This window comes from Priestia sp. 3CA3 (assembly GCF_056836725.1).
In genome coordinates this window covers 54,202-109,044 of record NZ_JBXENJ010000010.1, presented here as the reverse complement: position 1 = coordinate 109,044, position 54,843 = coordinate 54,202, and the positions used below count along the sequence as shown (strand labels likewise).

General features: G+C 39.9%; 63 protein-coding genes, 1 pseudogene and 1 riboswitch (2 of these 65 cut by a window edge). Of the genes and pseudogenes, 44 read left to right on the top strand and 20 right to left on the bottom strand.

Annotation, left to right across the window (positions count from 1 at the left end; genetic code table 11):
* Window positions 1-122 precede the first annotated feature (122 nt).
* From AC1VNJ_RS22730 to AC1VNJ_RS22720, 3 genes are read left to right on the top strand one after another with little or no spacing between them, the layout of a single operon-like run.
* The gene (locus AC1VNJ_RS22730; protein ID WP_482641334.1) at window positions 123-1,745 is read left to right on the top strand and encodes a spore germination protein; all 1,623 of its coding nucleotides are present in this window, start codon (window positions 123-125) and stop codon (window positions 1,743-1,745) included.
* Complete coding sequence (locus AC1VNJ_RS22725; RefSeq protein WP_028415006.1) at window positions 1,735-2,964, top strand: Ger(x)C family spore germination protein; 1,230 nt, start codon at window positions 1,735-1,737, stop codon at window positions 2,962-2,964. Before AC1VNJ_RS22730 ends, AC1VNJ_RS22725 begins: the two co-directional genes overlap by 11 nt.
* A 17-nt stretch (window positions 2,965-2,981) precedes the next feature.
* Window positions 2,982-4,097, top strand: coding sequence for a GerAB/ArcD/ProY family transporter (locus tag AC1VNJ_RS22720; protein ID WP_482641333.1), 1,116 nt, complete (start codon window positions 2,982-2,984; stop codon window positions 4,095-4,097).
* Window positions 4,098-4,125: 28 nt separating this feature from the next.
* On the opposite strand, the gene AC1VNJ_RS22715 is transcribed toward AC1VNJ_RS22720, so the two are convergent.
* Window positions 4,126-5,535 carry a polysaccharide deacetylase family protein gene (locus AC1VNJ_RS22715; RefSeq protein WP_154992290.1) on the bottom strand — a complete coding sequence of 470 codons (1,410 nt, stop codon included), beginning with the start codon at window positions 5,533-5,535 and terminating at the stop codon, window positions 4,126-4,128.
* 158 nt (window positions 5,536-5,693) lie between these two features.
* Here AC1VNJ_RS22715 and AC1VNJ_RS22710 point away from each other — a divergent pair, with 158 nt between their 5' ends.
* The 3 genes from AC1VNJ_RS22710 (at window position 5,694) to AC1VNJ_RS22700 (ending at window position 7,780) form a co-directional block, all read left to right on the top strand.
* Window positions 5,694-6,194, top strand: a complete 501-nt coding sequence (locus tag AC1VNJ_RS22710) for an RNA polymerase sigma factor (RefSeq protein WP_047749995.1) — start codon at window positions 5,694-5,696, stop codon at window positions 6,192-6,194.
* Window positions 6,191-7,054 carry an anti-sigma-V factor RsiV gene (gene rsiV / locus AC1VNJ_RS22705; protein ID WP_047749996.1) on the top strand — a complete coding sequence of 288 codons (864 nt, stop codon included), beginning with the start codon at window positions 6,191-6,193 and terminating at the stop codon, window positions 7,052-7,054. Before AC1VNJ_RS22710 ends, rsiV begins: the two co-directional genes overlap by 4 nt.
* 195 nt (window positions 7,055-7,249) lie before the next feature.
* Window positions 7,250-7,780 carry an HTH-type transcriptional regulator Hpr gene (locus AC1VNJ_RS22700; RefSeq protein ID WP_028415001.1) on the top strand — a complete coding sequence of 177 codons (531 nt, stop codon included), beginning with the start codon at window positions 7,250-7,252 and terminating at the stop codon, window positions 7,778-7,780.
* 40 nt (window positions 7,781-7,820) lie between these two features.
* Here AC1VNJ_RS22700 and AC1VNJ_RS22695 read toward each other — a convergent pair whose 3' ends face one another.
* A complete protein-coding gene (locus AC1VNJ_RS22695) occupies window positions 7,821-9,110 on the bottom strand; it encodes a protoglobin domain-containing protein (RefSeq protein WP_482641332.1) in 1,290 nt (429 codons plus the stop codon).
* A gap of 185 nt (window positions 9,111-9,295) precedes the next feature.
* Between AC1VNJ_RS22695 and AC1VNJ_RS22690 the strand changes: the two genes are divergently transcribed.
* From AC1VNJ_RS22690 to AC1VNJ_RS22655, 8 genes are all read left to right on the top strand, one after another.
* A complete protein-coding gene (locus AC1VNJ_RS22690; protein ID WP_033579928.1) occupies window positions 9,296-9,970 on the top strand; it encodes a C40 family peptidase in 675 nt (224 codons plus the stop codon).
* A gap of 258 nt (window positions 9,971-10,228) precedes the next feature.
* Window positions 10,229-10,576 (top strand): hypothetical protein, encoded by a 348-nt coding sequence (locus tag AC1VNJ_RS22685; protein WP_033579929.1) that lies wholly within the window; start codon window positions 10,229-10,231, stop codon window positions 10,574-10,576.
* A gap of 18 nt (window positions 10,577-10,594) precedes the next feature.
* Complete coding sequence (locus AC1VNJ_RS22680) at window positions 10,595-10,795, top strand: hypothetical protein (RefSeq protein ID WP_033579930.1); 201 nt, start codon at window positions 10,595-10,597, stop codon at window positions 10,793-10,795.
* Between the two features lie 2 nt (window positions 10,796-10,797).
* Window positions 10,798-12,324, top strand: a complete 1,527-nt coding sequence (locus tag AC1VNJ_RS22675; RefSeq protein WP_033579931.1) for a glycosyltransferase family 2 protein — start codon at window positions 10,798-10,800, stop codon at window positions 12,322-12,324.
* Window positions 12,317-13,540: a nucleotide sugar dehydrogenase gene (locus AC1VNJ_RS22670; RefSeq protein ID WP_328173650.1), complete on the top strand. Its 1,224-nt coding sequence runs from the start codon at window positions 12,317-12,319 to the stop codon at window positions 13,538-13,540. Before AC1VNJ_RS22675 ends, AC1VNJ_RS22670 begins: the two co-directional genes overlap by 8 nt.
* Before the next feature lie 44 nt (window positions 13,541-13,584).
* Complete coding sequence (locus tag AC1VNJ_RS22665) at window positions 13,585-15,006, top strand: glycosyltransferase family 2 protein (protein ID WP_328173651.1); 1,422 nt, start codon at window positions 13,585-13,587, stop codon at window positions 15,004-15,006.
* 156 nt (window positions 15,007-15,162) lie between these two features.
* Entirely contained in the window at window positions 15,163-15,558 is a 396-nt protein-coding gene (locus AC1VNJ_RS22660; RefSeq protein ID WP_013058570.1) for a DoxX family protein, read from the top strand.
* A 169-nt stretch (window positions 15,559-15,727) separates the two neighbouring features.
* A complete protein-coding gene (locus AC1VNJ_RS22655) occupies window positions 15,728-16,942 on the top strand; it encodes a cytochrome P450 (protein WP_049166020.1) in 1,215 nt (404 codons plus the stop codon).
* Window positions 16,943-16,965: 23 nt separating this feature from the next.
* On the opposite strand, the gene AC1VNJ_RS22650 is transcribed toward AC1VNJ_RS22655, so the two are convergent.
* Window positions 16,966-17,334 carry a winged helix-turn-helix transcriptional regulator gene (locus tag AC1VNJ_RS22650; RefSeq protein ID WP_013084552.1) on the bottom strand — a complete coding sequence of 123 codons (369 nt, stop codon included), beginning with the start codon at window positions 17,332-17,334 and terminating at the stop codon, window positions 16,966-16,968.
* 242 nt (window positions 17,335-17,576) lie between these two features.
* Here AC1VNJ_RS22650 and AC1VNJ_RS22645 point away from each other — a divergent pair, with 242 nt between their 5' ends.
* The 4 genes from AC1VNJ_RS22645 (at window position 17,577) to AC1VNJ_RS22630 (ending at window position 21,905) form a co-directional block, all read left to right on the top strand.
* Window positions 17,577-18,092 (top strand): enoyl-CoA hydratase/isomerase family protein, encoded by a 516-nt coding sequence (locus tag AC1VNJ_RS22645; protein ID WP_049166019.1) that lies wholly within the window; start codon window positions 17,577-17,579, stop codon window positions 18,090-18,092.
* Between the two features lie 139 nt (window positions 18,093-18,231).
* Window positions 18,232-18,357 (top strand): hypothetical protein, encoded by a 126-nt coding sequence (locus AC1VNJ_RS22640; RefSeq protein ID WP_016765178.1) that lies wholly within the window; start codon window positions 18,232-18,234, stop codon window positions 18,355-18,357.
* 243 nt (window positions 18,358-18,600) lie between these two features.
* On the top strand, window positions 18,601-20,919 hold the full coding sequence (gene helD / locus AC1VNJ_RS22635) for an RNA polymerase recycling motor HelD (RefSeq protein WP_049166018.1): 2,319 nt from the start codon (window positions 18,601-18,603) through the stop codon (window positions 20,917-20,919).
* A 395-nt stretch (window positions 20,920-21,314) separates the two neighbouring features.
* The gene (locus AC1VNJ_RS22630; protein WP_482641331.1) at window positions 21,315-21,905 is read left to right on the top strand and encodes a CPBP family intramembrane glutamic endopeptidase; all 591 of its coding nucleotides are present in this window, start codon (window positions 21,315-21,317) and stop codon (window positions 21,903-21,905) included.
* 101 nt (window positions 21,906-22,006) lie between these two features.
* Here the strand turns inward: AC1VNJ_RS22630 and comJ are convergent, their stop codons facing one another.
* Together comJ and AC1VNJ_RS22620 are read right to left on the bottom strand one after the other, a co-directional pair.
* Entirely contained in the window at window positions 22,007-22,414 is a 408-nt protein-coding gene (gene comJ / locus AC1VNJ_RS22625) for a competence protein ComJ (RefSeq protein WP_033579939.1), read from the bottom strand.
* A 35-nt stretch (window positions 22,415-22,449) separates the two neighbouring features.
* Window positions 22,450-22,890, bottom strand: a complete 441-nt coding sequence (locus AC1VNJ_RS22620) for a NucA/NucB deoxyribonuclease domain-containing protein (RefSeq protein WP_033579940.1) — start codon at window positions 22,888-22,890, stop codon at window positions 22,450-22,452.
* 378 nt (window positions 22,891-23,268) lie between these two features.
* Here AC1VNJ_RS22620 and AC1VNJ_RS22615 point away from each other — a divergent pair, with 378 nt between their 5' ends.
* Together AC1VNJ_RS22615 and AC1VNJ_RS22610 are read left to right on the top strand one after the other, a co-directional pair.
* A complete protein-coding gene (locus AC1VNJ_RS22615) occupies window positions 23,269-23,529 on the top strand; it encodes a metal-sensitive transcriptional regulator (protein ID WP_013058561.1) in 261 nt (86 codons plus the stop codon).
* A gap of 156 nt (window positions 23,530-23,685) precedes the next feature.
* The gene (locus tag AC1VNJ_RS22610) at window positions 23,686-25,635 is read left to right on the top strand and encodes an FUSC family protein (RefSeq protein WP_033579941.1); all 1,950 of its coding nucleotides are present in this window, start codon (window positions 23,686-23,688) and stop codon (window positions 25,633-25,635) included.
* A 35-nt stretch (window positions 25,636-25,670) separates the two neighbouring features.
* Here the strand turns inward: AC1VNJ_RS22610 and AC1VNJ_RS22605 are convergent, their stop codons facing one another.
* On the bottom strand, window positions 25,671-26,489 hold the full coding sequence (locus tag AC1VNJ_RS22605; protein WP_155007715.1) for a squalene/phytoene synthase family protein: 819 nt from the start codon (window positions 26,487-26,489) through the stop codon (window positions 25,671-25,673).
* A gap of 325 nt (window positions 26,490-26,814) precedes the next feature.
* On the opposite strand from AC1VNJ_RS22605, the gene AC1VNJ_RS22600 reads away from it, so the two are divergent.
* From AC1VNJ_RS22600 to AC1VNJ_RS22575, 6 genes are all read left to right on the top strand, one after another.
* Entirely contained in the window at window positions 26,815-27,486 is a 672-nt protein-coding gene (locus tag AC1VNJ_RS22600; protein ID WP_047750006.1) for a response regulator transcription factor, read from the top strand.
* 1 nt (window position 27,487) lies between these two features.
* A complete protein-coding gene (locus AC1VNJ_RS22595) occupies window positions 27,488-28,522 on the top strand; it encodes a sensor histidine kinase (RefSeq protein ID WP_482641330.1) in 1,035 nt (344 codons plus the stop codon).
* Window positions 28,523-28,609: 87 nt separating this feature from the next.
* The gene (locus AC1VNJ_RS22590) at window positions 28,610-28,966 is read left to right on the top strand and encodes a YxeA family protein (protein ID WP_034263848.1); all 357 of its coding nucleotides are present in this window, start codon (window positions 28,610-28,612) and stop codon (window positions 28,964-28,966) included.
* Window positions 28,963-29,730 carry an ABC transporter ATP-binding protein gene (locus AC1VNJ_RS22585; protein WP_482641329.1) on the top strand — a complete coding sequence of 256 codons (768 nt, stop codon included), beginning with the start codon at window positions 28,963-28,965 and terminating at the stop codon, window positions 29,728-29,730. The genes AC1VNJ_RS22590 and AC1VNJ_RS22585 overlap by 4 nt, the downstream gene beginning before the upstream one ends.
* Window positions 29,717-31,627, top strand: coding sequence for an ABC transporter permease (locus AC1VNJ_RS22580; RefSeq protein WP_482641328.1), 1,911 nt, complete (start codon window positions 29,717-29,719; stop codon window positions 31,625-31,627). The genes AC1VNJ_RS22585 and AC1VNJ_RS22580 overlap by 14 nt, the downstream gene beginning before the upstream one ends.
* A 126-nt stretch (window positions 31,628-31,753) precedes the next feature.
* Entirely contained in the window at window positions 31,754-32,686 is a 933-nt protein-coding gene (locus tag AC1VNJ_RS22575; protein ID WP_028414980.1) for a patatin-like phospholipase family protein, read from the top strand.
* A gap of 11 nt (window positions 32,687-32,697) precedes the next feature.
* On the opposite strand, the gene AC1VNJ_RS22570 is transcribed toward AC1VNJ_RS22575, so the two are convergent.
* The gene (locus AC1VNJ_RS22570) at window positions 32,698-33,063 is read right to left on the bottom strand and encodes a DUF3221 domain-containing protein (RefSeq protein WP_430093503.1); all 366 of its coding nucleotides are present in this window, start codon (window positions 33,061-33,063) and stop codon (window positions 32,698-32,700) included.
* A 173-nt stretch (window positions 33,064-33,236) separates the two neighbouring features.
* Here AC1VNJ_RS22570 and AC1VNJ_RS22565 point away from each other — a divergent pair, with 173 nt between their 5' ends.
* The 3 genes from AC1VNJ_RS22565 (at window position 33,237) to AC1VNJ_RS22555 (ending at window position 34,871) form a co-directional block, all read left to right on the top strand.
* Window positions 33,237-33,845, top strand: a complete 609-nt coding sequence (locus tag AC1VNJ_RS22565; protein WP_482641327.1) for a hypothetical protein — start codon at window positions 33,237-33,239, stop codon at window positions 33,843-33,845.
* A 136-nt stretch (window positions 33,846-33,981) separates the two neighbouring features.
* The gene (locus AC1VNJ_RS22560; RefSeq protein WP_016765166.1) at window positions 33,982-34,242 is read left to right on the top strand and encodes a hypothetical protein; all 261 of its coding nucleotides are present in this window, start codon (window positions 33,982-33,984) and stop codon (window positions 34,240-34,242) included.
* 290 nt (window positions 34,243-34,532) lie between these two features.
* Complete coding sequence (locus AC1VNJ_RS22555) at window positions 34,533-34,871, top strand: hypothetical protein (RefSeq protein WP_482641326.1); 339 nt, start codon at window positions 34,533-34,535, stop codon at window positions 34,869-34,871.
* A 43-nt stretch (window positions 34,872-34,914) separates the two neighbouring features.
* Here AC1VNJ_RS22555 and AC1VNJ_RS22550 read toward each other — a convergent pair whose 3' ends face one another.
* Entirely contained in the window at window positions 34,915-35,388 is a 474-nt protein-coding gene (locus AC1VNJ_RS22550) for a YtxH domain-containing protein (RefSeq protein WP_047750012.1), read from the bottom strand.
* A gap of 327 nt (window positions 35,389-35,715) precedes the next feature.
* On the opposite strand from AC1VNJ_RS22550, the gene AC1VNJ_RS22545 reads away from it, so the two are divergent.
* Both AC1VNJ_RS22545 and AC1VNJ_RS22540 read left to right on the top strand, forming a co-directional pair.
* Window positions 35,716-37,194, top strand: coding sequence for a glycoside hydrolase family 32 protein (locus AC1VNJ_RS22545; RefSeq protein ID WP_328171962.1), 1,479 nt, complete (start codon window positions 35,716-35,718; stop codon window positions 37,192-37,194).
* Window positions 37,195-37,326: 132 nt separating this feature from the next.
* Entirely contained in the window at window positions 37,327-37,500 is a 174-nt protein-coding gene (locus AC1VNJ_RS22540) for a hypothetical protein (RefSeq protein WP_165573632.1), read from the top strand.
* 40 nt (window positions 37,501-37,540) lie between these two features.
* On the opposite strand, the gene AC1VNJ_RS22535 is transcribed toward AC1VNJ_RS22540, so the two are convergent.
* The 3 genes from AC1VNJ_RS22535 to AC1VNJ_RS22525 form a co-directional block, all read right to left on the bottom strand.
* Window positions 37,541-37,822 (bottom strand): hypothetical protein, encoded by a 282-nt coding sequence (locus AC1VNJ_RS22535; protein WP_028414975.1) that lies wholly within the window; start codon window positions 37,820-37,822, stop codon window positions 37,541-37,543.
* Between the two features lie 199 nt (window positions 37,823-38,021).
* Window positions 38,022-39,266, bottom strand: coding sequence for an MFS transporter (locus AC1VNJ_RS22530; RefSeq protein ID WP_482641325.1), 1,245 nt, complete (start codon window positions 39,264-39,266; stop codon window positions 38,022-38,024).
* Window positions 39,263-39,919 (bottom strand): MerR family transcriptional regulator, encoded by a 657-nt coding sequence (locus tag AC1VNJ_RS22525; RefSeq protein WP_482641324.1) that lies wholly within the window; start codon window positions 39,917-39,919, stop codon window positions 39,263-39,265. Before AC1VNJ_RS22525 ends, AC1VNJ_RS22530 begins: the two co-directional genes overlap by 4 nt.
* Before the next feature lie 164 nt (window positions 39,920-40,083).
* Between AC1VNJ_RS22525 and AC1VNJ_RS22520 the strand changes: the two genes are divergently transcribed.
* The 3 genes from AC1VNJ_RS22520 (at window position 40,084) to AC1VNJ_RS22510 (ending at window position 43,066) form a co-directional block, all read left to right on the top strand.
* Window positions 40,084-40,764, top strand: coding sequence for a CPBP family intramembrane glutamic endopeptidase (locus tag AC1VNJ_RS22520; protein ID WP_098627232.1), 681 nt, complete (start codon window positions 40,084-40,086; stop codon window positions 40,762-40,764).
* Window positions 40,765-41,212: 448 nt separating this feature from the next.
* The gene (locus AC1VNJ_RS22515; protein ID WP_154989864.1) at window positions 41,213-41,959 is read left to right on the top strand and encodes an SDR family oxidoreductase; all 747 of its coding nucleotides are present in this window, start codon (window positions 41,213-41,215) and stop codon (window positions 41,957-41,959) included.
* A gap of 144 nt (window positions 41,960-42,103) precedes the next feature.
* Window positions 42,104-43,066 (top strand): aldo/keto reductase, encoded by a 963-nt coding sequence (locus AC1VNJ_RS22510; protein WP_482641323.1) that lies wholly within the window; start codon window positions 42,104-42,106, stop codon window positions 43,064-43,066.
* A 36-nt stretch (window positions 43,067-43,102) separates the two neighbouring features.
* Here the strand turns inward: AC1VNJ_RS22510 and AC1VNJ_RS22505 are convergent, their stop codons facing one another.
* Window positions 43,103-43,489, bottom strand: a complete 387-nt coding sequence (locus AC1VNJ_RS22505; RefSeq protein ID WP_033579956.1) for a MerR family transcriptional regulator — start codon at window positions 43,487-43,489, stop codon at window positions 43,103-43,105.
* Window positions 43,490-43,675: 186 nt separating this feature from the next.
* Between AC1VNJ_RS22505 and AC1VNJ_RS22500 the strand changes: the two genes are divergently transcribed.
* Together AC1VNJ_RS22500 and AC1VNJ_RS22495 are read left to right on the top strand one after the other, a co-directional pair.
* The gene (locus AC1VNJ_RS22500; protein WP_165573631.1) at window positions 43,676-43,846 is read left to right on the top strand and encodes a hypothetical protein; all 171 of its coding nucleotides are present in this window, start codon (window positions 43,676-43,678) and stop codon (window positions 43,844-43,846) included.
* Window positions 43,847-43,908: 62 nt separating this feature from the next.
* Window positions 43,909-44,067, top strand: coding sequence for a hypothetical protein (locus AC1VNJ_RS22495; protein ID WP_482641322.1), 159 nt, complete (start codon window positions 43,909-43,911; stop codon window positions 44,065-44,067).
* Window positions 44,068-44,085: 18 nt separating this feature from the next.
* Here AC1VNJ_RS22495 and AC1VNJ_RS22490 read toward each other — a convergent pair whose 3' ends face one another.
* Entirely contained in the window at window positions 44,086-44,280 is a 195-nt protein-coding gene (locus AC1VNJ_RS22490; RefSeq protein WP_048407606.1) for a hypothetical protein, read from the bottom strand.
* Between the two features lie 250 nt (window positions 44,281-44,530).
* On the opposite strand from AC1VNJ_RS22490, the gene AC1VNJ_RS22485 reads away from it, so the two are divergent.
* From AC1VNJ_RS22485 to AC1VNJ_RS22470, 4 genes are all read left to right on the top strand, one after another.
* Window positions 44,531-45,031 carry a hypothetical protein gene (locus tag AC1VNJ_RS22485; RefSeq protein WP_255287213.1) on the top strand — a complete coding sequence of 167 codons (501 nt, stop codon included), beginning with the start codon at window positions 44,531-44,533 and terminating at the stop codon, window positions 45,029-45,031.
* A 61-nt stretch (window positions 45,032-45,092) separates the two neighbouring features.
* Window positions 45,093-45,611, top strand: a complete 519-nt coding sequence (locus tag AC1VNJ_RS22480; protein WP_033579957.1) for a GNAT family N-acetyltransferase — start codon at window positions 45,093-45,095, stop codon at window positions 45,609-45,611.
* 2 nt (window positions 45,612-45,613) lie between these two features.
* Complete coding sequence (locus AC1VNJ_RS22475) at window positions 45,614-46,096, top strand: DinB family protein (RefSeq protein WP_482641321.1); 483 nt, start codon at window positions 45,614-45,616, stop codon at window positions 46,094-46,096.
* A complete protein-coding gene (locus AC1VNJ_RS22470; protein WP_430157960.1) occupies window positions 46,080-46,247 on the top strand; it encodes a hypothetical protein in 168 nt (55 codons plus the stop codon). Before AC1VNJ_RS22475 ends, AC1VNJ_RS22470 begins: the two co-directional genes overlap by 17 nt.
* Window positions 46,248-46,285: 38 nt before the next feature.
* On the opposite strand, the gene AC1VNJ_RS22465 is transcribed toward AC1VNJ_RS22470, so the two are convergent.
* Complete coding sequence (locus AC1VNJ_RS22465; RefSeq protein WP_482641320.1) at window positions 46,286-46,900, bottom strand: pyridoxamine 5'-phosphate oxidase family protein; 615 nt, start codon at window positions 46,898-46,900, stop codon at window positions 46,286-46,288.
* Window positions 46,901-47,024: 124 nt separating this feature from the next.
* A complete protein-coding gene (locus tag AC1VNJ_RS22460) occupies window positions 47,025-47,279 on the bottom strand; it encodes a hypothetical protein (RefSeq protein WP_289578271.1) in 255 nt (84 codons plus the stop codon).
* A gap of 277 nt (window positions 47,280-47,556) precedes the next feature.
* On the opposite strand from AC1VNJ_RS22460, the gene AC1VNJ_RS22455 reads away from it, so the two are divergent.
* Together AC1VNJ_RS22455 and AC1VNJ_RS22450 are read left to right on the top strand one after the other, a co-directional pair.
* Entirely contained in the window at window positions 47,557-48,567 is a 1,011-nt protein-coding gene (locus AC1VNJ_RS22455) for an aldo/keto reductase (protein WP_033579960.1), read from the top strand.
* 231 nt (window positions 48,568-48,798) lie between these two features.
* A riboswitch (purine riboswitch) is annotated at window positions 48,799-48,902 on the top strand.
* A 156-nt stretch (window positions 48,903-49,058) separates the two neighbouring features.
* Entirely contained in the window at window positions 49,059-49,931 is an 873-nt protein-coding gene (locus tag AC1VNJ_RS22450; RefSeq protein ID WP_482641319.1) for a 5'-methylthioadenosine/S-adenosylhomocysteine nucleosidase, read from the top strand.
* Between the two features lie 139 nt (window positions 49,932-50,070).
* Here the strand turns inward: AC1VNJ_RS22450 and AC1VNJ_RS22445 are convergent, their stop codons facing one another.
* From AC1VNJ_RS22445 to AC1VNJ_RS22425, 5 genes and pseudogenes are all read right to left on the bottom strand, one after another.
* Window positions 50,071-50,805, bottom strand: a complete 735-nt coding sequence (locus tag AC1VNJ_RS22445) for a class I SAM-dependent DNA methyltransferase (RefSeq protein ID WP_482641318.1) — start codon at window positions 50,803-50,805, stop codon at window positions 50,071-50,073.
* A 249-nt stretch (window positions 50,806-51,054) separates the two neighbouring features.
* Complete coding sequence (locus AC1VNJ_RS22440) at window positions 51,055-51,780, bottom strand: AbrB/MazE/SpoVT family DNA-binding domain-containing protein (RefSeq protein ID WP_108674278.1); 726 nt, start codon at window positions 51,778-51,780, stop codon at window positions 51,055-51,057.
* Window positions 51,781-52,255: 475 nt separating this feature from the next.
* The gene (locus AC1VNJ_RS22435; RefSeq protein ID WP_014458731.1) at window positions 52,256-52,411 is read right to left on the bottom strand and encodes a hypothetical protein; all 156 of its coding nucleotides are present in this window, start codon (window positions 52,409-52,411) and stop codon (window positions 52,256-52,258) included.
* 142 nt (window positions 52,412-52,553) lie between these two features.
* Complete coding sequence (locus AC1VNJ_RS22430; RefSeq protein ID WP_028414960.1) at window positions 52,554-52,754, bottom strand: hypothetical protein; 201 nt, start codon at window positions 52,752-52,754, stop codon at window positions 52,554-52,556.
* Window positions 52,755-52,776: 22 nt separating this feature from the next.
* Window positions 52,777-53,298 (bottom strand): annotated as a pseudogene (locus AC1VNJ_RS22425) (ferritin).
* Between the two features lie 293 nt (window positions 53,299-53,591).
* On the opposite strand from AC1VNJ_RS22425, the gene pgaC reads away from it, so the two are divergent.
* On the top strand, window positions 53,592-54,843 hold the 5' portion of the coding sequence (gene pgaC / locus AC1VNJ_RS22420; RefSeq protein WP_033579968.1) for a poly-beta-1,6-N-acetyl-D-glucosamine synthase. It continues 5 nt past the right edge of the window; the window shows 1,252 of its 1,257 coding nt (coding positions 1-1,252); its start codon is at window positions 53,592-53,594; its stop codon lies off the right edge, out of view.
* Window positions 54,806-54,843: the 5' portion of a poly-beta-1,6-N-acetyl-D-glucosamine biosynthesis protein PgaD gene (pgaD, locus tag AC1VNJ_RS22415; protein ID WP_049165997.1), read on the top strand. 424 nt of this gene lie beyond the right edge of the window; 38 of the gene's 462 nt are visible here — the first part of the coding sequence; its start codon is at window positions 54,806-54,808; the stop codon falls past the right edge of the window. The genes pgaC and pgaD overlap by 43 nt, the downstream gene beginning before the upstream one ends.

Below are 54,843 nucleotides of genomic sequence, written 5' to 3'. Positions count from 1 at the left end.
ACATTCTACTGATAGTTTTTGTTATTTTTTTGGTCTTACGCTTTGATTGCTCTATTAAAAATTGCATACAAAGCATTTATTTGGAAAAAGCTAAAAAAAAGAAAAGAAAGGTGTTTTTAATCGTGCCTTCTTTATTTAAAAATAAAAAAAGCAAAGACAATAAAAAGGAAACAGAAGGTTCGCTACCAGAGGAACAAGAACTGCTGATGCAGTCGCTTGAAGGTAATATAGCTAACATAAAAAAGCGAACGGGGAACAGCTCGGATATGGTGATCCGCTATATAAAAATTGGGGAAAGGGCAGCCATTCAAGCCGCTGTTATCTATATAGACGGAATTGTAGACAATCAGTCTATCCAAGAGCTTTTAGTAGACACCATGATGAAAGATGACGTGTTTTCTGAACCAATAACACCTCAAAATGCTTTTACGTTATTAAAAGAAGATGTAGTAGGAATTGGAGACATTGCGATTTTACATACGTGGAGTGAAGTGTTTCCCGCCTTGATGTCAGGAGACACGCTTATCTTGATAGATGAAAACAACCATGCGATGAGTGCAGGTACGAAAGGCGGGGAGTGGCGTTCAATTCAAGAACCGACTACACAGCTTGTCGTTCGGGGTTCTAAGGAAGGGTTCACGGAATCGATTGCTAAAAACATGCCCATGGTCAGGCGAATTATCAAATCGCCTGACTTATGGGTAGAAACGATGAAGATTGGGAAAGTAACGCAGACAGACGTTTCAATGATGTACATTAATGGGATTGCCAATGACAAAATCGTAAAAGAAGTAAAGCAGCGTCTTAACCAAATTAATATCGATAGCATTTTAGAATCAGGCTATGTAGAGCAGCTTATTGAAGACCAAACGTACACTACTTTTCCTACAATGTATCACACGGAGCGTCCCGATATCGTTGCAGGAAATCTCTTAGAAGGGCGTATTGCGATTTTTGTAGACGGAACGCCATTCGTGCTGATTGCACCTGCTGTCTTCATTCAGTTTTTTCAGTCTCCTGAAGATTATTATTCGCGCTTTGATATTGCCACGTCGATTCGTTTTTTACGCATTCTTATTTTTTTTATTTCACTGATTGCACCGGCTACGTATGTAGCGATCACAACTTTTCATCAAGAAATGGTTCCGACGAAGCTGCTCATCGCCATTGCTGCACAGCGGGAAGATGTTCCGTTTCCTTCCTTGGTTGAAGCGCTCATTATGGAAGTCACATTTGAAATTTTGCGAGAAGCTGGTATTCGACTTCCAAGGGCGATCGGTTCTGCAGTTTCAATTGTAGGAGCGCTCGTGATTGGGCAAGCATCGGTTCAAGCAGGGATTGTATCTCCAGCGATGGTTATTGTTGTAGCGATGACGGCGATTGCAAGCTTTGCGACGCCTTCATTTGCCATTGCGATTTCTGCTCGGCTCATTCGCTTTGTTTTTATGATTGCAGCAGCTACTTTCGGGTTTTATGGCATTATCCTGTGCTTTTTAATGATGATTGTTCATCTCTGCAGTCTTCGTTCATTCGGTGTTCCATACATGACGCCTCTTGCTCCATTTATTCCGAGCAATTCAGGTGATACCATTGTTCGCATGCCGTGGTGGACGCTTAGACAAAGACCAAGGCTCATCAGTAGTGGAAATATGGTGAGAGAAGGAGACAACCAGCGCCCAATGCCTCCTAAAAGCCGGGGAATGGCAAACACTACGGTGAAAGAAGGCGATCAAAGTGATGCGTAAAGGGCTTTTATGTACAGTTATGGCATTTTCGATTTGCATCCTTTCAAGCTGCTGGAGCAGTAAGGAATTAACCGATTTAGCGATTGTCGCAGCGATGGGAATTGATAAAACAAAAGATGGTCAGTATCAAATCACGCTGCAAATTATTAATCCAGGTAACGTAGCCGGCGGTCTTCAAGGCGGCGGGGGTGGTACCCAAAGTCCGTCTGTTTCCGTATACGGAGCAAAAGGCGCAAACCTAGTGGAAGCAAGTAGAAGAGCATCGAGCACGGTATCAAGAAGACTGTACTACGCTCATACAAACTTAATTGTTATCGGAGAAAGCCTAGCGAGAACGGAGGGCATTGATGTTATTATTGATGGCATTGACCGAGATCCGGAATTTCGAATTACATCTGATATGGTCATTGCAAACGGCGTAAAAGCTTCCAGTTTTGTAAAATCTCTTACGCCAATTGATAAAATTCCAGCTAATAAAGTCCTTAAAACGCTGGAGCTCACCGAACAAAAGTGGGGAGAACATATGAAAGTATCGGCTCAAGAAGTTATGAAAAACCTTGAATCCCCGGGAAGTCAAGCGCTGATGTCAGGGTTTGGAATAAGAGGTAGCGCTCAAAAAGCCCAAACGCTGCAAAATCTTCAGCAAACTGCTCCTGAATCGACTCTTCGTGCAGAAGGACTCGGCATGTTTAAAGATGGGAAGTTGATTACATTTTTATATGGAAAAAAAGCGCGAGGCGTGATGTGGCTGCGGGATAAAGTGCAGGGAACAGATGTGAATATTTCATGGAAAGATAAAAAGAAAGCCATTGCTTATCAAGTCGTCCGTCAGCGAACAAACGTGAGTGCAAATATGGTAAACGGCAAACCAAAGATGATTGTACGAACTAGAGTAGAAGGAGATATTGGTGAAATGGAAGTACCTATAGATATTAAAAATCCATTTGTGATTCTTGATATTGAAAAAAAAATAGAAGCAGCCATTGAAAACGAAATAAAAGAAGCGTTTGCTTTTGCTCAAAAAAAACAGACGGACGTTGTGGGATTTGGAGAAGTCGTGCACGAAAATTATCCGAGGCAGTGGAAAAGGCTTCAGCATGAGTGGAGCGATGTGTATTTTCCTGAAGTGGAGATGGATGTGAAAGTAGAAGCGTATGTAAGACGAGCAGGTTTGCGAAACAAGTCGTTTATGTCTGATGCGGTAAAACAACGCCAGTAAACAGGAGGGAGCAATGAGTGGAAAAAGTGAAAATTAGCTCTGTGCAGTTTTTTATTTTAATCGTCCTTTTTGAACATGGAAGCGCATTGCTCATTCCGCTTGCAATGGATGCAAAACAAGACGCTTGGCTTGCTATTTTACTCGGTATGTTTGGGAGCTTATTGCTTTACCTCATTTACTACCGGCTGTATAGGTACTATCCTAACATGCTGCCGACAGAATACATGCAAAAGCTGCTAGGGAAAGTCTTGGGATCTGCACTTGCTTTTTTATATTTGCTTCATTTTTCATATGCTGCCGCTCGCGTACTTCGTGATTTGGGAGAAATGCTGCTGACATTTGGCTACCCCGACAGCCCTTTGTTTGTCGTGAACGCGATGCTGATGCTGTTGATTATTTATACTGTGCACAAAGGACTTGAAGTAGTGGCTCGGGCAGGAGAGCTCATGTTTATTTTGATGTATATCTTGGCTGTAGCAGGATTTGTGCTTATTTTTGTTTCAGGATTAATTGATTTTACTTCTTTAAAACCGATACTTGGAGATGGGATTTGGCCGGTTTTAAAAACAGTCGCCACTCAGACTCTGTATATTCCGTATGGAGAAGCTGTTGTGTTTACGATGATTTTTCCATATGTAAAAGATCCTAAAAAAGTAAAGCTTGTAGGTCTTTGCGGCATTGTACTAAGCGGCATTAACTTAGCAATCACCATGGCGATTAACGTGAGTGTATTAGGGATAGGGTTGACTAACAGGTCGGTCTTTCCGCTTTTAAGTACGGTAGAGAGCATTAGAGTAGCTGATTTTTTAGAGCGGCTAGACGTGTTTTTTATGATTGCGTTAGTCATTGGAGGATTTGTTAAAATCAGCGTCTTTTTTTACGCGGTAATTGTGGGGCTTTCCACGCTGTTTAAGGTAAAACGACCTTCTGCGCTGACATATCCTGTTGGCACGGTGATTTTATTTTTTTCTTTGACGATTGCAAGTAATTTTCAAGAGCATTTAAAAGAAGGCTTAACGATTATGCCGGTGCTACTTTTTATCCCTTTTCACGTAGTGATTCCGCTTACGCTGCTCTGTATAGCCTTTATTAAACATCGCATAAAAAAAACAAAAGCGCTGCAGCCATCCTAATGGCTGCAGCGCATTCGTCTGCGATCCTCTACTGCAAGTGCAGCTGTTCCCGCTCTTTTTTTACTTGTTCTAGCTGTGAAATCGTAACAAGCTGATATCCTTGTGCGTGAAGCTGCTTCATAATTTCAACCGCTGCTTCGGCACTTGTTTGGTAAATATCATGCATTAAAATAACTTTTCCGTCTCCGACTTGGCTCATAACTGCTTGAACGGAGTGAGGAACGTTTCGATATTTCCAGTCTTCAGGATCGATATCCCATAGAGTCACGCCAACATTTCCGACATAACGTCTTACATTTGCATTCACAGCTCCATAAGGAGGACGTACATGCAGTGGTTCATAGCCGCTCACTTGTTTAATAAGCGCTTGGGTATCGCCTATTTGGTGTTTGACCTGCGCTTCATTTAAACGTGTGAGCTGAGGGTGGTCCCAAGAGTGATTTCCGACTTCGTTGCCTTCCTTCACCATACGTTCGATTGTTTCAGGATAATATTGAACGCGGCTTCCTAACACAAAAAAGGTAGCGTGTCCGTTCACTTCTTTTAATCCATCTAAAATCACATTGGTAGATGCAGGGTTAGGTCCATCATCAAAGGTCATCGCAACGACTTTTTTAGTTGGATCAATAGGCGCTCCTTGCTGCGGTATTTCGTTAACGATATGTTTTGGAGGCGTTTCTTTGACTTTATTTTTATTTGCTGCTTCGTCTTTGTAAGTATCACTCAGCATGTCTTTAAATAAATCTTTTTGGATAGCGATTGTTTTGGTTTTCGTTTGTTCAGCACCTAGCTGGTAAGGCTTAAAGTAGATCACAATACTGTTTTCAAGCAGCGCAAACTGACTGAAATTTTGATTGGCTGCCTGAGTTCCTTTTTGAAGGCCCGGGTCAAAATCAGCTTTTTTCATTTGTTTTTTTAATTCAGCGTATGAAATAGCCGAAAGGCGATCTAAATAGTTTGCATTTTCGTTAAATAAATCTTTTAACGTCATTTGTTTTTGAGCAGGCAGGTCAAATGTAAAGGTTTTGAGAGAAGACGTTCCTTTCTCTCCATTTATAGATTCATATTCATCAAAGACAACGCTTAGCGTTTGCTTGCTGTAATGGACGATTTTATATGTAATCGTTAATTCAGATTTTTTCTTTTTTGACTGCTTCTTCAGATTTTTTTCATAGTGTGCCACTTGATCTGTTACGTAAGCTTGAATGGATTGATCAATTTCTTTTTTACCAAAGGAAGGGTAGCTAATGGCATAGCCTCCGTCTGTAAGGTCCTTAACTAGCGTTTGAATTTCAACGTCTGGATAGGTTTGATCTGTTTGAATACTTGCCGTTTTTTTCTCTGTACTGTTTGCTTTGACGATATACCCTGCTGTACCAAGAAACAAAATACAGCATCCAAGCAGTGTCAAAATACGTTTGTAGCCCATGGTTTTCATGTAGTAATATTCCCCTTTTTGTATATATCTACCTAATAGACGCATGAGACCATCATTTAGTTTTACTTTTTTTAAAAAAACCAAACTATTTTTCTACTCATTCCGTCTACCTTATAGATGTACTTCAGCAAGAGAAAATAGAAGGGGTATGAAAGACAATGAAAAAACACGATGCACATCAGATGCTCGTAGCATGCATAACCGAGCATAAAGCAGATTTTTACCGGCTTGCCTTTAGCTATGTAAAAAATCAAGAAGATGCGCTTGATATTGTGCAAGAATCGATTAAAAAAGCACTCATTTCAATAGACAGTATCAAAGATATTCAATCGATTAAAAGCTGGCTTTATAAAATTGTTGTACGAACGGCAATCGATTTCCTGCGTAAGCATAAACGTTTAACGCTTATGGGCGATGAAGAGCTTGAGTATCTGAGCAGCGGACGTGAAGATCAGTATGAAGATATTGATTTAAAGCAAGCAATGGATCAGCTGCCGGTTAAATATAAGACCATTATTATTCTGCGGTTTTTCGAAGATTTAAAAATGGACGAAATTGCGGAAATCATTGAGGAAAATGTAAATACAGTAAAGACAAGGCTATACAGAGCGTTGAACCTGTTGCGGATTACGATGACGGAGGAGGACTTAGAACAATGAATGAAAAAATAGAAAAGTTAAAGAAGCAGTATCATGACATTCCTATTCCAGACGAATTAGATGGTGTTGTTGCACAGGCACTTTCTTCACACCCTCGTAAAAAGAAATTCTATATTTGGCCGAGCTCGATTGCGGCAGCAGCGATGATTTTTATCACAACGGTGAATGTAAGTCCAGATGCGGCAAATGCAATGGCAAAAATTCCTGTACTGGGAAAAGTAGTAGAAGTAATTACATTTGAGGAACTGAAACAAGAAGAAAAGCATTCTCGTATTGACGTGAAAACACCATCGATTTCAGGCTTGGAAAACAAAGGTCTTCAAACAAGCTTAAATGAAAAGTATATAAAAGAAAATGAACAGCTGTATGAACAGTTTAAAAAAGAGATGAAAACATTACGAAAAGAAGAGAAAGGAAACGTGGCTGTCAGCAGCGGCTATGATATTATGACGGATACCGATGATTTGCTTGTGGTTCATCGATATGTGGAAGAATCGAGAGCTTCAACGTCGAGCGTTAATCAGTACGACACGATTGATAAAAAACACGAAGTGCTCATTACGCTTCCAAGTTTGTTCAAAGATAAAAGCTATATAAAGGTCATTAGTGAAAATATTAAACAGCAAATGAAAGATCAAATGAAGCATGAAGAAGGCAAAATCTACTGGCTGACTGAAGAAGATATGGATCCTTTTAAAGAGATTGCTGAAAATCAAAGCTTCTACATTACAAAAGATCACAAGCTTAGAATTGTATTTGATAAATACAAAGTCGCTCCAGGATATATGGGAAACATTGAGTTTGAAATTCCAACGGACGTTATTTCAAACCTTCTAGTTGGTAAACGGTATATTCATTAAAAACCAGGCGTGAACACTGAACGTTCACGCCTGGTTTTTTACATAAAGAAACGTTTAAATTTATTTTTATGCAAAATAAGTTGAAATATATAAGCAATCATGTATAATATTCTGTATATATTTTCATTTTTTTATTTATAAAGTCTTAGGGACAAATGATGTGAACGGTTGCATTTCTAGAGAGGAAGTGAAGAGGTGAAACGCACGTTAAATCAAGATACGATTAAAGATGCCATGCTGTTTAATCAGCTTGTGATGCAAGTAAGCAAAGCTCTTTGGAAGTCTACTGAAAAGGATTGGGAACAGTGGGTTAAGCCGTACGATCTGAGCATTAATGAGCATCACATTTTAGGGATTGCTTATCAGCTGGAAATTGCGTCGATGACCGACATTTCAAAGCTAGGCGTCATGCATTTATCCACAGCTTTTAACTTTGCAAAAAAATTGCACCTGCGGGGCTATCTTACCCTTTCTAAAAATGAGAAAGATAAGCGGAATACATACGTGCAGCTCACAGAAGAAGGAAAAAAGATGTTTTTAAAAACGATCGAGGATTATAACCCTCTTGAAAATCCTTTGTTTCAAGGAGCGATGCCGCTGCGAGATGTTTACGGAGAGCTGCCTGACTTTGTTGAGCTGACGGCTCTAATTCGAAGCATATACGGAGATGATTTTGTCCAGTTCATCGAACGTTCTTCTCAAGAGCCCGCTAGCTTGAAAAAATAAAAAAGCCTTCTTGTGCAAGCTGAGAAGGCTTTTTTGCATATCAACTTTTTTCAGTTAACCGTTCAAGTTCTTCTGAGGAATGGGCCATCTTCTCAATCCGCAGAGATAGCTGCTCCATTGCGTCAGCGATTTTATCAAGCTCTTTTTTTGTTAGAACGGTTTGCTGTTTGTTCTCGGTTGTTATGCTAAGGACGTTCGTGAAAAAAGAAGTAATGTTGTTCATATTGTCAGCCGTATCTTTTGTTAATGTAGCGACTTCTCCACCTAACGCCGAAACGCTTTCGATTTGTTTTTGAATGTCTCCGATAAAAGTAGAAATATTAGAAATCGATTTCTTCGTTTCTTCTGCAAGCTTCCGTACTTCCTGTGCTACCACTGCAAATCCTTTTCCATGCTCACCTGCTCGAGCAGACTCAATTGAAGCGTTTAATGCCAATAAATTCGTTTGCTCCGCAATAGAAGTAACAATCGAAACGATTTGATGAATTTGCTGTGATGTATGTTCGAGCGTTTTCATTTTGTTTTGAATGAGCGACGTATTTTTTTGTATGCTTTCCAGCATGTTTTGTTCTTCTTTTAATTTTGCTTGACTCGTAACGGATTCTTTCTCAATGACTTCTGCCAATTGGGAGCTTTTGTTTGCATAAGAAACGACGTCAGAAGACTGATTGTGCATTTGATTCATAAATTTCTTCGTTTCTTCAGATAACGAAGAAAGGATAGATGATGTACGAGAGATTTCTAGCTGAATTTTCTCTTTTTGAGTCTGAAGTCCAGCGCGCTGCTCGTCATATTCAAGCTCATAGGCTTTTAACACAATTTGCTGTTCTAGACTAATAAGCTTTGTCATACTTGCAATAAAAGCAAGACAATCTTCTTTCGATTCCATCGTACGTTCACATACTGAAAGAAGCGACGTAAATAAATTTTGAAATGCGCACAAATACCAGTTTGGCTCAAGTCCAATTTTAACGTGCATCTTGGAAATTTTTTGACGTTTTACCACAAAAGCGTCGTCTATTTGTCCATCAAACATTTCTAAGATGTGCTGTTTTAACGTTTGTTTTAATGCATGGACGCTGCTGTGCTTTTCGATAATCGCAACCAAATGAGCCTGTTCGCCAATAGCTTTATAAAAATCATTCACGATTTCTTCGATGGCGTTCAGCGCGTGAACTTGAAATCTGGCAATGCGTTCGAGATCCTCTGCCGTTAAGGAAATCATGTTAATCTGCTTTTTTATCATCGGGTCCGATACATGAAGCTTTACAGCGATGGATTCGACAGCCGCGGCTTCGGGGTGCACGTTGTTTCGTTTAAACCAATTCATGTTTATCACCTTTATTTGCTAGAATAGTTGTTTTTCTCTTCTTCTTATATTTCGGCGTTTTACGTCCAAGAGTTGAGGCTGTTTAAAAAGATTGTTATCAAATTGTTATCTTCTATTAATTGAATTGTTATCCGCAGATGGTATGGTTGTACGGTGCTTAAAACATGATTCGGGGAGGAAACGAAATGAAAAAAATGCTATCGGCGCTTCTTGTAGGAGGAGCTTTATTTGCAAGTCCGGCAATGGGACATGCTGCGTTTGGCGACACGGTTTTAAAACAAGGGATGACAAATGATGATGTTGAACAAGTTAAAACGGTGTTAAAAGATAAAGGATTTTTAAAAGGCGAAGTATCGCGTTATTTTAATTATGAAACAAAAAAAGCGGTTATGGCTTTTCAAGAGAAACATAACCTAGAAGCAGATGGAATTGTTGGAGAGAATACATACAATGCATTAGGTAAAGGCGGCGTTGTAGAAGGCGAATCAGAAGTGAATACGGATAAAGTAATCAGCAAAGCAAAATCCTTAATGGGCACCCCGTACAAATGGGGCGGCACTACACCTTCGGGATTTGACTGCAGCGGATATCTTCAGTATGTATATAAAGAAAGCGTAGGCGTTGATATTCCAAGAACGGTTGAAGATATCTATAAAGCAGGTGAAAATGTAAGTGAACCGCAGGTAGGAGATCTTGTTTTCTTTGAAACGTACAAAGAAGGTCCTTCTCATGCAGGCATTTATCTTGGAGACGGACAGTTTATTAACGCATCGTCTTCTAAAGGCGTTACAATTAGCGATAAAAATTCAAGCTATTGGAAAGAGCGTTATATAGGAGCAAAGCGTATTGCAGTCAACTGATTCTTCATTTAATAGATAAGAAAAGACAAAGCTTAGGAGCTTTGTCTTTTTTTGTTTGGGTTTCAGTAGGTAGGAGGAAGTAGGAAATAATCCTATGCAAAACGGGCTGGTCATGTGCGTATTTGTATAAAAACGTGATAAAAGTTCTGTCACCTTTCTGATAAAGCTTGTATATATTGGTAAAGTAATCTCTTAAGTTACGTCAATGGTTATAGGTAATTTGAAGGGATAGCAGCATAAAAAGGAGGAACAAAATTTATGTTTTTTTGTTGTTACCGTCGCTATGTAGAAAAGATAAAACACCTGTTGTTTTCAAATCGATTTGCTGAATTTATTCAGGAAAACACAAAAAAAGCAGTAGAAGACGTTGTTTATTCCGACACGTTTAAAGAATATGTGATCAGTATTATTAAAGAAGCTCAAGAATCACCTTTTAAAGAAATTGCCAAGCAGTATATCGGACAAGAAGTTGTAATTGAAACAACGGCTGGTCCGCTTGAGGGCGTCGTGACGTTTGTTGGGGATAACTATTTAGAATTGATAGAGTCTTCCACATCAACGGTATTACTGCCATTTACAAGCATCGTCACCATTCAAAGTGCTTAAACGAAAGGAGAGAAAAGTATGTTTCAAGATGCATTAAGAGAAAATGTGGGTTCATTTGTGCAAATCATCACAGCTATTGACGTTATTAATGGAACACTGCTTGCTGTTACGGACGCAGCTGCTGTTGTACGTACATCAAGCTCATATGGTGAGCCAACGGATGTAACCATTCCACTAGTATCCATTACGTATGTTCGAATTTTTAGCGGAGTTGAGTGAGTTTGAAAGTATCAGTGATTATTCCAGCCTGTAACGAGGCCGATTCTTTGTTACCTGTCATTAAAGAAGTTCAAAAAATGAAGCCGTTTGAGATTATTGTCGTAGTAAATGGATCCAGTGATACAACAAAGGAAATAGCTGAGGATGCAGGATGCCGCGTTGTTTATTATGAAGAAGCTCTTGGTATTAATATTGGAAGAGCCATTGGGGCTAAAAAAGCAAAAGGAGATATTTTGCTTTTTTTGGACGGAGATATAGCGGTTCCTCATGAGGAGCTGATGAAATATACGCAAGCTATAGAAACCGGTCATGATATCGCTTTAAATAATCTTACATGGATTATGAAACGAAAGGTGCGTCCTCATCCTGTTTCTGTTGCCAAATATATGCTGAACTTGTGCTTACAGCGTGAAGATTTATCTGTTCAAGCCTTAACAGCCATTCCTCATGCCATCAAAAAAACATCAGCAGCTAAAATCGGATATGAGAATTTAGCTCATCCGCCCCTCGCTCATACGATTGCTCTTTTAAAAGGAATGTCAATTGTTGCACCGTGTTCTTCAGACGTTATTTATACAAACAAGATTCGAAACACTCATAAAACCATTCCTACCAATTCCCCTTTTCCTATTTCCACTAACTATATCATTGGAGATCACATTAAAGCGTTAGCTCATCTTATTGAAGAAAAAGGAATAAGAGGCGGACTAACAGACGGCGATCGAAACCGGGAAGTTGTTTCGGCTTATACACCGAATGTGAAACGGAAAACAGGCGTTAAGTACAGCGCCGTTATTCCAGTAGGTGAAGAAAAAGAAACGATTGCAAGCGTGATCCAAGAAGTGAAAAAAGCAGGAGTGGAAGAAATCATCGTGGTTGCCAACGGAGCCGATGAAGTGACGGTTAAACGAGCAATTGAAGCGGGTGCTACTGTTCTTCATTACAAACAGCGGCTTGGGCATAACGTCCCTCGAGCAATTGGTGCGATGTACAGCAGCGGTGAGATTTGCTTGTTCATAGATGGAGACATTGTGATTTCCGCGGAAGATTTACGACGGTATTTAGAAGCAGCTGACCAAGGCATTGATGTAGCGCTTAATAATTTAGAGTGTTTGCTGGATGAAGTGCATCCTATTCACTCTGTAAGTGCGGCGAAATATTTTCTTAATATCATTTGTAAACGTCCTGATTTGACAATCAATACAACGACGGCGATTCCGCATGCAATTAAACGGGATGTAATGGAGAAGGTTGGCTACGAATCTCTTATTATTCCGCCTTTATTTCAATTAAAAAGTATTATGTACGGCTTTATGGTTCAGCCCGTTCATTTTGTTGATGTGGCGCGAACGAACCGGGTTCGAAAGGAGCACATGAAAGTCAAAGGTTTGGCGGCATCAACGCAGCGTATTCTAGGAGATTATGTTGAGGCCCTTGCATACTATATTAGCCAAACAAGTGAAAGAGGCGAGTTTCTTCCGGACATACGAAGACATGATATCTTGTTTGAGGTGTTGAAGAATGAATAAAAAAGTTGCTGTTATTGGTCTTGGCTATGTTGGATTGCCGCTTGCTCTTTTATTTGCAAAGAAAAACTATAGCGTCGTTGGTCTTGATATTGACGCACGAAAAATTGAGGCGCTAAAACAAGGGAAAAGCTATATTCCAGATGTACGTAATGATGTGATTCAAACCCAGAAAAACTTTCAAGCATATGAATTAAAAAAAGGTATTTCCGCATTTCAAGCATGCGATTATGTAGTTGTGACTGTGCCAACTCCTATTACAGAAAATCATAACCCCGATCTAGGACCAGTCATTAGCGCATCTAAATTTTTGAAAGAACATATGGTAAAAGGGCAAACCGTTATTTATGAAAGCTCTACTTACCCAGGCACGCTTGAAGAAGTCGTTTTGCCTATTTTGAAAGATTCCAACTTACAGGCAGGTAAAGATTTTTATCTAGCTTATTCTCCAGAACGAGTTGATCCGGCAAACAAATCATACGATATTGAGCATATTCCAAAAGTGATTAGCGGCTACAGCAAAGACTGCCTTTATCACGTGCAGACGTTTTATGAAAGTATTTTTCAGCAGGTGGTACCTGTTTCTTCTCCAAAAGTAGCGGAAATGTGCAAGCTGTTTGAAAACATTCAGCGCCTTGTCAATATTTCGTTGGTGAATGAAACAAATGAATTGTGCGAGGAATTAGGGATTGATTTTCATGAGGTATTACAGGCGGCATCTACTAAGCCGTTTGGGTTCACACCGTATTATCCAGGACCCGGAATTGGAGGGCACTGCATACCCGTTGATCCGCTTTATTTTTTATGGAAACTAAAGCAAAATGGGTTAACGAGCGAACTTATTGAAGCTGCTCATCATATTAATGAAGAAATGCCAAATAAAGTAATTAGACGTGTTGAAAAGCAGCTCGCAGCAAATGAGAAACGCGTGTTTGTTGTAGGCATCGCGTATAAAAAAGACGTAAATGATATGCGTGAATCGCCGGCGCTGACGGTATGTGAAGGTCTTTTAGCAAAAGGATATGAGCTGACGTATCATGACCCTTACATTGACTCCGCTATATTAAATAAGCAAACGTATTTCTCTGTCCCGCTGACAAAAGAAGAAGTTAAAAAAAGCGATGTTGTACTTGTGTTAACCGATCACAGTCAAATCGATTGGTCGATTGTAAAATACGCAAAAAAAGTTGTCGATACAAGAGGTATTTTAAACAAATGAAGCCGCTGAATTGTTCAGTGGTTCTTTTTTTAGGGGTGATATCAATGAAAACTCTTTCTGTCGTGCTGCCCGTTTACAATGAAGAAGAAACGCTAAAAAGCGTACTTAAACAAATTAAAAAAGTGAACGTGCTTGAGATTATCATAGTTGCAAACGGCTGTACCGATGCTTCAGTTAAAATAGCGAAAGAAGAAGGGTGCACGGTAAAAGTAATAGAAAAGCGTATGTCTCCACATGAAGCGAGAATGGAAGGGGCAAAGGCTGCTAAAGGAGATGCCGTCTTATTTGTAGACGGAGACATTATCCTTTCGTCTTCTGAGATTGAGCGTTTTGTGCAGGCGCTGTTATTTGGGCATAGCGATGTGGTGCTAAACAAGTGGGAAAAAACAAAGATGAATACTTTTAACCGCAGCGAGCTTACGTGGAGTACGGTTTTGCATCATGCACTTGGAAAGCCTCATCGTGCCAACGCTTGTTTAAAAGCGCCTTACGGTGTGCTAGTAAGCGTATTAAAGAACCACTGGGAGTTGCCGCCTCTTTCTTTATTTGTGACGTTCTTAACACAGTATCGTGTAAGCTCGCATATTACGATTGAAACGCAGGGAAAGGGAAGCTTTCGTCCGTTTGATCGCCCAAGGTTCAACAGAGAACGAATTGAATCCTATCAGCGGCTTCTTCAAACATACTATACGCTTGCGTCAAATCGTAAAAGGCGAGTGGATATGCTCGCACAGCCTCTTCCAGTTGTGGAGCACGGCTGGGGGAAATTATCTTCTTTTTATGGAGGCAAACAGCTGTCTGTTATTGTTCCGGTTTGCAACGAAGAAGGAACAATCAAACAAGTGATTGCAGAAGCAAGAAAACTCGAGCCATTAGAAATTATTGTCGTGATTAATGGTTCTACTGATCAGTCCGAGGCGTATGCCAAAGAACAGGGTGTTAAAACCCTCGTCTACGATGAGCGGTTAGGGCATGATTGCGGAAGAGCTGCGGGGGCCCTTGCAGCAACGGGAGATATTCTTCTCTTTATAGACGGGGATTTTGTTCTTTCAGCTCAAGAGTTGTATCCATTTGCCTCAGCGGTAGCGAGCGGTGTTGATGTAGCTTTAAACGTATGTGAAGATGAAGCCAAGCTCACGCATGTTGTGCAGGGGTGGAAGTACGTGTTAAATGAGACAGTAGGAAGAAAAGATTTATTAATGAGCTCGATGACAGCTGTTCCTCATGCCATAAGCAGAGAGTGCCTGCAAAAAATTGGAGCTGAATCTCTTGTGATGCCGCCTTTTGCTCAAGTAAAAGCAATAATAGAAAATTTTCATGTGCAGGCCGTTCATCATGTTGACGTAAATAAATTCAATCGGTTTCGATATTCTGAACACCTATCATTGAAGAACCATTCTCCTACGGCAGAACTCATTGTTCACGATCATATTTTTGCTTTTCTCTCTTATCTTCAGCGTGACTGAGCAGGGAGTAATGCCTTATTCTTAAAAAAAAACGTTTAAAATGAGATAAGAAAATTTGCTGATATCTTGTTTTTCTGTTCTAACCCCTTGAATTTGTTCACAGTTGTAACTAAAATTGTTACATGTGCAGACAAAAGTAAAAAAGGAGGAAAAGAAATGAAAAGCTATCAGCTTGGAACGTTTTTACTTCGTCTTATGTTAGGGCTAACGTTTTTTATTCATGGTCTTGGCAAATTCCAAAGTGGTATTGATAATACGGTCGGTTTTTTCCACAGCATGGGCATTCCTGCGTTTTTCGCTTATGCGGTTGCGGTTATTGAATTCGTAGGGGGAGCCGCTATGATTCTTGGGTTTCAAACGCGTTTAATAGGTGTTCTGTTTGCGATTGTGATGATTGGCGCTATTTTTACAGCGAAAAGCGGTGCTGGTTTTACAGGTGGCTATGAGCTTGAGGTTGCCCTTTTTGTCGTTTCGCTTCATATGATTCTAGCAGGAAGCGGCGCGTACGCGTTAGACAACCGATTACAAAAACCAGAAGAACATTATTCTTAAAAAGGTAGGCGCTATGCGCCTACCCTTTTTTGTAAAATATATCCTTCTATCGATTCATTTTTACTAAAATATACAGCTATCCTTTTTAAGAAAATTCGTATATATGGTACTATTTGGTCATAGATGACTATACAGTCATTCTATTTGAACGATACGGGGAGGTTTTAACATGAAAACCGAAAGAGAAAACGGAATCGTCCGTCAAGTGAATACGATTCAAACAAAAGAAGAGCGCTTTAATCCTTTTTCATGGTATGAAGAGATGAGAAACAGCGCGCCTGTGCGATGGGATGAAGAAAGGCAGGTATGGGATGTTTTTCACTATGATGGGGTCAAAGAAGTGCTGGAACAAAAAAATATTTTTTCTTCTGATCGAAGACCTCCACAAAACCAAAGACAAACTGCTCTAGGAACGAGCCTAATTAATATTGATCCGCCTAAGCATGCTGAAATGAGAGCGCTTGTTAATAAAGCTTTTACGCCTAAAGCAATGAAAGCATGGGAGCCTAAAATTGCGCGCATTACCGCTGAATTATTACAAGAAGTTGAGCATCTTGAAGATATTGATATAGTCGAGCATCTTTCCTATCCGCTTCCGGTTATGGTAATTGCCGATATTTTAGGCGTCCCGATAGAAGATCAGCGTCAGTTTAAAGACTGGTCGGATATTATCGTAGCGGGTCCATCGAATAATGAACGTGAAACGCTCGAAAAATTGCAGCAAGAGAAAATGAAAGCAAACGATGAGTTAGAAACTTACTTTTATCGAATCATTGAAGAAAAGCGCACGCAGCCAGGAGATGATATTATTTCCGTGCTTCTTCAAGCAAAAGAAGAAGGGAAGCAGCTAACGGATGAAGAAATCGTCGGGTTTTCCATTTTGCTGCTGATTGCAGGAAACGAAACAACTACGAACTTAATTTCAAATACAATTTATTGTTTAATGGAAGATAAGGCTTCTTTTGAACACCTCAAACGTGAGAAAGAGCTTTTGCCTTCTGCGATCGAAGAAGTTCTTCGCTATCGTTCACCCGTTCAGGCTCTTCACCGAATCGTAAAAAAAGATGTGACTCTTGCAGGTCAAAAACTAAAAGCGGGCGAACACGTTATTCCATGGATGGGATCCGCGCACCGAGACGCGCAGTACTTTGAAGACCCGGATGTATTTAAAATCGACCGAAAGCCAAATATGCATATGGCATTTGGAAGAGGGATTCATTTTTGCTTAGGAGCACCGCTTGCTCGAATCGAAGCAAAGATTATGCTGGCTGAGCTGATTGACCGCTATCCGCATATGGACTGGAGCCCGGCATTTGAGTTAAAGCCGATTGAAAGCACGTTTGTATACGGGTTAGAAGAATTATTGATTCGTAAACATGTATAAAAAAAGCACGCTTTGCGTGCTTTTTACTCTTTCTCTGCCTGAATTCTCGCTTCAGCAATTTTATCCGTATGATCATATCCCCATTTAAACATCAGCTCGATAATAGGAATGAGAGTTTCTCCAAAAGGCGTTAAATAATATTCTACTTTAGGCGGAACTTGTTTGTAGACTTCGCGGTGGATAATTCCGTCGCGCTCAAGTTCGCGAAGCTGCAGCGTGAGCATTCGCTGCGTCACGCCTGGAATGAGTCTGCGCAGTTCATTAAAGCGCCGGCGTTCCTTCGATAATTGATATAAAATGACGCTTTTCCATTTGCCTCCGACTACATCAACGGCTGCTTCCACAGGGCAAGAATAGCCGTGAGGCTCCCATTTTGTTAAGTCGTATTTCATAGTGATTACTCCTTTTATCCGTGAGTTCAGCTGCATTTGTGCTGTTTATACTATAGCACGTCTTATTTGATAAAAACATGGAAATGATTCATGGAATTATTGACGGAAAATTAAAAAAGTAATGGAAATAATTATGAGTTTGTTGTATGATGAAACTATGAAAATAACTTTTCTATTAAAAAGCGAAATATTTTGAAAGCGCTTTATTTATAAAGAACGACAGGGGAAAGGGCGGAGGAACGATGAAAAGATTTATCAAAGTAGAAAAAAGAAATCACGTGGCGGTTGTACGAATGAATCAGTCGATGCTTAATCGTTTGAACAGTGAAGTTATGTATGAGCTGCAAGAAACGATGAATGAGCTGCAGCACGATGCGTCGGTTGGATCTATTGTATTTATGGGAGAGTACTATAAAATGAACGGCGATCATAGAACAACTTCTTTCCTACGTGAAGAAACAGGAAGGCTTTATCAGCCGATTCATGCAGTAACAGCTCGAGCGATTTTTCAGTGCATTTCATGCAGCTCCAAACAAACGATTGCGCTTCTTACAAACTTTACGTTTGGCGGAGGGTATGAGTTAGCTTTAGCATGCGACGTACGAATTGCAGAAGAATCTGTGCAGCTGAAGTTAACAAACGGTATGACCGTTAGTGCGCAAGAAGCATGCAACATGGGTAAAGTGCAGCATATTGTGCAAAAAGGAAAAGGGTTGGACTATTCGCTTGCGCTGAACGCATTAGAAAAGGAAGCTTAAAAAACGCTTTCACTTTATTTTTATAAAGTGAAAGCGTTTTTATTTTATTTTGTTGATAAAAAGGTATTGAAAATTCTGAAAAAAGGAGTAGAATGATAACAAATTTACTTATTTTAAATAAGCAAAGGAGCTGGTATCAATGCCATTCATTTTTAAAGAAGCGGTAGTCGGATTGTTTACAGCGGCAGCAGCAGGTTTACTGGCGTTTCAAGGGGTAGAAGTGGTGTCAGCCATCATTCATCTGCTAACTTTTTGGAAACAGTAATAGCTAATAAGTAGAGAAACAACTTATAAAGATAAGGGGCTTGAGACTTTCTCAGCCCTTTTTGTTGTGGAGCTCATTATTTTTCAGTATACTAACGGTGGAAATTAAGACATAATATGGTTACATAGCAGGGATTTACGAACTCAGTAGGGAAGTATGTAGACTCTGAAAAAATAAACAATGATCGCTTTTACCCGGTAACAAGTTTTGTTATCGGGTAACGTGTGTAAGGGGTGTGGATAAGTGAAAGATAAAAATTTAACAGAAGAACAGCAGCGAGTTGATTGGGTAGTCGAAGAAATCAGCCAAAAAGCTGAAAAAATAGGCAAAAGCGTAGGAAGCGTAAAAGGCGAAATTGTCGATTTGCGAAGCACGTTTTGGGACGATGTCACGGTTAATATGGATGAGCCGGATGACGTGATTGAGACATTTACGAGCATTAAGCAGCAGGCAGAACTTTTAGCTGAACGTGAAATTACCCATAGACAAGCGTATGATCAATTAAAAACATTAAAAAAGCTAACGCAATCCCCTTATTTTGGACGTTTTGATTTTATAGAGAATGGTGAAAAAGAAGCGGAAGCTATTTATGTGGGCGTAGGCTCTTTAATGGATCAAAAAGATGAAGAGTTTTTAATTTATGATTGGCGTGCGCCTATTTCGAGTCTTTATTATGATTATTCACCGGGAAAAGCGCAGTACGAAACGCCAGGTGAAGCGATAAAAGGCGAGATGAAGCTAAAGCGTCAGTTTATTATCGAAAATAGCGTAATTAAAAGCATGTTTGATACAGGAATTACCATTCGAGACGAGCTGCTTCAAGAAGTGCTCGGACACAACGCAAGCAGTCAAATGAAAAGTATTGTAGCGACCATTCAAAAAGAACAAAACCAAATTATTCGAAATGAAAAAAATAAAGTGCTGATCGTCCAAGGAGTAGCAGGGAGCGGTAAAACGTCTGCAGCTCTTCAGCGGGTGGCTTATCTTCTCTATCATCATCGAAAGCAGCTGACTGCAGAAAACATGATGCTGTTTTCGCCAAATCCGCTTTTTAACAGCTACGTCTCAACTGTTCTTCCGGAGCTTGGAGAAGACAATATGAAACAAACAACGTTTCAGCAATATGCCGACGGACGCTTAGGAAACGAGTTTGACGTGGAGGATTTGTTCGTTCAAATTGAATATTTACTAACGGAAAAAGATGCTGCGGCAAAAAAACAAAAAATGCAGGAAATCCGCTACAAAGCAAGCCGTGAATTTAAAAAGCAGGTAGATGCGTATATCGAAGAGCTGTCTACTAAAGACATCATTTTTAAAAATATTAAGTTTCGCGGCGAAATCGTGTTATCTGCTCGGCGTTTGTTATCTTATTTCTATTCGCTTGATAAGGGAATTTCCATTCCTAACAGAATGCAGCTCGTAGCCGAGTGGGCGCTTAAGCTCATCAACCAGCTTGAAAAACTTGAACGTAAAAAAGATTGGGTTCAAGAAGAAATTCAGCTTTTAGAAAAAGAAGATTATGTCGAGGCCTATCAACATCTGCAGAAAAAGGAAGGCTATACGGAAAGCTCATTTGATGACTTTGACCGGGAACAAGCGTATTTAGCCAAAGCCGTTGTAGCTAAGAAAATGAAATTTATTAAGCAGGCCATCAAGCAGCTTAAATTTATCGACATTCGCCGTATCTATATGCAGCTGTTTGAAAGACATCACCTTTTTTCACATGTAGAAGGATGGGACGAAACAGCTAAAAACACGGTGGAAAGAGTTATGAACATGAGGCTGTCTTATGAAGATGTAACGCCTTACTTGTATATAAAAGATCAAATTGAAGGGCGAAAAGCCAATCCTGTCATTCGCTATTTGTTTATTGATGAAGCACAAGATTATTCACCGTTTCAGCTAGCGTTTTTAAAAGAGCTGTTTCCGCATGCTAGAATGACGCTGCTTGGAGACTTGAATCAAGCGATTTATGCGCACGCCTTGAACGCACCGACCATTCTTTCAAGCGAACTGTACGAAGAGAAAGAAGCAGAAACGCTGACTCTTACAAGAAGCTATCGATCAACGCGTCAAATTGTCGAGTTTTCAAGGGATATGGTGGCAAACGGCCATTTAATCGATCCGTTTAATCGAGACGGAGCGAAGCCGACCGTGACGGCTGCAGGTAACGTCAAAGATCTGCATGAGGCAATTATACACAAAATTAATGAATTGAAGCAGCAAAACTATAAAACAATTGCTGTGATTGCCAAAACTGCTGAAGAAAGCCGAGAAGCATTCAAAGCACTGCCTGATTCGATGTCTGCAAGGCTGCTGACAAAAGAAACAAGTTCATTTGAAAAAGGCATGCTTGTCCTGCCAGCCTACTTAGCAAAAGGAATTGAGTTTGATGCAGTCATCATTTACAATGCCTCGAGTGAATGTTATCAGGATGAATATGAGAGAAATTTATTTTATACAGCATGTACAAGAGCGATGCATGAGCTGCACTTGTTCTCACTTGGTGAAATCAGCCCGTTTATATCAAATAAAGAAACTTATGAATACCAAGCACAATAAAAAGAGAACGGCCAGTGGCTTGAGTATCTGAGAAAGTGGAGGAGTAGTAGTACGGAAAATCGAGGGTGAAATCGCAAAGGTTTTACCCTCGATTTTTTATTTATGTGGATTCAGCTCCTGTTCATTGCCAAAATAAAAATTGTTTGATTAAGTTTCCACTACTATAAAACGAATTAGAAAGACAGTGAAAGGAGGATTTTTATATCCAATATTTACGAATAAATGTATTACTCACCTCTTTGATAAGTTTATTTTTCTCGGGTATTATTCTTTTTTCTTATAAGTTATTTGCTGCAGGAATGTTGCCCATCATAGGCTTGCTTTTTATCTACGCTTTAACCTCTAAATATCGTTCAACTGTTTCTCTGTTTCTATTCTTTTTAGTAGGGACATGTATGTTTCAAGTAGGAAGCAATTATTTCATTGAATGGGATCTATCTAAAGAGATGAAAATCATTGTAAACAGAGTTTTACTTTTGTTTATCATAGGTGGACTATTGCTTTCAATTTTATTGTCCAAGCAAAAGGTATTTCTTTTTGCATCATTACCAGACTGGCAGAAACGCATAGTGATGCCACATCATTCAATTAAGCTAACGTATTTTTTACTGTTTGGTCTAATTGGTTCGGCTACAATTTTTGTACCTTTACTATTCGCTGAAGATATAAGCTATACAAAATCATTCGTCATATACGGTATAGTATTCTCAATCATAAACGCTAATTTAGAAGAGGTGCTTTGGAGAGGGATCATGTTATCTCAATTAAAAAGTAATCTATCGACTTTTTACGCTGTTTTTATTACGAGTATTGGATTTGGTCTCTTGCACATATCAATAGGAATTCCTGTGGTAACAAGTTTACTTTTTTCTTTTGGTGGACTTTTCTATGCATTTGTCGTTTTAAAGACGAAAAGCATATACCCAGCCGTAGTTTTTCATTTTATTATTAATTTAGGCATGGTCTTTAACGGATGGATATTTTAGTATCTTGCACCAAAAAGCTCAGAGCTATATATCGCTCTGAGCTTTTTATGAGTTATTAGTGTTGTATATTACCTGAACTGTCTACAGTAGGTCGTCTTTTTTTATTGACTTTCAAAATGCAGCAAATACTTCACTAAATAAAGGCCTGAGTTTGTTTTTTCTTGAAGAGGAATGGTCAGGCATGTAACGTAATAATATCCTTTTGGAATATCATAGCTTAAGGCTTCAGATAGGACGCTTTTGATTTCAATGCCATCGCTTTCGACGTGAAATGGAAGGCGAGTCGTCTTTTCAGCTTGTGATGCGTCTGGAGTTTCGTTTACCCACACTTCGACAATGGCTTTTGTGTTCGACACGGCTTCAAACGAAATGGCTTTATCATCTGCGACATATCCTTTTTGAATATCTTCATCACTCCAGTCGTGATGGGGCTTTGGCTGTCCTTTTTGAAACAGCGTAAACTGATGATATGACATCGTTAGCTCTTGTTCTTTCCATTTTGTTTTCATCTTTTCACCTCTTCAAAGTAAAGCTTGTTCAGCTATTATTGCACGATAAATTGTACGCGTGTACCATCTGGGTATTGTTCTAATTGATTTCCAACCCATGAGCCCGCTCCGCGGTTATCAGAAGGTGAAATATAGCGAATATCAGCTCCCGCTCCGCCTTCTTCGCACATAGCCATTGGCCATTCATCGCGGTCATATCCTGTTTTTGTTGGGTATCCTTTCAGCGATTCTTCCCGATTCGCTTCAGCACCGTCGCGATCAATTGTGCAAACGGAAGAGTGACCAGCGGCAATCGCGTCGCGAATATGATCACCCGTTTCAGGATATCGGTCCAGTGGAAAATAAAGCGTTGCATCATAGTTTACTTCGGCTTCCGTTTTTTCAGGAGCTAAAAACGCTGCATGTCCTATAAACCCTAAAACGCATGCAATGATAATGAATAGACTTGCCATTAATTTTTTCCCGTATGTACTCATCTCAAACCTCCAGTGTAGTCGTTTTTACAGCTTAACTATACTCTCAGATTGCTAAGTTTAGATTACAGGACAATAAATACGGTGTAAACAAGTATTAACAATTATGTAAAAATGATCATTTTGTCTTGTCTGTAAGATGTAAAAAGCCCCCATAATATTCTGAGAGTTATACTTTCTGATGTTTATCTACTTATGATTCAGATTAAATGGAGTGTGAAGTGTCTATTTGCATGTGGGTGAGTCCTAGGTGAAAAAAAGAGTCAATTTCCTTTACTTGACATCATACCCTAATAGGTATAAAGTTGTGTATACATTTACTTCTTGCGTATAGCTTAAAAGCAAGAAACGCAATCATGCATGAGCGGAGGTAGTAGTATGATGGAATATGATAAGCAAGTTAAAAATCGCTTGAAACGAATTGAAGGTCAGTTAAAAGGCGTCTTGAATATGATGGAACAAGGAAAAGACTGCCGCGACATCGTGACACAGCTCTCAGCAGCCAGAAGCGCAATTGATCGCACGATGGGTGTTATTGTCAGCACAAACCTTGAACAATGCGTAAGAGAAAGCATTGAAAAAGGCGAGAATACCGAAAACTTAGTAAAAGAAGCAGTAGAGCTGTTAGTAAAAAGCAGATGAGACATTCGTTTCATCTGCTTTTTGTTTTTACTGTACGCTGCTCATAAGGATAAAAAGCGCTGTTCCTAAACACAATACGGATAGGAACAGCGCTTTTTTAGGTTTATCTCGTTTTAAGAACAGGAAAGATATATGAAGAGAAAGGAGGAGGTCAAGGTGAGTGATGACAAAAAGTCACCAACATATAATCATACGGAAATTCATCATAAAATTGAGGCTTCTCCAAAAGCGCCGGGAATCAAAGCTGCTTTTCGCTTTAACCACGCTTCTTCTCCGTGGGTAAGAGGAATCAGCTCGGGCTTGTCTTCAAGTTTGCCGATTTTAATAGGAATTTTGTTTGATCATTTGCAGTACGGACTCATTGCAAGTATTGGCGGCTTTACATATTTGTATACAAAAGATGAACCTTACGCGCAGCGTGCCGTTAAGTTATTTTTAGCTTTGCTTGGCGTTACGCTGTGCTTTACGCTAGGCTCGTTATTTGCTGACGTGGAGTGGATGAAAACTATTTTATTTGGTGTAATTGGAGCCGTATCGGTTTATATCTTCGGAGCTTTAAAAATTCCGGGACCTTCCGCGATGTTTTTTGTCCTTTCATTTGCAGTGAGTACAAGCATTCCAGCTCCGAATTTACAGGCAGTTTTTTTGCATGCAGGTCTCGTTTTTTTAGGAGGAGCACTATCTTGGTGTATTAGCATGAGCGGCTGGCTTATTAATCCGCGCGGGCCTGAAACGGCCGCTGTGGCGAAAGCTTATAGGCAGCTAGCTTCATTTGTTGGATCACTTGGCACGGAATCGTTTCACGCTGAGCAGCACAAAACGGTTGTAGAGCTTCGAGCAGCGGAAACAGCAATGAAGCAAGCGAAAATTAATCGAAAAAAATCCTCGTTTTCTCACCGCCTGTTTTTATTAAACCAAAAAGCTGAAGGGCTGTTTATTTTTGTGATGGCCGCTGCGAATGATTTTAATCCGGCTGTTTCGAAAAAAGCACAAGCGGTAATTGAAACGTTCGCATCCGAAATGGCCACGTTAAAAAAACATAAAAAAATTCGAGACGTGCGAGAAGAAATTGAAGAGCTGTCCATCAAAGAAGAGCTGCGCACATTGTTACTAGATGTAAACGACGTTCTTCAAATGAAGGAATTAAAAGAAACGGAGTATATTCAATTTTCACAAGGCAGCGTAAAAGCACGGTTAAAAGCTGCTTTTCACAAACGTTCGTATGTACTTAAAAACGCTTTGCGCTACGGAATTATTATGATTATCGCCGCAGCTGTTGCCTACACGACAGATATTCCAAGGTCTTACTGGATTCCTCTCACGTGTGCAGGAGTGATGCTTGGGGCAACCGTTCGTGCAACGGTTCAGCGAGGTATTCAACGCTCTGTCGGAACCATTTTAGGTATTTTAATTGGAACCGGGATTCTCATGCTTGAACCAACGGGAATTGTCATTGCGCTCATTGTCTTTGTGCTTCAGTCAACGATTGAAATTGTGATTGTTAAAAACTACGCGCTCGGTACGCTTTTTATCACACCGAATGCTCTTTTAATTGCTGAAAGCGGTCATCCGGACAAAGCGATTAGCTACTTTACGTCCGCTCGGGTGATTGATATTGTTATTGGTTCTGTTATTGGAGTGGTCGGTACGGTATTAGTTTTTAAACGAGCTTCTTCGCTTCGTCTGCCGTATTTACTTGGAGATGTCATTCGAAAAGAAGGACAATTTTTAGAAATGCTAAGCACTGAACAAGATGAAGAAAGAATTAAACAAGAAAGAAATAAGCTTCAAGGGGAACTAGTTAATCTTCGGGCGCTTTATGATAATGTGATTGGAGAATATTCTAAAACGGCCGTCAAGCTTGAAGGACTGTGGCCGGCAGTTGTCGCTACGCAGCAGTTAGGTTATATGCTTCTTGCGTCGTATGAAGGATATGAGCTGTCAGAAATGGAAAAGCGAGAGCTTCAGGAAACATTTGCTCAGCTAGCCGCAGCAGCAGAGCAAAAGCGAGCGCCAAAGCTTTCAAGTGTTCCGACCCTGAAACGCTACCCCATTATTCAAGGGGAAATAACTGCTTTATATGAAAGTCTGCAGGTAGAAATATAAAAAGCACGGAACCAATGGGCTCCGTGCTTTTGCTTTTACATATCCACAACTTCACTTACCGTTTTATTTACATCGTCGCGCGTCATTTTTTCTTTTCCTTTCATTAAGGCGTTTAACGTTCCATCGGCAAGCGCTAACGGAATTTTACAGAAATGAAGAATCGGAAGCGATTTGACATCTTCTAAATATTTCTTTCCTAGTGACAGATTGCGGCGAGCATAGGCAAACATATCTTCTCTGCTCCAGTTGTTAGGGAAGAAGCTGACTCCACGCTCTGAATCTTCCGAGGTATTGCGCAGAATATTTACAGACTGCAAGCCGCGTCCAAATGCAATGGCTAATTCTTTGTCTGTCTCCGTGCCGTCATACCATTTCCAAATGTCGTTAAGCATCACGCCTACTAGACCAGCTACATAGAACGTATAGTCATCTAAATCCGCTTCATTTTGAATATGCCAGTCTTTTTCTACCCAATCGGCCATTCCTTTGGCCATAATAGAAGTTGCATCTAATACTTGATCTGCAACTCCAGTCGGACAAAGCGCAATCCAGTTGCCGAGCTGAAGCGTTACGTCAGGTAAATTAGCTTGATAAGGACCTACTAATGCCATGTAGTCGTCTTCGTTAAAAGACTTTTTTAACAGGTCACTAATGGCGTAAAGCAAGCGGCTTTTTACACCGGCTTCTAGCTCAGGGTGATCTTCAATTTCATCAATTGCCCTCATACATAAGTAAGCAGATCCTACTGCATCTTGCAATTCTGCCGGCAAGTGGCTAATTGGAATAAAAAATGTTCGGCTTGTCTCTTTTAACATCACCATTGCGTTGTCGCGTAATTTGTTGGGTACACTCATTGATAACTAGCTCCTTTTTACATATCCACATGTCAAATTAGTTTAAGTTTTCATCTTATATACTATAGTAACAAAAAATGAGCATTTAATGGAGTTTAAAGATTACTTATTAACGATATTGTCATTATTTTGTAGTATTTAAACAGAGATACTTGTATCATGCACGAGTTTACACTACGATAATACTCGTTCATTCTTCATTTTACAGACATAAAAAGTTTATTTTTAAGAAAATTGCCGTCATGCTAATGGGTTAGATGAACTTTTAAGAAAACCCTCAACAGTCGGGTATACATAATACATAGGAGAATACAGAGGTGAAGGTATGAAAATTTTAATTGTAGAAGACGATAGCAAAATATATGAATTAGTGAAAGAAAAATTCGAACAGTGGTCATTTGAAGTGGCTGGAGTAGAAGATTTTCAAAAGGTAATGGAAGTATTTATTGGAGAAAGCCCAGAATTGGTCATTTTAGACGTGAATTTACCTGTATATGACGGGTTTTACTGGTGTCAGCAAATACGTACAGTTTCAAAAACTCCTATCGTATTTCTGTCGTCTCGTGAACATCCAATGGACATTGTTATGGCAATGAATGTTGGGGCGGATGACTATATCCAAAAGCCGTTTAACTTGGATGTTCTTATTGCTAAAGTGCAGGCACTTCTGCGCAGAACGTATTCGTATGGAGACACGATTTCAGACGTTATCGAGTGGAACGGCGCGGTGCTAGACTTAAAAAAAGGAAGTTTGCATTATAACGATCGAGAAGTTCATTTAACGAAAAATGAATTTTTTATTTTACGGCTTCTTTTGGAAGAGCGAGGCAAGATTGTATCGCGAGAAGAGCTTATGCGAAGATTATGGGAAGATGAGAAATTTGTAAGTGACAATACGCTTTCAGTCAACATCACACGCATTCGTACCAAGCTGGAAGAAATCGGGCTGAATGATCAAATCGTGACCAAAAAAGGTCAAGGATATCTGGTGAATTAAAATGTGGAAAAGTTTTTTAAGAGAAAGGCTAAGCTGGATTCTATTCGTTCTTCTATGGCTGAGTGTAATCGATGCTCTGCTGCTTCTCGAGTATGATATTAAGGTATCGTCTACTTCGTTTTGGTACTTGAATCTTTTAACGCTGTGTATGCTAATTCTGTTTCTTTTATGGAGAGGAGTAAAAGAAAGAAGATTTATAAAAAGATTAAGTTTAATGCTGCAGAATGACGCGTACGATTTACAAGAAATGCATTCATACGTGCGAACGAAAGCAGATGAAGACATGCTGAGTCTGCTGCAGCGTATAGATCGTGTCTATCGCAGACAAACTCACGCTCTTCACGTACAGCAGCGAGAGCAAGAGGAATATATAACGACGTGGGTTCACGAAATCAAAACACCGCTTACTGCTATGAAGCTGCTTATTAACGCTCGTCGTACAGAGCTTTATAAATGGCCTTGGCTTAAGGATATTGAAGATGAATGGATGAAAATTGATGGGTTAGTAGATCAGAATTTATATGCCGCACGTCTGCGTCACTTAGAAAAAGATTACCAGGTGCAGGCAGTGTCGCTAAGCGAACTTGTTTTTCCAAACGTTGCGTATTTCTCGAAATGGTGTATTGAGAAAAGACTGCATATTGATGAAAAGAATCTAGATACGTTAGTGCAAACTGACCCAAAGTGGATGCAGTTTGTTGTGAGGCAAGTGTTATCCAATGCAATTAAATATAACCCTCTAGAAGGAAAGCTTTCTTTTTTTAGTGAAGAAACGCCGAAGTATGTGAAGTTATTTATCGTTGACCAAGGGGAGGGCATTCCACCACAAGACCTTCCGCGCGTATTTGAAAAAGGATTTACAGGAAATGTCGGAAGAAAATCGAAAGGAGCTACGGGGCTAGGGCTGTATTTTTCAAAAAAAATTACAGATGCTCTTGGCCATCGAATAGAGGTACATTCACTTTTACACGAAGGAACAACCGTAATTTTGACCTTCTACAAACCGAATTCTTTTGATAACCTTTCAAAAATGTAAGGTTGAAAGCCGAGATTGTCATCTGCTTCAAACGAATCTTTCCTTGTTACGAAGTATGATAGAGCTATACACAAGGAGGGAACGTACATGAAGCGAAAGTGGATTAGCCTTTTAGCCCTGATTTTTATTGTGGGAGCATGTATAGGAGGAATAAAGATTTATCAAAACGCCGCAACGGAGCATCAATACGGGATCATCCCAAAAGAAGCAAAAAAAGTGGACGACTATGGACGAGTTCAATATACCATTTCAGTAATAAACGAAAAAGGACAAACAACGTTTCAAACGTTTACGACGATTAAACAGTTAAAAGAAGGAACGGTTATTGACCTTTTTGTTCGAGGTAACGAAGTTCGGAAATATGACATTATAACAAAAAATGAGCTGCCGCAGCGGGTGAAAAGCGTGTGGCCTACAAAAGAACGAAAGGAGGAAGGGAAATGAGCATTGTCCTTGAAGGGAAAAATGTAACCAAAACGTTTGGATCAAGAGGAAACGTATACGAAGCGCTAAAAGGAATTGATTTTACAATCGAAGAAGGAGAGTTTGTCGGTATTATGGGACCATCTGGAGCGGGAAAAACGACGCTGATGAACATTCTTTCAACGATTGACCGTCCCACCGACGGCGAGATATGGATTCAAGGAGAAAACGTGGCGCTCATGAAAGATAAGAAGCTGTCTGCTTTTAGACGCAATCATTTAGGATTTATTTTTCAAGATTATAACTTATTGGATACGTTAACTGTAAAAGAAAATATTCTTCTGCCGCTTACGGTTACAAAAATGTCTAAGAAAGAAATGGAAGCGAAGCTGAAAGACACCGCAACGCGACTGGGCATCTATGAGCTAGCGGATAAGTATCCGTATGAGATTTCTGGTGGACAAAAACAGCGCGTTGCAGCAGCGAGAGCAATGATTACGAATCCAGCCGTTATTTTCGCCGATGAACCTACCGGAGCTCTTGATTCTAAGGCCGCTTCAAGCCTGCTTGAAAAGATGTCCCAGTTAAATCAAGAAGACCGTGCCACCATTATTATGGTGACGCATGATCCGCTGGCTTCAAGCTACTGCAGCCGCGTGCTGTTTATTAAAGACGGACAAATTTACACGGAGCTGTTTAAAGGCCAACAAACGAGACAAGAATTTTTCAAACGAATTATGAACATTCAAGGCGCATTAGGCGGTGAAGGCTATGACCGTATTTGATCTTGTTAAAAAGAATATGCGCAAAAATATTAGTCGGTACAGCCTTTATTTCTTTTCAATGATTTTTAGTATTGTTGTGTACTATGTGTTTGCTACGCTTCAGTACGACCAATCGATTTCAAAAGTGATTGGAGAAGAGATGAGGCTGCAGGGCATTTTTAATGCTTCAAATTACGTTCTGCTTACTTTTATTGTTGTCTTTATTTGGTACACAAACTCATTTTTTATCAGACAGCGTAAGAGAGAGCTCGGACTGTATCATTTAGTCGGTATTGAAAAACGTACGATTGGGAAAATGATTTTCTACGAGAATATGCTGCTGGGGATTTTTTCTTTGGTGGTCGGTATTTTACTAGGTACCGTGTTTTCAAGGCTGTTTGTGCTGTTTTTACTAAAGCTTATGGGACTGTCGCTTTCTATTACGCTCACATTTTCTCTTCAAGCGGTTTTAAAAACAGCCGTAGTGTTTTTGATTGTTACCATTTTTATCTCGTTTCAAGGCTATTTTATTATGTACCGCTATACGCTATTAGATCTGTTTCAAGCAGAAAGCAAAAGTGAACGCGTAAATAAAATGAATTCGAAACGCTCAATTGCAGTGGGAGGACTGGGTATCTTACTCGTTGGCTATGGGTACTACCTTTCATCGGGAAACATTGTGACGCCTAATTTTTTTCTAATTGTAGCCGTTGTACTCTTCTCGGTCATTTTCGGTACATTTTTACTTTTTAAAGCCACAATTGAGTGGCTGATGGGACTTTACCGAGAGCATGCAAGCCGATATTATTCGTTTGCAAATATGCTAAGCGTTTCTACGATGATGTATCGCATTAAAGCAAATGCACGAGTGTTAACCTTAATTACGATTTTGTCGGCTACTACACTTGTAGCAGTTGGTGTGACGTATTCCTCGTACTATAACACAAAAGCCGATGCCAGAAGCATGCAGCCTTATGACTATACGCTGCACAGTAAAAACGCAGCGCAAGGCTTTATGGATGTACTGCGTGAGTTAGATATCCAATCAAATCAGTATGTCTATCATATCGTGAAGCATTCCGCTGATTTATCGGATTTTCGATTTATTACATCGGGCTACTATAAAGATAGGGAACAAATCAGCTTTTTAGATGAAGAAGAAGTGCGGAAAAATGGCGTTTCCGTTCCTGCGCTAAGCGCAAACGAAACCGTTATTTTTGATTCAATGGCAAAAGGAAAAGTGTTTAAGCCTAGTACAGGTAAAACCGCAGCTGTGCAGCTGAAGGAATCAGAACAGCTTGCTTTAAAAGTCGTTAAATCCGAGCCTTTGCTCATTCTTGATTCTGACAGTGCCGGCTATCAGTTTGTAGTCAATCACGACACGTTTATCAAACTTTCAAAGGCTGGAAAAAAGCAAGCGGTGTACGTATTTAATATCGATGATGGAAACAAACAAAATGAACTTACTAAGAACTATCATCAAATCGCAAAAGAAGCTGGAGAAAGCCGTACTTCATACTATGATGTGTTTCAGGCAGGCTTAATGAGTAAAGGATTGTTTATTTTTATTGGAGGATTTTTAGGGCTCGTCTTTTTGATGGCAACGGGCAGTATTATTTATTTTAAGCAAATCTCCGAAGCCGAACAAGAGCGCAAAAGATTTGAAGTACTGCGCAAGCTTGGGTTTTCAGTGTCTCAAATGATGAGCGCCGTTCGAAAGCAGCAGCTGTTTACGTTTGGTTTGCCTTTAGTAATTGGCATCTTGCACAGTCTATTTGCGCTGAAGGTCATTACGAATCTAACCGGTGAAAGTCTGATCGTTCCTGTTTTAATAGCGGATGCAGTATACGGGGTTATTTATTTCATTTTCTACTGGCTGACAATGAATTACTATCGAATGGTAATAAAGCGACTGTAAAGAAAAGACTGTTTCGATAAATGAAACAGTCTTTTTTGTTGAAAAAATAAAAGGTATGGAGTAGCGAAAATCTGAATATAAAAAAGGGTATATAAAAACTAGAGAGTTGCAAGGGAGGGGAAAAATGTGAAAGCAGATGCTGTGTTTGAAGGGGGAGGCGTTCGAGGAATTGCATTCACGGGTGCGATTGAAGCAATGGAAGAAAGCAATGTAGAATGGCAGCGTCTAGCAGGTACGTCAGCCGGAGCGTTGATTGCGGCACTTTTGGCGAGCGGCTATAAAAGCGGGGAAATTCGCAAGGAGCTTCAAAACATGGACTATGCCAAGTTTCGCGGAAAAACGATCATTAACCGAATTCCTCTCATTGGCAACTTGATTGAACTGATGGTTCATTTAGGTTTTTATAAAAATGATTATTTGGAAAAATGGGTGTACGGTCTGCTGCGTGAAAAAGGAATCGAAACGTTTGCAGATTTGCCTGCAGATAAGCTGAAAATTATTGCCTCAGATATTTCGAACGGACAGATGCTTGTGCTCCCTGACGATTTGCCCCGATACGGAATGCAGCCAAGCGATATGAAGATTTCACAAGCCGTGATGATGAGTGCGTCCATTCCTTTTTTCTTTCGTCCCGTCATTTGGAAATCCAAAGGGTTCAAGAGGTCATACATTGTCGATGGAGCGCTTTTAAGCAATTTTCCGATTTGGCTGTTTGATACGGAGCATCCGCGTTTCCCGACGTTTGGTTTTCGATTTGTAAAAGAAGAAATTGATACAGCTGCTATTATTCCAACACCTGTCCATTTATTTAAAAGCATGTTTACAACGATGCTGCAAGCTCACGATTTGCGGTATTTGAACGCGGAGACAAAAGAACGAACCGTACAAATTCCAACGGGTGTGATTACGGCAACGGATTTTGCCTTAAAGGAAGAAGAAATCGAGTTTTTATATGAATCTGGTTATATATCAGCCAAGCGCTTTTTAGAAAAGTGGGATTTTGAACAGCATAAAATGAATCGGACTGAACGTCCGCTGACGCGAAGGAAGCTCCTGTAACAGGAGCTTTTCTACGGCTGTTTTAAAATGTGGACTTCCACAGCCTCGCCTTTTGCGGGAACAGAATACTGAACGCTTTTGTCTTTTTTGAGCCATGCTTTAACGAGCTGTCCTTTTTTGTATGTTTGATCATCCGCAACTTTTACATAGATAGGCTGTACATCGCTTGAACCAAGTATTTCTTTTGTTGTATAGTCAAGCGCGGTATCTCGCGGAATGACGTTTGCAATAAGAATTTCATTCTGTTTCACTTGTAAAATGCGCCCTTGAACTAAATAGCCGGCTGGCTTTTTTGACTGCTCGGCGTTATCCGAACAGCCGCTTAAACAAATAAAAAAGAGAAGAAAAAGTGCAGCTGATTGAACGTTAAACTTCATAAAATCTCCTTTCCGTTTTAACATGACTACCATTATAGCGCGTTTGACCATTTCTTTTCCAGTTTTCGGAGGAAGCAAGAGGTAATCATTGACGTTATTTCAGCGCGCGTGATATGTTTTAACTCATAAACGCTATATTACTAGAAGCTATGCTTAGTACGGGAGGTCCTTGTATGGATGTTACCTTTTTAACCAATGTTATTCGACATATATTAGAACGAGATAATTTTGTCATAGACTTTGAAGAATCAGACGAACAGAATATTCATTTTTGGCATCGAGACGAGCCGTTTCGCCTTTTTATTTCAGAGCAAACGGGGGATTATTTAGTATGGACCGTGTTTGAAAATGAAAAAGAACAGTGGAGCGGCAAGACATTTCTTCAAGAAGTGACGAATACATGTAAAGACTGCAGTGAGCCAATCGCACACTGGATTTATAAAGATGGAGGCAAAGCAGGTTATTGCGATCGTTGTCTTCAAACGTTTGGAAATGCGTATTTTACCAATGCTGATGATATCAAGCAAAACCTTCATTTAATTGACGGTTCTATTTGTTTTATTACCGATGAAACCGGAAGCGACTGGTGGATTGCATATGAAGGATTCAAACGAGTAATTGCAAGATTAGAAGAAAATCCCAATCAGAAAGTCGAAATGTACAAGCCTGAATATCCCGTCTTTAAATGGGAAATACATTTTCTAGAGGAAAACAATTCTGCTAGCTTTAAGTTCAAAGATGACTTTACATCTGGAATTGTACCGAAGGGAAGAATACTCTAACATCCTTGTTATAAGGGTGTTTTTTCTTATAATAGGAAGTTTTTTTGAAAAAAATAATTAATTTAGGTTAAAAAGAAGGAATTAAAGGGTAAAGAGTAGAAGATATATCACTATAGGAAGAATGGGGGAAATAATTATGACAACTACAACAAATTTAACACTGGGGTACAAAATGTACACGATTGATTTTAGCCGTCCAACGCAGTCTAACGAGGCACTGCTTGATTTCTTTAAAGATGTGCAGCACAGACAGGGAAATAATGCAGAAAGCTTTTCTAAAACATTAATGGAAATTGAAGAAATCAAAACAAAATATGTAGATCATGAAATTGTCCTGCTGGCTAAATCGCTTGAACAGCAAATAAGCCGCTCAAATGCAGAAAAACTTGAGGTCTGATAATCACCAGAAATGGTCGATTTATCAGACCTTTTTTATTTTTATCGATGTAGCTCTGTTTCCGTGGCTAAAGAGCAGCCAAGGAGACAGAGCTAGACCTAAGCGGAAGTTGTCCTCCCTTGCGGGCTGCCAACTTCCGCATAGGTGGACCTTTTTGGGGGAATTCAAGGGGTCAGGGAATCTGGTAGCGTAGGTTTTTGGTCGACGATAAAATGCTGCACATTTCTCAGGACGTTTGATTTCATCAAAAGTTGTAGATGAATAGACTATTAAGTCGTTGGAGGCGTTATATGGTTGGAATTTGCAGCTGGAAGTGTGCAGTGAGTGGAATAAGTATTGCGAGTGTCTACAGTAAGCAGCCGTCGTGGCAGCGGGAGTGTTATTTGGTGACACCTGGTAAAGTTTATTATGAGTCGTGCTATCAAGGGTACGGAGAGTTTGCGGGAATGGATATTTTTTGTTTGATGAGAGAACGCGGAGCGGAGCAAGAAGACAGTGAAGGGGTAGCGGCTTTTAAGCCTAAGATTGTGCTGGCGAAGTATTACAGCGGACAGCATTATGAAGAACTGCCGGAATCAGAGCCGTGTCCGTATGGAGGCTATTTTTTTGAAGGGTGGAAGGAAGGATAGCGAATATACATAAAAGCTGTAGAGATATCTCTACAGCTCGTTATTAACGTCTTGTTTCATCGACAGATTGTTCTAAGTCACTTACTTCTTGCGTAATTGTATTTAATTCTTCTTGCACCGCTTCAGCTTCAAGAACAGGATCTTGAACGATTTCTGTCGTTTCAAGCTCTTCTGCTGCAGCCGTTTCTGCAAGCGGCTGTTCTTTAGCAGTGCGTAGAGATTTCACTTTGTTGACAACTTGCGAAGATTGTTCGGAGACTTTTTGTGAAAGACGAGCCGTGCGCTGTTTGAAATCTTGGCCTTTTGCATATACCGTTTCTTTCACTTGACCTGTTTTAGCAAGTGCTTGATTCGCTCCGTCTTGAATAGAAGCACGCAGCTCTTTTCCTGACTTTGGCGCTACTAGTAAAGCTGTTGTTACACCCACTACGCTGCCTACTAAAGTGCCGACTAATAACTCTTTGCTTCCACCTTTTGTTTCTTTACCCACTGTTTCTTTTACGTTTTCTTTTGTCATGACATTTCCTCCTTTTATAATATGTAATATGAAGGGTTTACCATTTTGTTGAATACTTCCTGCAAAACGCAAATGATTCGCTAAAAAAATCTGCAAGTGCCGTCGGACGCTCGTACAGGCTGGTGAAATTTGATTGTATATAGTATTCAACCACCTGACAGAAAAACCTTCTTTTCTGCTATAAAAACAGAAAAAAACTTATCTATAAAATCCGACACAAGAAAACGACAACATTCGTTCTTTGGTAGCATTTTCACTTGAAATTTTATATCATAGAGTGCAAAGAGAATACGTTCTCTTTTTTTAGATGCTGGAGGGATTGAAGAAATGGCTGAATCGAAGTACAGAACGATTTTAGAAGCAAAATCTGGAGAGTTAGAAGCATTAAAAGACAAAGCAATCAAAGACAGCTGGCAGCCGATTTATCATATTCATCCACAGTACGGGCTGATGAATGATCCAAACGGATTGATTCAATTAAACGGTGAATATCACGTGTTTTATCAGTGGTATCCGTACGGTGCGATGCATGGAATGAAGCACTGGGCTCATGTGAAATCTACGGATTTAGTAACGTGGGAACGCCTTCCGGTTGCCCTAACACCAACGGAAGAATATGAATCGCACGGCGCATACTCAGGCGGCGCTATCAAAAAAGATGGTCAAGGGCTGCTGTTTTATACAGGGAATGTAAAATACGAAGACGGCTCACGCTCAGCTAATCAATGTATCGCGATGCTAAAAAGGGATGGAAGTGTAGAAAAATACACGCACAATCCAGCGGTACGAGGCGTTCCTGATGGGTATACAGGACATGTGCGCGATCCGAAAGTATGGAAAGAAAATGATACATATTATATGCTGCTAGGCGCTCAGCGTGAAAACGAAACGGGTGCATTAATTGTGTATGAATCAAGCGATGCGCTTCAGTGGTCATTTAAAGGCGAAGTTCAAACATCGCTTCCTGACTTTGGCTATATGTGGGAGTGCCCGGATTACTTTAAACTGGACGGAAAAGATGTGTTTGTCTTTTCACCGCAGGGAATCAAAGCGGAGGGCCACGATTTTCATAATATTTATAATGTGATTTACGCGGTGGGAACCTTTGATGTGGAAAGTTTAACGTTTGAAATGGAGTATTACCGTGAAATTGATAAAGGATTTGACTTTTATGCACCGCAAACGTTTCAAGATGAAAGCGGACGTCGCTTGCTATTTGCATGGATTGGAAACCCGGACGTGGACTATCCGTCAGACGAATACGGATGGGCCCATGCATTAACGCTTCCTCGTGAGCTTTCGCTTGAAGGTAATGAACTTGTTCAAAAGCCTGTAGAAGAGTTAAATAAGCTTCGAGATCAAGCGGTTCATTTTAGAGGAACGCTAAAAAATGAAGAAGTGATTATTGATGAAGCAACAAACAATGCCTATGAAATCAATATGACGTTCCGCGAGATAGGGGCCAAACAGTTTGGTTTAGAGCTGTTTAATAGTAAAGAAGAAGAGCTTCGCCTTGTGTTTGATACAGAAAAGCAAGAAGTGAGACTCGACCGCTCTTCATTCCACCATCAATATGCAACGGAATACGGTGTCGTTCGCTCTGAAAAATGGACGGCGTCAAATGAAGTCGATGTTCGCGTATTTGTCGACAAAAGCATTGTCGAAATTTATATAAACGGCGGTAAAATTGTCTTCACTTCCCGCGTATTCCCGAAAAAAGATTCTAAATCAGCTGTAAATGTATTTGCAGAGGGATCTGTGGACTACCGTATTGATTATTACGGTATGTCGCGCGGCATTTCGTAAATGAGAAAAGAAGCTGTGACAAAAGTACTTTAGCGCAAGTGAAAAACGAACCACTAATTAACATGTTTGATTAGTGGTTCGTTTTTTTTACGATGGTGAATATAGTTTTATCTGTTTCGTTCCTTCTAGCAGTTGATTGGAGGGCAAGGCGAAGACTCCTGCGGGACAAGCGGAAGAGGTGAGACCCCGCAGGAGCCAAGCGACGAGGAGGCTCAGCAGCCGCCCGCGGAAAGCGAAGCCTTGCACGGAAATCAACTGCGGTGTAACAAGCGGTTCAGCTCATGTATCTCATTTATTCGTCTTTAGGTTAGCTTCATTTCGTTATGTTTTAACCTTTTTTTGAGCTCTATAAAAATAAAATACAAATACAAGAAGCAACTAAATGAGGAACAGCTGCAATAATAAAACGTTTCATCCATTCTGTATCCTCTCGCTGCCGGACCGGGGTAAAGTAAGGTCCTCTCGTTTCAAATCGAAATGTATCCAGTAAGGTTACGAGTGCAATTGCCGTAAGTAATATGCCAAGAGGGCCTGAAATATAGTAAATATACTGCCAGTTGCCTGCTGTAATAGAAATGATAATCACAATAATTAAAGATATAATGCCAGATATTAATCCCGTTTTCAAACTAAAAATCTCCTTACATCCAGTTTTTGCTTATCTATTTTACCATAACCGAATGAAGGTTTGTATATACGGCTCCGGACTGATATTTACTTTTTGGCTGTTCTTCTATGTAAGTATCTTCTCGTATAAAAAGAGTTTCCTAGCAAAAGCAGTGTCCCTAAAATCCAGCCAGCTGCAGGGGAATAAGGAAAGATATTTTTTATGCGTCAATCTGAACGTTTCTTTCCGGTTTATCACGCAGCGGCATCACCATACTCACAAATCCAACGACTACTACGATGATTGCCGCCGTTAAAAAAGTCGTCTGAGCACCTGCAAGCTTTACGACCATGCCTCCAAGAACAGGAGCAGTAAGTAAAACGGCGCTCGTTAAGGTGTTAATGAATCCGTACACTTTCCCTAGATGCTCTTTGTCACTGTACTTTTGAACGATATAGTTAAACAGCAGCAAATTAAGTCCAACTCCGGCGCCACCGATAGGTGCAGCAATCAAAATAAAATAGCGCGACATAACGGCTGGGTTAAAGCAGCTAATAAAAAATAAAGAACCTCCAAATAGAAGCAGTCCAAGTGATAAAAGTCTAAATGGATGGTGAACCTGTTTTTTTTGATTAAGATACACTCCTGTTGCTAGCGCTCCCAGCCCGATTCCAGAAAGCAGCCAGCCGAGCATTTCCGGGTTATGAGGGAGCACATCTCGAAGAAAGATGCTAATTTGAGCATCAACAAGCATGATGACAAAGTATGAAACGTGAAACAAAACAACGACACGTAAAAGAATCGGGTACTGAAAAACGAGTTTCCAGCCGTTTGAGTACGTTTCTTTCGGTTGATGGGAAGAACGAGCAGCTTGCCCTTGAATATTTTTACCTGCTTTTTTAAGTGAAAACAGCACGCCGATAGAAATCATACAAGCTGCGGCGTTAACTAAAATACATGCTTTAGGTGTTGTAAACGTCAGCGCGGCGGCTCCGAGAAACGGTCCCACAACTTTGGCAATTTGAAACATAATGTTTTGTAAAGTAGAGGCCTGCAGCAGCTGGTCTTCTTTGACCACTTCTAGAACGTAAGCGAGCTGTGCGGGCACTTTCATAACAGAACTCATAGAGCGCAGCGTCAGCACCCCTAGTGCCAAAAGCGGTTCATTTGTGAAAAATAACAGACATGTAAACAGAAGACGGACTAGTTCAGACAGAAACATCAGCTGTACTTTATTGTAGCGGTCTGCTAAATTTCCAGCTGCTTGACTTAGCAGGATGCTAGGCAAAGCGTACGCGACAGGAATAAGCGTAATCCAGAGGGAATTTGCGTGCCACACGTATGTAAAAAGCGTCATCACTGCAAACATATCAAATAAATCTCCGAAGCTTGCCGCAGTACTTGAAATAAATAATTTTTTATAAGAAGAATTAGCAAACAGCTTTTCTTTTTTCAATACTTTCATTCCTTTATGTGTTGTTCGTAAAAAATAATCGCATCTTCAATAAATTGAAGGACTTCGCTGTCAATAGGATAGAGATTAAGTGAACTGGATGCCTCAGGAGATTTGCGAATATCCCAAAAGGCTTTCTCTAAATCGGTATGAGGGCCAAATAGCTCACTTGATAAAAGCAGTATATCCGCCGCAATCAGCTGGCCATCTTCAGACTGTGGTGAACGCTGATGCTTTAAACACAGCTGAATTCGTTTAATGATGCTGATCCATTTATCAGCGCTCTCATTCTCCAGTTTAGGCATATCACGCTGCAGAATCTCACTTTCTTCTATTGAAAGCAGATCAGTCCAGCTGCTTTGTGTAGTAGGCTGATTGTGAACTAAAGGAAGGAGCTGCTTCCAGTTTAGTTCACCTTCTATTTTTATACTGTTGCGAAGAGTGTGGGTGTGTTCTAAAGCTCGCTGAATTTCTGAAGCTTTCTGCTGAAGTTTTTGCTGATGAATCGCTAAAAGTTCATCAATACTTACTTGATGAAGAATAAGTTCAATATCTCGCAAAGGAACGGCTAAGTTTTTTAACAGGGTAATTTTCTCTAGTGTGACTAAGTCCGTTTCTGAGTAGGAGCGTTTTCCATTTTCGGCTTTTGACGATGGATGAAGCAATCCGATTTGATCTTAGTAACGAAGCGTACGCACCGTGAGTCCTAATTTTTTAGCGGCTTGCCCCGTAGAAAAATAAATCATGTTTAATCCCTCCAAAAAAATGCTTGCAGGTAACGTTACGTCACCTTTTACACTGAATATAGGTAAAAGGGAGGCGAAGTAAATTGAAACAACAAAATCAAGGATTATGGACAATAAAATCATTTGTAATTATGCTAGTCGTTACGTTTATTGGTGTTCCTGTTTTCATTGAAGGAGCATTGCAGCACGTTTTCCAGTCGCTATTTAAAAGTGAGCTCTATGCTGGAACAGCTACTGGATTTGTTATGGCAACTGTGTTTTTATCAGCTCTGTATGGGCTGATGGTGCAGGCTGGTGATAGAAAAATTGGTTTTCAATCGTTTTCAAAACGTCACTGGCCGCTCATTCTTTTTTGGCTTTTTGTGCTGATCTTAGGAAGTGTGGCAATTGTTGTACTCATGGAATGGTTTGGTATGACGTATGAAAATAAAAAAACAGCCAGTTTACAGCATGACCTGTCGCTGTTTTCATTTATACTTGCTTTTGTTTCAGCCGCTGTGATCTCACCTTTTTATGAAGAGATTATTTACCGAGGTTTTTTTTATACGTGGCTGAAACGTAAAGGAGGGATTGTATTTGGATTGGCGGGAAGTTCGTTTATCTTTATGCTGGTGCATATTCCAACGTACAATACCTTGCCCGTTAACTTTTTTTCAGGTCTCGTATTCGCTTGGGTGTACGAAAAAACAAAGTCGTTGCTCCCTAGTATGATCATTCACGCTTGTTTTAATGGAATTGCCGTGATTTTAACGGCGGCAGCTTAATGTAGTTTCGGTAATGTGTAAGCTATGGATTTATCTTACCATATTATGTCTAATGAAGAAGCGGATTGTAAAAAAATAAGCGAAACAGATAAAGTGTACTTGAAGGTACCTATAACAAGAAAAATATAAAAATAAATGCTCAAAACCGCCTCTGTGACAAGGCAGAAAAGGGACACGTACATATTGGCCTAGCGTAATGCTGCGTATGTCATTGGGGGCGTTTTTCGTATAATAGCTGCTTTATGTTTGAAAATATGAAGCATGTAATCCCTTGGTTGACAAGGCTTCGAAGGAATGAAGAACAACACTAAAAAAAATTTTAATAAAACTGTTGCGTTAAAGAGAACTTTAACCGGTAAGCTTGTTGTATAAGTTTTTACAAAAACAAAAATGATAAGTGATGTTGGTTTATAAAAAGCTTATCAAACGAAAGGGTTGGTTATCAGTTATGTCTAATACACAAGGTAAAGTAGTCATTATTACAGGTGCTTCTAGCGGAATCGGCGAAGCAACAGCAAAAGAGCTTTCAGCAAAAGGAGCAAAGCTTGTTTTAGCAGCTCGCCGTGAAGATCGTTTAAAAGCATTACAAGAAGATATTAAAGCAAACGGCGGAGAAGCGATCTACAAAGTAGTAGACGTAACGTCTCACGAACAAATGCAAGAGCTAGCACAAGATGCGCTTTCAGCATTTGGACGTATTGATGTGCTTGTGAACAACGCGGGTCTTATGCCATTATCTCTTCTACGCAACCAAAAAGTAGATGAGTGGAATACAATGATTGATGTGAACATTAAAGGTGTTCTTTACGGAATCTCAGCAGTTCTTCCAGCGATGAGAGAGCAAAAAGATGGACATGTGATTAACTTGTCTTCTGTAGCTGGACATGCTGTAGGTGCTGGAAGTGCCGTGTACAGTGCAACCAAATTTGCGGTTAAAGCGATCACAGAAGGTCTTCGTCTAGAAGAATCAGCTGGCGGAAGCAACATTCGTGCAACAAATATTTCTCCAGGAGCGATCGCAACTGAATTAAAAGAAACGATCACGGATACAGATTTAAAATCAGGTATCGATGAATTTTATAAAGGTGCAATTGAAGTGGAAAGCATCGCACGCGCGATTGCGTTTGCGATCGAAGAGCCAGCTGGTGTGGCGGTAAACGAAATGATCATTCGTCCTGTACACCAAGAATGGTAATATAAATGAACTAAAAACGGTTAGAAGCACTGCTGCTTCTAACCGTTTTTTATAGATGTATGCATGCTGCAGCTTGTCTTAAAGTGCACATTAAGGTGTATGATAATAGTGACTATAAACAGAAATAAAAAGGAGAGGGTATCGATGCAATATCGAAAGCTTGGAACAACAGGTCTGGAAGTATCAAATTTATGTCTAGGTACCATGGCGTTTGGACGATGGATTGACGAAAAAGCGTCGGCAGCTATTTTACATAGCGCCATTGAAAACGGAATTAACTTCATTGACACAGCCAACTATTACGGAAAAGGGCAGGATGAAGAGTTTAGATATGGCACAGGGGAATCTGAAGAAATTATTGGACGCACGTTAAAAGGAAAACGAGATGATGTTGTGCTTGCAACAAAAGTCGGCATTGCCGTAGGAAAAGGCAAAAATGATAAAGGTCTTTCACGTACACATATTATGAGAGAAGTTGATAATCAGCTGCGACGACTGCAGACGGACTACATCGATCTTTATCAAGTTCATCTTTTTGATCACCATACACCTATGGAAGAAACGCTTCGCACGCTAGATGATTTAGTTCGTCAAGGCAAAGTTCGTTATATTGGCTGCTCCAATTATGCCGCGTGGCAAATCGCAAAGTCTCATCATATTAGTGACAACATGAATCTTGAAAAATTTATTTCCGTTCAGCCTCAGTACAATCTTCTCTCTCGTGAAATTGAACAAGAGCTGCTGCCGTTTAGTCAATCCGAAGGTGTAGGCGTTATGGTATACAGTCCGTTAGCGCGCGGCATGCTTTCAGGCAAATATAAAACACCAAATGACGTGCCGCCGGAAAGCCGTGCTGCACATGGTGAAAAGCTGCTGCGAAACTACTTTACTGACCGAAACTTTCAGCTGGTGGAGCAGTATCGCAAGTTAGCAGAACAACATGAAGTAAGCTTGTCTCAGTTTGCTCTTTCATGGGTGCTAAATCAGCCCGCTGTGACATCAAGTATTATCGGAGCTAGTAAATTGCACCACGTAACAGATGCAGTTGAAATCAGCGATTGGACATGGTCAGAAGAACTGCTAAACACCGTAGATTCACTGTATTAATAAAAAGTCCGCAGGTGCACCTGCGGACTTTTGTGTTTATATTTTAATTTCTTTTTGCTCTAACCTTGCTTCTAGTGAGTCGTACAAAGCCAACTTGTAGTTAATTTGCTCGAGGTATTTAAAGGTTTTGGCCATTTCTTCTTCTACCGCTTCTTTGTGCTGAAGCATCATGTTTTTTCGTTCTTTAATCGTGCTTTCCCCTTGTTTATAGAGCTCTACGTAGCGCTTTATTTCTGCAAGCGGCATGCCAGTTGAGCGCAGAGCTAAGATAAAACGGATCCACTCAATATTCGTATCGTTATAGAGGCGCTTTCCATTTTCATCACGTTCTACAAAAGGAAGGATTCCTTCTTTTTCATAATAGCGCAAAGTTGGTGCGGAAAGCCCGGTTTTTTCATTCATTTCTTTCATGCTATAAGACAAGATTGTTCACTCCCACTTATGAATCGTAAAGCTTACTTTAAGGTATATGATAATCGATAGTTGAACGTTTTATCAAATTCTTTTTCGGTTATCTTTAAAAAAATGGAACTTTTATACATTTTGTCCGTAATAACAAGTAGACAATAAGAAACTTACTGTAAAAGGTTAAGTAAAGGGCATAGAGCAATGAAAAAAATAAAATGGATTAGTTTTATACTGCTGCTGATTTCAAGCGGAGTGTTTTTTATCAATCATCAGTACGCCATTTTACTAGCGGCTTGGACCGCTTACGGAATGGCTTTATCAGTCCTAGTTTATTTCTTTTCATACGGCATGAGTGATTCAAATCAAGAATAAAAACCGTATGCGCGTTTCTTATTGTCTTCAAAATAAAAGCAAAAAATGAAAGGGTGGAAGAAATGGGAGAACTTTTTTGGATGATTTTTTTCGGAGCGTGTATTTGGATTCCACTAATTTGGAATAAAATTGCGATTGGCAAGCGCATCGCTTACCAAGAAAAGAAAGCAGGACGTGATTTAACAGGGGAAATCAATCCGTTTACCGGAGGAAGAATGTAAATAGAGATTAAGACATCTCTAAATTACTCCCATTGAAAGACGAACAAATAGGATAAATGAGCTCATATGAATTGTTTGTGACACCGCTGTTAATTTCCGTGCAAGGCTTCGCTTTCCGCGGGCGGCCGGTGAGCCTCCTCGTCGCTTACGCTTCTGCGGGGTCTCACCTGTTCCGCTTTTCCCGCAGGAGTCTTCGCCTTGCCCTCCAATCAACAGCTAGAAGCAGCTGCCTACATAAAACTTACATTCAGCCTATCCATAAAAAATCCGAACGAATTTAATTCTCTACCAAGAATCTCAATGCATCGTTCAAATTTCCCTACTACTAATAAAATACGTTTGTTTCAGCCTCTTCATTAGTAAAGAAAACAATAGTTTAATTTTGTGATAAATAGTATAATTAACCATATTTATTTTAGACAGAAAGGCTGATGAAAAGGTGTCAACATTCTTTTTGGCCGGCATGGTACTTGTGCTGGTGATGATTATTTTTTCGCGTACGCTGTGGGTTCCCAGCGGAGTGGTAGAACGTCTCAGCAAGAAAAAGTGGTTTCAAAACCACTGGCTGAGCGGAGGCTATTTGTTTGGCATTAATGCTTTATATTTTGGCACTACGATATTTTTACTCTATCTTCTTATGTTTACAGATATCCCTTATTTGCATCTTGTTCTTATGTTTTTAGCGACGATTGTAAGTATTTTCACGTGGAGCGCTTTTAGTACAGCGTGGACAGGGTCATTTAAAAACCGTCTTAAAATGGCTTTAACAGGAAGCAGCTTTTACTTGATAGTGGCATTGATTATGGTGAGCCAGTGGCTAAGCGTTAAGCCTCTGTATCCCAATGAAGATACGTTTATGCGAGCTTTAGGATGGATGCTTGGCTTTTTCGTCTCAGCCGTCGCTTTTAGTATATGCTTCATCTTTACTGCGTTTCTAGGAAAACGTTCACCGCGTGTGTCATGATATCATCCGCTTTTTAACGTTTTTTTCTAGTTAACTACTATTTACGAAAGCAGGGGTAAACGTGATTCGAGAAATTTCATCTTCTGATGCAGCCGCTTTTTTAACGTTAAATAAAAAGCTTGATAAAGAAACCGCCTATATGCTGTACGAGGAAAATGAGCGTGCGACTACGCTTGAACAGCAGAAAAAAATGATTACCACTTTTTTAAAGATGCCGAATTCGACCATTTTAGTGGCGGAACAAGACGGACAGCTTGTTGGGCATTTATCTGTGATTGGAGGAAGCGTTAACCGAAAAAAACACAGCGCATACTTAGCTGTTGGCGTGCTTCATTCTTATGGAAACCGAGGTATCGGCACTGCGTTGTTTGAAGAAATGGAGAAATGGGCAGCGCAGAGCGGCATTAAACGAGTAGAGCTAACGGTGATGACCCACAATGAACCGGCCATTTCGCTGTATAAAAAGATGGGTTTTGAAATAGAAGGGAAAAAAGTATGTTCACTCGTTGTAGACGGAAAATCAGTCGATGAATATTATATGGGGAAGGTTTTTGAAAAAACGTGCTTAAAGGAGAAATGAACATGGAAACGACGATTGTTCAGTTAAATGAATGGGTGATAAAGCTTCCTAAAAAGCTTGAAGTACTCTCTGAAGCAGAGGCGTCAAACCGTCCTGCTCCTAAGAAATGGTCACCAAAAGAAATTGTGGGGCACTTATGTGACTCAGCCATTCACAATTTACAGCGCTTTATCAACGTGCAGCATGAAAAAAATCCTTGTGTACTGACGCCTTATAAACAAGATGAATGGGTAGAGCTGCAGCACTATCAAGATACGCCGATGGCAGAAGTAGTTGCCCTGTGGCGCAGTTTAAATAAGCAAATTGCTTCCGTTCTTTTGCATATACCAACAGAAAAGCATATGTATCAATTCGAACTAGGAGATGGAAAGTTCGTTTCGCTCCAGTGGTTGGCTAAAGATTATATCGCTCATTTGGAGCATCATATCAAGCAAATCGACGCTCAAATGCCGCTAGGAGGCAAAGAGGATGAAAAAAGAACATAAAAAAGAAGAATCTCAGGTGAAAGTAGATTTTAGAGCAGGCCGCGCCTATGGTGATCATGAATACATAGGAGCTTCGAAAAAAGGCGTGCTTCTTGCTTTGTTACCCGTTCTGATCATTGCTGGAGGTATATTTTTTTTGATGGTAAAATGATAAAAGCCGCATTATAGCGGCTTTTTTTCATAGAGGTGCTAAGTTTTGCTTCCTTCGGGATTGTTGCGGCTTTCTAGAGTGGAAAAGCCTGCGTGTTCTGCGACTATTTTAGCTGCAGAAGGAAGCGTTTCGACTCTTTCCCAAGATTCTGGGTTCCACAGTTTTGATCGCTTGAACGCTTTGCTGCAGTGGAGAAAGCACTCTTGTACTTCGACGCCGATAGCGAGCAGCGGAGTTTTATTTTGAACCGCCATTGTTTCAAGCAGCGCTTTTTCTTTTACAATGCAAGCTTTGCCGTTAATACGCAGCGTTTCTTCTATGCCTGGAATTAAAAAAAGCAGCCCTATTTGAGGATTAGATAAAATATTTTCCAATGAATCTACTTTTTGATTGCCGCGCCTCTCTGGAATCAACAGCCTTTTCTCATCGACGACTTGTACAAAACCAGCATGATCACCTCGTGGAGAGCTGTCGCAAATTCCTTTATGATCAGCTGTAGCGATGATGACAAAAGGGGAATGTTTAATAAATTCCCGGCAGTGTCGATCTAAATAAGGAATTATTTTTTGATGCGCCAATTTGTTAGGCGCGCCGACTATACGTCGAAGCTCTTCCTTCGTTTTTACTCGTTCTTTAAAGTGACCGTTTTTCATTCCTCTTTTCACTCCTACAGTTTGCGTATACTGAAAATACCATTTTTACATATGAAATTCTATGTTTTTATATTAAAAAAACAGAAAAATCAGTATATTGAAAAGAAGGAGAAGCATGGTAACGCTAATTTCGGTCTTTTTTTAAGTTTTTGATTGCGTTATCAAATATGTCATTAACCGTTTTCATATGTTCACTGACAAGATGGTCGGAGTCTTTTTCTCTCTGGCGCATGTCTTTTAACAAATCATCCATATCATCTAGCAAACTTTGAAAATACTCATCTTTTTGTTCTTCTTTCATTGTGGAATCGTCCATTTCATCGAGCTTATCGAGCTTATCTTCAATTTTTTTGAAGTATTCATCTCTCAAGAGTCTCACCTCATTTATAAAATAGCTTTCTGCTTATTGTATGCAAAATGTTTGTTTGCATGAGTAAGAAGTAGAAAGGGTATAAAGAAAAAAGAGTCTAAAAAGCTCATTTGCATCTTAGTAGGTTACTTTTTAGTTCCCATATTACTTTAAAGTGCGTACTTTTTTTTCGTGTTTCCATGCTTCATAATAAATTTTGTCAGGGAATAATAAGACATTTAATAAATTGATTATACGAATCAAATTCTAAAATAGAGGTATAAAAATTTCAGGAGGTTTTATTCATATGAGAGAGATACTGCAAGGAAAACTAGGTTTTGGAACAGCACCACTAGGCAATATGTATCGCAATATTCCAGAAGAAGAGGCCATCGCAACGGTTGATGCTGCTTGGGAAAGCGGCATCCGCTACTTTGACGCAGCCCCTCTTTACGGAGCTGGCTTAGCAGAAATGCGCCTTGGTGAGGCACTATCAAAAAGAAACCGCGATGAGTATGTGCTAAGTACAAAGGTAGGTCGCGTCATTTCAGATGAATTGGAAGATACATCTTCACGTGATATGGGAGAAAAAGGCGGGCTTTTTGAATTCGGCCGTAAAAATAAAATTATTAATGACTATAGCGCTGATGCAACTCTTCGTTCAATTGAGCAAAGCTTAAACCGTTTAAAAACAGATCGCTTAGACTTTGTGTATATTCATGATGTTGCGCAAGATTTTTATGGAGATGAGTGGGTAGGACAATTTGAATCTGCTCGAACGGGCGCATTTCGTGTGCTTACACGTTTGCGCGAAGAAGGAGTTATAAAAGGATGGGGACTTGGAGTAAACCGAGTGGAACCAATCGAAATTATGCTGGAGCTAGAAGAAGCAAAGCCTGATGTATCGCTGCTCGCTGGCCGATACACGCTGTTAGATCATGAACGTGCGCTGCAGCGAGTGATGCCCGAAGCTGTAAAGCATAATATGGACATCGTTGTCGGCGGACCATACAGCTCAGGCGTTCTTGCTGGAGGTACACACTTTGAATATCAAAAAGCGTCTTCAGACATTATGGAAAAAGTAGAAAAAATCAAAGCCATTGCAGATCGTCATCAGATCAGCATTAAGGCTGCTGCTGTACAGTTCTCACTGGCTAATCCAGCGGTTGCTGCCGTTATTCCTGGCGCCAGTCGTCCAGAGCGTATTGCAGAAGACAAAGCGGCATTAAACACGGTAATTCCGGCAGCCTTCTGGGAAGAAATGCGTGAACAGCAGCTTGTAGCGTCTCATGCACCGCTGCCAATAAACGTTAAATGAAGGTAGAACGGTAAATAGTAAGTAGAAAAAGAGTCTGGGACAAAAGTATTTTAGACGAAGTGAAAAACGAACCATTGATCAAAATCTTTGATTAGTGGTTCGTTTTTTTTGTTTTGAAATAGGGATTTGTCATACATTTAGTAAGAATTGGTTAAATACGAACAATTTAAATAAATAATATTAAAATATTCGTTTTTTTATATTGAACAACCATTTTGTATTTGATACATTTAGAAAGTGAAAAATATTGCTCGTATATGCTTGGAAATATGGTCTAAGTGTCTCTACCTGGTTCCCATTCAAAGAACTGGACTACGAGTTAAAGTATAAAAATGTTCGGTTTACCCAGACAGAAGCTGTATTCCGTACTTAATTTCTTATACTTTGACTCTAAAAAACGTAGACCATGAAACATGCTCTAGGTTTTTTTCTTTTGTCCAATCATCGAGTGTATGAAACAGCAAAACGAAATGGAGTGAAAGTAACGATCTATGAAAAACAAGATGTTAAAAACAGGTGCTTTATTTACTATTGGTATGGTTTTACTGCTATCTATACTTGCCGGGTGTAATTCAGCTTCAAAAAAAGAAGCAGGAGATAAACAGAAGCCTATTATTGTTCAAGGGCCGATGCCGATAGAAGCGCAGAAATTCGCTAAAAAATTAGAAAATGTAAAAGAAGAAAAGTCAGGGAATTTTGTTTTTTACAAAGGAACTGTCGATAATTATCCAGTCATCGTGGTTAAAACAGGAAAAGGAATGGAAAACACGGCAGCTGCTACAGCGATAGCTATAGAAAAATACCATCCTAAAGCAATTATCAACCAAGGAACATCGGGCGGGCATGATGAAAACCTGAACGTGTTTGATATTGTATTAGGAAAGCGAACAACGAATATAGGCTCTTTAAAAACAGAAGATAAAAAAGAAGGCGAAGGAATGGATCCTACTGCGTGGAAGCCGATGGATTTAATGGCTTCTGAAGGAAGCGCTGGAGAAGATCCTGATGCTGAAAAAGCTCGTTATTATGAAGGAGATAAGAAGTTACTTGCGGCTGCAAATGCAGTAAAAGATACATATAAAAAAGGTAAAGTGGTTGAAGGAACGATAGGATCAGCAGACACGTGGAATAACGAAGTGGATCGAATTAAGTGGTTCCATACTAAGTACGGGACGTCTGTAGAAGAAATGGAAGGCGCAGCGGCAGCACAAATTGCAGGAAGCTACGACGTTCCATTCTTGGGTATCAGAGTGTTATCTAACAACAAAGTAAATAATGGAAAATATAATCCAAATACAGCAGCCGCTTGCCAAGACTATGTTTATGAAGTAATCAAACATTATATCAGCACAAACGCTAAGTAAATCTTTCTTTAGAAAAGCACCAGACCCTTTGTTTCCTTAACAAAGGGTCTGGTGCTTTTTTGGTCAAATAATTGAAAACGACTACGCATGGATTCAACCTATAGAAAGACTAGTTAAGATCTTTTTTAACATTTTTAGTTTATCTATTTTTCACGCCGCTCATCAGTAAAAACAAAGGAATACGCATTCGACGCTCGTAAGTTTCAGCGCTGTCGAAATGTTCTTTTTGAGGACATGCTTCTTTTAAATTTGTAACGGTGAATCCGCTTTGCTGCATCAAAGAAAAGTACTCTTCAAGCGTGCGATGATACTTTTGAACGTATCCGCCCATCCAGTGCTGCTGACGGAATCCCATGAAGAAATAGTTGTCCACGGTCCAGTTTGTGCGGAGAGCGGAAGGCTGAAGAGTAGACGTAATAACTGGATGTTCGACGGAAAAAATAAGCCTTCCTTCAGGTTTGAGTGCTTGATTTACTTTAGTAAAAATGGAAGCTAAGTCTTCTATATAGTGAAGAGACAGTCTTGCGGTAACTAAATCGTATTTGTCACGGGGCGGAGTATAGTGCTCCATCGGTTCATGGATCACTTCTGCATTTGGATAGTTTGAAAGCTGTTGCTGAGCTGCGTTTATCATATTGATCGAGCCGTCTACTCCGGTATAAGAGAAACATCCCTGTTCAAGAAGCTCCACGCCAAACCCAGCGTTTCCACACCCTAAGTCTAAAATGTTTGCATCTGTAACATCACCTAGAAGCTGTAGAATAGCTGGTTTTTCAATCGTATCATTCGCATTTTCTTTTTGCTGCCGGCGTTTTGTATAGGCCAAAAACGTCTCGTCATTATCGTAAAATTCAGCTCCTGTTGAGATCTTCAACTAAATCAGCCTCCTCTATGCAAAGTATCTTATTATAATCATATATTCAAATTATTTACAATGATTTTGATGGATATGGAAATAGCGTTTTATTTTGGAGAAGTGCTATCATGTGGAGTAACAAACTTGTACACGTCTATGGAAGATAAGTCTAAAAGCTAAGAGTTGAGTATAGAAAAGGCCAGTCTATGCGTAACTCTTAGCTTTTGCTTTGAAGTCGTAAGGAACCATTTGTTTTTGGCGTCGGTCTTATTTGGGTAACTTTTCAACAATTGCTGCGTCTATTTGCTGAGATAATGCGCTGCTAATCTCTTTTTCATGCTCTACTTTTTCTAAAATGAGCTGCTTATTACCTGTCTTGATTTTTAACATCGTACCTGAGTGGATGGAGAAATCATCTCGCAGCTTTTTAGGAATGGTAAGTCGAAAACGTTCATCAATTTTTCGAGATTGAGCCGTAAATATTAAAGTCGTTTTTTCACCGAAATTCATTTCGTATTTTTGAATCACAATGTTATTTTCTTTGTTAATAAAAAATTGAACCTCCATGTTTGCATCCAATTCGACTGACGTTAAAAGTTCAGAAGTGAGCTGAATCTGCCGTCCGGTTAATGTTGCATAATAAGGAGGAGGCGCCCCAGGTTTTTTTGAAAGCGCTATCGTTTTTTCGTCTCTTTTTTTCATAACAATTTGCTGTTCTACTACGTATAGTTCTACATAATCAAAGGGCTTAAGTTCATAGTCATCTCGCAGGGATCTTGGAATGACTATTCTACCCATATGGTCAATTGTTCGAATGAAGATATGAGAAGGAACGGGGACATTTTCATCATGATGATCAATAATAATCCAATCATCACAGCTCCGTAAAAGAACTTTGTCGTTCGTCTCGAGTTTCGTTAGTTGCATAAACAAAGAAGGAAGGGATACTCTTCCCATTTCGTCAATTATACACTCTTCTTTTTTTGTACGCATCTTGCTACTTAATCCTTTCTAAAAACAGTTTAGATGGGGTATGTTACTTAAATTACACAGCATTTATTTCTTTGTCAAATGAAGCAAATGAGTATTTATTCATCGTACAGATTGCGAAATACAGGAAGTTTAACCGGGTTCAGTAGATGTACATGTGTCTCGTGTAAAGAATAATAATCTGAAGAAAACAGCTAATCTATTAATTAAAAAAAACATAGAAATAGAAGTGTTTTTCTTTCTTTTGGTTTTATTGTAGGAAAAAAAAACTTAAAAAGAGGTAGTATCTTTTTTAAAAAGAGTAGATAGAGGTTTTTAAACAAAAAAATACAGCGGAATTCAGTCTGAATAATGAATAGATTTATGCATATTAAGCCAAGAAAAAAATTTCACGCAATGCTTTTTTTACACCTTTTGGGCTCAAGTCATAGTTAAAGGATAAAGAAAAAAGCTCAATGTAATGAGCTTTGAGCTAATTTTATCGTTTTTCAACCAGCAGTAAGATGAAGGTAGCAAGCGGTCCTAAAGCAAGAGATAATAAGAACCAGTTCAGACCGGTTCGATTTTTACCTTGCGCTAATCCGGCATTAATTAGAGCCAGCGTTCCCCATCCTACAACGTATTGATTATCCATATGACACCCCGCTAATATTATTTCTTTATATGATTAACAAATTTTATATTAGCATAAATATCCATATTTTTGATTGGAATTCCTGAATTAGGTGGAAAAGCGGTGAATTTCTTCATGAAACAAAATTCCTGTTTTCCTCCACTCAGTGAAGGTAGTAGTGAATAAGAGAAGGGTGCACGTAGTACACGTGAACGTACTGAGGACGATGATAGTGAAGCTGATGCATATATTGATTCATAAGTCTTTGAATGGCGTCATACACATTGGGCGGGTAGCCATAATAGCCGTGATGAATCCCAACTCGAAACAAGGAAACGGGAGGCGTGGTATTGTTTTTGTACATTGTTCGGCAATCTTCTGCGCGTTTAACCTTGCGCAGCTGCTCCGCCCGCTGCCGGCGCAGCTTTTCGCTGTCCTAGTTCTTGATCGAGTATAAAAATAGCTGCAGGGTTATTTTGAGCAATTTTTAAGCGGTCTACAATTGTCTGAGCCTGAGCTTCTTCATCGACTTGTTCTCTCAAAAAGTCCTGCACGATGACTAAAGTTTGAGGATCGTTCGCTTGGCTGATAAATTGAAACGCTTGACGATAAGAATTTGTGACGAACTTTTCATGCTCCAATACTTTTTAAAACGTTTCTAACGGTGTTCCAAACTCACTTGGCTGAGCAGGTAAAGAACTTAATTCAACCGTTCCGCCGCGGTCAACTAAGTAGTCAATAAGTTTTAGCATATGAGTGCGTTCTTCTTCAGACTGCAGGCGTAGCCAGCTGCCCATTCCTTTATAGTTTAATCGATTCATATAATTAGACATAGCTAGGTACAAAGTCGAAGAGACGTGTTCAAGTTGAATTAAGTTATTGAGCAGCTTTTGAATTTGTTCGTTCATATTTGTTATTCCTCCTTAGGGAAAGAATTTCTTTCATATACTAGCTGCAACCCTCACGTTTTTTATGGTGAAAGAAATCTACAGTGATACTATATGTCACTTCTTTAAGTAGGTAACTTGCCCATCCTTTATTGGTGCTTCTTACTTACATAAAGGGGTTGTATAATATAGGAATAAACGTAGTTTAAAAGACTCTTTTTTTAGATGGTTAAAATTACTATGTTCTATTTAACCAATTTAATGATAAAATTGTCACTCTGTGCAATTTTAATTGGTATGAAGGAGTCAGAAAAATGAATATGCAACACGTATTAATACCTGGATTTGAAAAGCTCGCGAGCTTTGTTTTCTGGTATCCATTTATTATGTCTTTATTTTGGATTGCGGGCACGCTTATTTACATACGCTATCGCGACCGAGATCCTAAAGTTGATTTTTCAACAGTTGATTGGCCGTTAGTGAGCTTTTTAGTGCCTTGCTATAATGAAGAAGAAACGATTGAAGAAACGCTTAAGCACCTTTTGGCGTTAGATTATCCGTCTAAAGAAATCATTCTTATTAACGATGGAAGCACCGATGGAACAGCTGATATTTTAAAGGAAATCAGCAGGAATCACCCTGAAGTTCGTGTGATTCAGCTTTATGAAAATAAAGGAAAAGCCAACGCGTTGCATTTAGGTGCGCACGCATCTAAAGCTGAGTTTTTAATCTGCTTAGATTCAGACGCTATTTTAGATCAAGACGCTCCGTATTATCTAATCCATCATTTTCTTCATAAAGGGGAACGGCTGGGAGCCGTTACCGGAAATCCGCGCATTCGAAACCGTAATACGCTGCTGAGTCGCATTCAGCTAGTTGAGTATTCTTCTATTATCGGTTCTATTAAACGAACACAGCGAATTTTAGGAAAAGTAATGACGGTCTCAGGCGTAGTAGTGGCTTTTCGAAAGAAAGCACTTGTGGACGTCGGGCTGTGGGATCGTGACATGATTACGGAAGATATCGCCGTAAGCTGGAAGCTGCAGCAGCGCTTTTGGGATATCCGCTATGAACCGCGGGCATTGTGCTGGATGCTTGTGCCCGAAACCTTAAAAGGAATTTGGAAGCAGCGAGTACGTTGGGCTCAAGGTGGGCAAGAGGTAATGCTTCGCCACTGGAAAGTGTTATTAAAATGGAAGCAGCGCAGAATTTGGATTGTATACCTAGAGCAGTGGATCAGTACTCTTTGGTCATTCGCATGGCTGTTTGTGACGATCATGCTGCTTGTTACCGCGAGCAGTCCTCAAGACATACTGTTTTGGTTTACGTTTACGTCATTTTCCCTTGTATTTATGAGCTTAATTCAGCTGTTTATTGCGCTGAAAATTGATTCGAAATACGACAACGTGAAGCGGTATTACGTATGGGCTGCATGGTACCCAGCGCTTTACTGGATTGTGAATACGATTGTGGTAGTGGGCGCATTTCCTCGTGCTATTAGATCTAGAGTGAAAGGAGGCTATGCTACATGGAGCAGTCCAGACCGCGGCTTAACGAAGAGCAAAT

What these genes read in the sequence shown, in the direction of transcription:
- AC1VNJ_RS22715 (WP_154992290.1), bottom strand. Translation starts at nt 5,535, where the DNA reads ATGAAAACCATGGGCTACAAACGTATTTTGACACTGCTTGGATGCTGT.
- AC1VNJ_RS22710 (WP_047749995.1), top strand. Translation starts at nt 5,694, where the DNA reads ATGAAAAAACACGATGCACATCAGATGCTCGTAGCATGCATAACCGAG.
- rsiV (WP_047749996.1), top strand. Translation starts at nt 6,191, where the DNA reads ATGAATGAAAAAATAGAAAAGTTAAAGAAGCAGTATCATGACATTCCT.
- AC1VNJ_RS22695 (WP_482641332.1), bottom strand. Translation starts at nt 9,110, where the DNA reads ATGAATTGGTTTAAACGAAACAACGTGCACCCCGAAGCCGCGGCTGTC.
- AC1VNJ_RS22690 (WP_033579928.1), top strand. Translation starts at nt 9,296, where the DNA reads ATGAAAAAAATGCTATCGGCGCTTCTTGTAGGAGGAGCTTTATTTGCA.
- AC1VNJ_RS22685 (WP_033579929.1), top strand. Translation starts at nt 10,229, where the DNA reads ATGTTTTTTTGTTGTTACCGTCGCTATGTAGAAAAGATAAAACACCTG.
- AC1VNJ_RS22680 (WP_033579930.1), top strand. Translation starts at nt 10,595, where the DNA reads ATGTTTCAAGATGCATTAAGAGAAAATGTGGGTTCATTTGTGCAAATC.
- AC1VNJ_RS22670 (WP_328173650.1), top strand. Translation starts at nt 12,317, where the DNA reads ATGAATAAAAAAGTTGCTGTTATTGGTCTTGGCTATGTTGGATTGCCG.
- AC1VNJ_RS22665 (WP_328173651.1), top strand. Translation starts at nt 13,585, where the DNA reads ATGAAAACTCTTTCTGTCGTGCTGCCCGTTTACAATGAAGAAGAAACG.
- AC1VNJ_RS22660 (WP_013058570.1), top strand. Translation starts at nt 15,163, where the DNA reads ATGAAAAGCTATCAGCTTGGAACGTTTTTACTTCGTCTTATGTTAGGG.
- AC1VNJ_RS22655 (WP_049166020.1), top strand. Translation starts at nt 15,728, where the DNA reads ATGAAAACCGAAAGAGAAAACGGAATCGTCCGTCAAGTGAATACGATT.
- AC1VNJ_RS22650 (WP_013084552.1), bottom strand. Translation starts at nt 17,334, where the DNA reads ATGAAATACGACTTAACAAAATGGGAGCCTCACGGCTATTCTTGCCCT.
- AC1VNJ_RS22645 (WP_049166019.1), top strand. Translation starts at nt 17,577, where the DNA reads ATGAAAAGATTTATCAAAGTAGAAAAAAGAAATCACGTGGCGGTTGTA.
- AC1VNJ_RS22640 (WP_016765178.1), top strand. Translation starts at nt 18,232, where the DNA reads ATGCCATTCATTTTTAAAGAAGCGGTAGTCGGATTGTTTACAGCGGCA.
- AC1VNJ_RS22630 (WP_482641331.1), top strand. Translation starts at nt 21,315, where the DNA reads ATGTTTCAAGTAGGAAGCAATTATTTCATTGAATGGGATCTATCTAAA.
- comJ (WP_033579939.1), bottom strand. Translation starts at nt 22,414, where the DNA reads ATGAAAACAAAATGGAAAGAACAAGAGCTAACGATGTCATATCATCAG.
- AC1VNJ_RS22620 (WP_033579940.1), bottom strand. Translation starts at nt 22,890, where the DNA reads ATGAGTACATACGGGAAAAAATTAATGGCAAGTCTATTCATTATCATT.
- AC1VNJ_RS22615 (WP_013058561.1), top strand. Translation starts at nt 23,269, where the DNA reads ATGGAATATGATAAGCAAGTTAAAAATCGCTTGAAACGAATTGAAGGT.
- AC1VNJ_RS22605 (WP_155007715.1), bottom strand. Translation starts at nt 26,489, where the DNA reads ATGAGTGTACCCAACAAATTACGCGACAACGCAATGGTGATGTTAAAA.
- AC1VNJ_RS22600 (WP_047750006.1), top strand. Translation starts at nt 26,815, where the DNA reads ATGAAAATTTTAATTGTAGAAGACGATAGCAAAATATATGAATTAGTG.
- AC1VNJ_RS22595 (WP_482641330.1), top strand. Translation starts at nt 27,488, where the DNA reads ATGTGGAAAAGTTTTTTAAGAGAAAGGCTAAGCTGGATTCTATTCGTT.
- AC1VNJ_RS22590 (WP_034263848.1), top strand. Translation starts at nt 28,610, where the DNA reads ATGAAGCGAAAGTGGATTAGCCTTTTAGCCCTGATTTTTATTGTGGGA.
- AC1VNJ_RS22585 (WP_482641329.1), top strand. Translation starts at nt 28,963, where the DNA reads ATGAGCATTGTCCTTGAAGGGAAAAATGTAACCAAAACGTTTGGATCA.
- AC1VNJ_RS22580 (WP_482641328.1), top strand. Translation starts at nt 29,717, where the DNA reads ATGACCGTATTTGATCTTGTTAAAAAGAATATGCGCAAAAATATTAGT.
- AC1VNJ_RS22570 (WP_430093503.1), bottom strand. Translation starts at nt 33,063, where the DNA reads ATGAAGTTTAACGTTCAATCAGCTGCACTTTTTCTTCTCTTTTTTATT.
- AC1VNJ_RS22565 (WP_482641327.1), top strand. Translation starts at nt 33,237, where the DNA reads ATGGATGTTACCTTTTTAACCAATGTTATTCGACATATATTAGAACGA.
- AC1VNJ_RS22560 (WP_016765166.1), top strand. Translation starts at nt 33,982, where the DNA reads ATGACAACTACAACAAATTTAACACTGGGGTACAAAATGTACACGATT.
- AC1VNJ_RS22555 (WP_482641326.1), top strand. Translation starts at nt 34,533, where the DNA reads ATGGTTGGAATTTGCAGCTGGAAGTGTGCAGTGAGTGGAATAAGTATT.
- AC1VNJ_RS22550 (WP_047750012.1), bottom strand. Translation starts at nt 35,388, where the DNA reads ATGACAAAAGAAAACGTAAAAGAAACAGTGGGTAAAGAAACAAAAGGT.
- AC1VNJ_RS22545 (WP_328171962.1), top strand. Translation starts at nt 35,716, where the DNA reads ATGGCTGAATCGAAGTACAGAACGATTTTAGAAGCAAAATCTGGAGAG.
- AC1VNJ_RS22530 (WP_482641325.1), bottom strand. Translation starts at nt 39,266, where the DNA reads ATGAAAGTATTGAAAAAAGAAAAGCTGTTTGCTAATTCTTCTTATAAA.
- AC1VNJ_RS22515 (WP_154989864.1), top strand. Translation starts at nt 41,213, where the DNA reads ATGTCTAATACACAAGGTAAAGTAGTCATTATTACAGGTGCTTCTAGC.
- AC1VNJ_RS22510 (WP_482641323.1), top strand. Translation starts at nt 42,104, where the DNA reads ATGCAATATCGAAAGCTTGGAACAACAGGTCTGGAAGTATCAAATTTA.
- AC1VNJ_RS22500 (WP_165573631.1), top strand. Translation starts at nt 43,676, where the DNA reads ATGAAAAAAATAAAATGGATTAGTTTTATACTGCTGCTGATTTCAAGC.
- AC1VNJ_RS22495 (WP_482641322.1), top strand. Translation starts at nt 43,909, where the DNA reads ATGGGAGAACTTTTTTGGATGATTTTTTTCGGAGCGTGTATTTGGATT.
- AC1VNJ_RS22485 (WP_255287213.1), top strand. Translation starts at nt 44,531, where the DNA reads ATGGTACTTGTGCTGGTGATGATTATTTTTTCGCGTACGCTGTGGGTT.
- AC1VNJ_RS22475 (WP_482641321.1), top strand. Translation starts at nt 45,614, where the DNA reads ATGGAAACGACGATTGTTCAGTTAAATGAATGGGTGATAAAGCTTCCT.
- AC1VNJ_RS22470 (WP_430157960.1), top strand. Translation starts at nt 46,080, where the DNA reads ATGAAAAAAGAACATAAAAAAGAAGAATCTCAGGTGAAAGTAGATTTT.
- AC1VNJ_RS22465 (WP_482641320.1), bottom strand. Translation starts at nt 46,900, where the DNA reads ATGAAAAACGGTCACTTTAAAGAACGAGTAAAAACGAAGGAAGAGCTT.
- AC1VNJ_RS22455 (WP_033579960.1), top strand. Translation starts at nt 47,557, where the DNA reads ATGAGAGAGATACTGCAAGGAAAACTAGGTTTTGGAACAGCACCACTA.
- AC1VNJ_RS22450 (WP_482641319.1), top strand. Translation starts at nt 49,059, where the DNA reads ATGAAAAACAAGATGTTAAAAACAGGTGCTTTATTTACTATTGGTATG.
- AC1VNJ_RS22440 (WP_108674278.1), bottom strand. Translation starts at nt 51,780, where the DNA reads ATGCGTACAAAAAAAGAAGAGTGTATAATTGACGAAATGGGAAGAGTA.
- AC1VNJ_RS22435 (WP_014458731.1), bottom strand. Translation starts at nt 52,411, where the DNA reads ATGGATAATCAATACGTTGTAGGATGGGGAACGCTGGCTCTAATTAAT.
- AC1VNJ_RS22430 (WP_028414960.1), bottom strand. Translation starts at nt 52,754, where the DNA reads ATGTACAAAAACAATACCACGCCTCCCGTTTCCTTGTTTCGAGTTGGG.